Consider the following 56,761-nt stretch of genomic DNA (forward strand, 5'->3'; position numbering starts at 1 on the left):
TGTCCGCACCGTGCGGCTCTGGCAGCCATGCTAACCCGCGTTTGATTCCTCACGGCAGGCCAGCCTTTGCCCCACGGGAGTCATACTGACTAGCGCGCCGGGCCGGCCGGCGTGGCACCGGCCGGTATGGCGCGGCGCGGGCGCCGTCCGGTGCCGGACGACACCCGGCCGGCGGCCGTCACTCGGCGGCGGCTGCCGTCTTGCGCGGACGCCGTGCGCGCGGCGCCGCCTTGCGGGCCGGTTTCTTCGGCTTGGCTTCGGCCGGCGCCTCGGCGGCGGATTCGGCCGGCGCGGCGGCGACATCGCCGGCTGCCGGCTCGGCGCGCGTCACCGCGGCGTGCCGCTCGTCGCTCTGCTCCGCGTCGCGATGCGTGTCGTCGAAATGCCTGTCATGCGCGTGCTCGTCGCCACCGTGCTTCGCCGCCCCGTGCCCGGCATCGTCCGCCTTCGCGGTCGCATGACGGCCCGTCCGCTTCGCGGCGGCGCCCTTCTTCGCACCGGTCTTCTTCGCCGTGCTCTTGCGCGCATGCTTGCGGCCCGCCTTCTCGTCGCCGTGCACGTCGGCCGCGTCGCCCGCGTCCACCGCTTCGGTCGCGCCGGGCGGCACGGCGGCCGCCGGCTCGAAGGCTTCGGCCAATGCCGCTTCGTCCGCCTCGACCTCGACGGTTTCATGCGCGAGCGCTTCGGCCCGCTGCTCGCGACGCCGCGACTCGCGCCCGGCCCGCGCCGGCTCCGCCGCGCGCGCACCGTGATGGGCGCCCGGGTGGGCGGCCCCGCCGTCGCCGGCCGTCATCGCGACAGGCTCGGCGACAGCCGGCTGGCGAGCCCGCGACACGAACGCGCCCGACTTGTCGTCGCGCCCCACTTCGAGCAGGCCGCGTGCCTGCGCCTCGTCGAGCAGGTTGCCGAACGCGCGGAATCCGTAATACGACTCGTTGAAATCCGGCTTGCGGCGCTTGATCGCGCTCTTGAGCACCGACGCCCAGATCTTGCCGACGTCGTCGCGCTCCGACGCGAGCGCATCGAACGTCTCGACCGCCAGCGCGATCGCCTCGGACTTGCGCGCGTCCAGGTCGTGCTTGCGCGACGGCTCGTCCGGCCGCTTCGCGCCGCCGTTGCCCGCGCGCTGCTGCTGTTCGCGCTTCGCGAGCGCGCGCTGCTGCTCGCGCACCAGATCGTCGTAGAAAATGAATTCGTCGCAGTTCGCGACCAGCAGATCCGACGTCGACTTCTTCACGCCGACGCCGATCACCTTCTTCGCGTTCTCGCGCAGCTTCGACACGAGCGGCGAGAAATCCGAGTCGCCGCTGATGATCACGAACGTATCGACGTGCGACTTCGTGTAGCAAAGGTCGAGCGCGTCCACGACGAGCCGGATGTCGGCCGAATTCTTGCCCGACTGGCGCACGTGCGGAATCTCGATCAGCTCGAAGCTCGCCTCGTGCATCGACGCCTTGAAGCCCTTGTAGCGATCCCAGTCGCAATAAGCCTTCTTCACGACGATGCTGCCCTTCAGCAGCAGGCGCTCCAGCACGGGCTTGATGTCGAACTTCTCGTACTTCGCGTCGCGCACGCCGAGCGCGACGTTCTCGAAGTCGCAGAACACGGCCATGCTGACGTTGTCCAGGGGTAATGCCATGTGTACTCCAACCGGTGAGCCGATGCGTTGTATGACGTAGCGGCGAAAAATGCATCGCGCACATGATAGCCGGTCGGCGCGTCATTCCCGAATCCGTGTGAACGAATGACGGCCGGAACGACCGTCGCGCCACCGGGAATCGGACCCGGTACGCCCGCGCCGGTACGCCCGATGCCGGTACGCCCCTTAATACGCACCCGCCACCGGGGCAATTCGACATTACACTTGAGTTATCGGTCGTCCGTCCCCATCTGGAAGGACGACGCATCGAGCAAGGAGCGGTTTCATGACGACGAAGGTACTGCTGATTGGCGCGACCGGCCGCACGGGCCAGGCCTGCGCGGATCTGCTGCTCAAGCAGCCGGAGTTCGAGGTCACGGCGCTCGTGCGCCGGCACGGCTATGCGCTGCCGGGCGCGCGGGTCGTCGAGGCCGATCTGACGAACGATTTCTCGCACGCATTCCAGGGCATCACGCACGTGATCTACGCAGCCGGCTCGGCCGAATCGGACGGGGCGGCCGAAGAGGAACAGGTCGACCGCGACGCGGTCGCCCGCGCGGCCGAATACGCGCTGGCCTACAACGCGCAGAAGCTGGTGGTGATCAGCTCGCTGTCCGCGTACCGGCCCGAACACGGCCCGGACGCGCTGCGCCACTATTCCCAGATGAAGCGCGAAGGCGACGACCGCGTGATCGCGTCCGGCGTCGACTATGCAATCCTGCGCCCCGGCCCGCTCACGGACGATCCGGGCGTCGGCAAGATCGCGCTGACCGATGCGTGGCTCGACCCCGCGCCGCCGGTGTCGCGCCAGGACGTGGCGTGGGCCGCGATCGAGGCGATCAAGCTCGGCATCTCGCGCAAGATCGTCGGCTTCGTCGGCGGCAGCGTACCGATCGAGCAGGCATTGCGCGCATAGGGCGGCCCGGCGCGCGCCAAGGCGCGCCGCGTCGCACCCGCGGCCCGCACGACGGGCCGCGCTTCGACGCCGGAGCGCCCGGCGTTACTGCTTCGGATGCGCGTCGGCCCACGCCTTGACGGCGTCGAGCGTGTTCTCGACGTGCTTGTCGGGCGACATGCTCGTGTATTCGTAGAGGATCTTCCCCTCCGGCGAAATCACGTAGGACACGCGGTTCGCCCGGTCGATCGCCGGCAGCTTCGCGTCGTATTCACGGATGATCTTCGCGTCCGGATCGGCCGCGACCGGGAACTTGCTCCGGCACTCGCTCACCGAGAACTTCGTCAGCGTGTCGATATTGTCGGCCGATACGCCGATCACCGTCGCGCCGTAAGCCTTGTAACGGTCGACCGCGTCCGCGAACGCGTGCGCCTCGATCGTGCAGCCCTTCGTGAACGCCGCCGGGTAGAAATACAGCACGACCGGCCCCTGCTTCAGCGCGTCCGCGAGCGAGTACGTGTAAGTCTTGCCGCCCAGCGACGCCTGCGTCGTGAAATCGGGCGCCGCGGCGCCCGGCTTCAGTTCCGCCTGCGCCATCAGTGCATGGCCGGCCACCAGCGCCGCCACGGCGGCGCCCAGCAACAGTTTTCGCTTCATCTGCGTCCTCATTTCTTATAAAGTCAGCCTCGACGTACGCCACGCCCGCGTTCGGCTGTCGAACGCGCACGTGCCCGATCCGGTCCAGCGGCGGCGCCACCCGCGCCGGCCCGTTAAAGATTCCGCACAGTCTGCCGTTATTCCTTCCGGACAACCGGTTCCAGCCCTTCACGTCATCGAGAAACATGGAAGCCAACAGGAAACAGACGTCACGCAAGGGCTCCTGGCGCAGCGCCCTGCATACGCTGCGCCGCTTCGCCTGGTCGGGCGGCGCGCTGATGCCCGCGCGCGCCGGCGCGCCGCGACGCGACGACTCCGTGCGCAACTGGCTGGAACAGACGGTCGGCACGGTGGATTTCCTCGCCCATGTCGACCGCGAGCTGCGCTTTCTGTACGTGTCCGACGCGAGCCTGCGCTTCATCGGCTACCACCGCGACTACCTGCACACGCTGACGCTGCGCGACCTGATCGCCGAACAGGATACCGCGGCGCTCGAAGAACTGCTTGCGCGCGCCGCACGTTCCGGCCAGGTCGAGAAGGCGACGATGTGCATCGTCAAGTCGCTCACCTACCCGCTGGACGTCGAGATCCGCGCGTTCAAGAGCCGCCACCACGGCGTCGACGGCTTCGCGATCGCGGCGTTCGACGTGTCGTCGTGGCGCGCGCTCGAGGCGCGCCTCACGTACGAAATGAACCACGACTCGATGACGGGCCTCGACAACCTGTCCGCGCTCGTGCCGGCGCTGATGCGCGCGCAGCAGACCGCCGACGAGAACGGCACCTGCGCGGCGCTGCTGCTGCTCGACCTCGACGACTACCAGCGGATCAACCGCGCGCTCGGCTACGACGCGGGCGACACGCTGCTGCGCGAGACCGCGCAGCGGCTGAAGGCGCTCGTCACGCCGAACGAGCGGCTTGCGCGCGTCGCGAGCGACAAGTTCGCGATCGTGCTCGATGCGGCGGGCCGCACGCAGGCGATCAATGCCGCCGATGCGCTCGCGCGCCGGCTGCAGGCCGCCGTGCGCCAGCCCTACGTATACCAGGGGCAGACCGTCCACCTGTCCGCGAGCATCGGCATCGCGCTGTATCCGGACGAGCGCGCGGCGCCGCATCGCGCGCAGCACCACAGCCCGCTGCTGCGCCGCGCCGACCACGCGCTCTCCCAGGCGAAGGCCTCGGGCGGCAACGCGCTCGCGTTCCATGCGCCCGTCGACGATCCGGCCGACGCCGAACGGCTGAAGCTCGAAGCCGACCTGTACGACGGCGTGCGCAACGGCGAGTTCTCGCTCCACTTCCAGCCGATCACGCACAGCCAGTCGGGCGCGGTGGTCGGCGTCGAGGCGCTGATCCGCTGGCGCCATCCGGTGCACGGTCTCGTGCCGCCGGCCACCTTCATTCCGCTCGCCGAGTCGATCGGCCTGATCAACTACCTCGGCAACTGGGTGCTCAAGGCCGCGTGCATGCAGCTCGTCGCGTGGGATCGCCAGGGGCTCGCGCTGCAGTACGTGGCGGTCAACGTGTCGCCGCAGCAGTTCCGCGACCCGCGCTTCACGCAGAGCGTGCGCGAGGCGATTTCGCTGACGGGCATCGACCCGCGCCGCATCGTGCTCGAGATCACCGAAAGCCTGCTGATGCACGATCCCGCACAGGCAAAGGGGCTGCTCGAGGAGCTGACCGATCTCGGCATCCGCTTCGCGATCGACGATTTCGGCACCGGCTATTCGAGCCTCGCTTACCTGCAGCGCTTCCCGCTTGCAAAGCTGAAGATCGACCGCAGTTTCGTCGAGAACCTGCTGACCTCGCGCAACGACCGCGCAATCGTGTCGGCCGTCGTCGGCCTCGCGCAGACGCTCGATCTCGAGCTCGTCGCCGAAGGCGTCGAGACCGAGGCGCAGCGCGAGCTGCTGACGGAGATGGGCTGCAATCACATTCAGGGCTGGCTCGTCTGCCAGGCGCTGCCGTCCGAGGAGCTCGCGCGGCGCTTCGAGGCGCAGCAGCTGCACCTGCACGCCGCCGCCTGACGCGCGCGGCGAACTGGACAGATCCGTATGTCAATCACCGAACACCTGCCCCGCACAGCATTGCTCGACAAGCTGTGGGCCCGGATGAACGAACGGGGCGACTTCCCGCTGCTGTCGGAATCGCTGCGCGCGACGATGGCCGCGATGAAGAACGACGACCTCGACTTCACTGCGCTCGTGCGCGTCGTGCTGTCGGATTTCGCGCTCACGCAGAAAGTGCTGCGGCTCGCGAACTCCGCGATGTACATGGCGTTCGGCGGCAACATCACGACCGTGACCCGCGCACTGATGGTGCTCGGCATGGATGCCGTCGGCCACCTGGTCGTCGGGCTCAAGCTCGTCGACCATTTCCACCACAGCACGCCGCGGCGCATCGACGCGAAGCTCGAGCTGAACCGCGCGCTGCTGTCCGGCTGCGTCGCGCGCAAGCTCACCGAGCGCGCCGAATTGCGCTCGGGCGAGGAAGCCGTCGTCTGCACCCTGATGCGCCAGGTCGGCAAGCTGCTCGTGGTCTGCTATCTCGACAGCGAATGGGACCGGATCCGCCATCGCGCGGCCGAGCTGAACGGCGACGAATCGGCCGCCTGCCTCGACGTGCTCGGCGTCGGCTTCGACGAGATCGGGTTCGAGGCGGCCACGCGCTGGCGGCTGCCCGACGTGATCCGCGCGGGGATGGCCGACCACGACCACCTGGTCCATGCCGACGCATTCGACCACGAAGACGACGACCACGACGCCGGCCCGGCCGATGACGGCCCGGCCGAACGCGTCCGCTGGCTGCGCGCGGTGAGCCGCTGTTCGACCGACGTCGCGGGCGCACTCGTGATGCCTGCCAGCCCGCAGCGCGACGCGCGCATCACGGCGCTTGCGCAGCACTACGGCGCGGAACTCGGCATGGAGCCCGACGCGCTCGTCGAGATCGCCGAGCGGCTTGCGCGCGAGGAAGCGAGCGACACCGTGATGCGCGAGATCGTCGAGCTGCGCGCGAACGCCGATGCGATCGCGCGCGCACAGGCCACGCCCGAGGCATGCCTCGAGGCCGGCCTGGCGGACCTGCGCGCGCTGCCGTCCGAGCATGTGCTGACGCCGGTGCTCGCGCTCGCGTCGGAAAGCCTGCTGGCCGGCCTCGCGTTCACGCGCACCGTGATGTTCGTGCGGCACGACGACGGCATGTTCGCCGCGCGCCTGGGCTTCGGCCCCGGCGTCGATACGGCGCTCGACCGGCTGCGCTTCGACGAGCGTTTCGAGCCGGACGTGTTCCACCTCGCGATCTCCAACTCGGTCGGCATCTTCATCGAGCAGGCGCAGGAACCGAAGATGCTCAAGCGCCTGCCCGCGTGGTATCGCGACGCGTTCTGCGACACGAGCGCATTCGTGCTGCTGCCCGTGCGCGTCGGCACGACGACGGTTGCGCTGCTTTACGGCGACTGGGCCGGCGCGCAGCCCGCGCGCAAGATCACGCAGCAGGAGATGGGCGTGCTCAACGAGCTTGCCCGCGAACTGGGCCGGTTCTTCCCCGCCTAGCGCCACTGCCGCCGCCGTTTCCGGCTCGCCAAAAACAAACCGGCCGCATCTGCGGCCGGTTTGCTTGCATCGTGCGATCGGACGACGCGCTTACTTGAGCGTCACGGGCACGCTGAAGTACTTCTTCGCGAGGTTGTCGATCGTGCCGTCGGCCTTCAGTTCCTTCAGCGCCTGATCGAGCGCGGTCTTCAGCGCCGCGTCGTTCTTGCGCAGACCGAAGCCGACGCCCGAGCCGAGGATCTCGGTGTCGCTGACCGTGCCGCCCGCGAACGCGAAGCCCTGCCCTTGCGGCTTCGTCAGGAAGCCCTTCGAGCCGGCTTCCGAATCCTGGAACGCCGCGTCGAGACGGCCCGACTTCAGGTCGGCGTAGGCCAGATCCTGCGTCTGGTACGGCACGACTTCGACGCCTGCCGGCGCCCACTTCTTCTTCGCGTACGCTTCCTGGATCGTGCCCTGCAGCACGCCGACGCGCTTGCCCTTCAGCGACTGCGGGGTCGGCAGCAGGCCGCTGCCCTGCTTCGCGATCAGCTGGTTCGGGATCGTGTAGATCGGATCGGTGAACGCGATCGCGTGCTTGCGCTGGTCGGTGATCGTCATGTCCGAATTGATCGCGTCGAACTTGCGCGCCTGCAGCGCCGGGATCAGGCCGTCGAAGTCGTTCTCGACCCACACGCACTTCGTCTTCAGCTTCGCGCACACCGCGTTGCCGATATCGATGTCGAAGCCGGTCAGCTTGCCGTCGGGCGTCTTGTATTCGAACGGTGCGTACGAGGCTTCGACGCCGAACCGGATCTCCTTCAGATCCGCGGCAACCGCGCTGCCTGCCGCCACCGCCGATGCCGCCACCACCGCATGCGCGGCCACTTTACGCCAATCCAACTTCATCAGGTGTTCTCCTCGATACTCGAATGTTCCGGAACTACGGGCGCTTGCATCATTGCAGGGTCGGATGACCGCGACAACGTGACAGCCGCGCCGTGATGCGGCGCAACAGCCGCAAGGGCGCGATTGTACCAATCCGCGAGGCTCGATACGGCAAAGCGGCCGTCGGGGTGCGATGCTGCGGTGCGCATGAGACGCCGGCCGGGCCGGCCGCCGAACTTGCAAGACGATGTCGCAAATACGCAATCCGGCCCCACGGGCCGGTCAGACCAGCGCCGCGATCGTCTCGCGCGTCGTATCGACGACCAGCAGGCCCGCGCGCAGGCCCGGCTTCACGGCCGGGTTCGGAAACACAATCCGCTCCTCGTCGTGCCGCACCGTGTAACGGTAGTCGCCGTCCCGCGCGAGCACCGTGCCGCGCGCAAACGCGGTGAAATTCGCGACGTCGGCCGCGACGAACAGCTCAAGCGCATCGCTCTGCTTCGTGATCTGGTCGATCACCGTGAACACGCGCGGCAACGGCGCGCCGGCGTCGCGCGGCGCACCCGACACGAGCGCGCGCACCGCGCGGTCAGCCGGCGCGAAACGCGTCAGGTCGTTCTGGCCGAACGGCCGCACCTTGCCGAGCTCGAGCGTGCACGCGAGCGCGCCGCAGTGCTCGGCCGTGAAGTGCGAATACGTGTTGCCCTTCGCGGTATGCAGCAGCACGGCCGCGATACGCGCCTCGCCGAGCCATTCGACCATCGTGCGGGTCGGCGGCGTGCCCGTGTGCGGCAGCAGCGCGAACTGTTCGAATACCGACGCGCGAATCGCGGTATGCATGTCGATGTGCCAGCGCGCGCCGCCCGCCGGCGCCGCCGCGAAGAACGCGGCCGCGGCCGCTTCGAGCTGCGCGGCGCGCGGCGCCTCGCGGCTCGCCGGCACCTGCGCGTGGCGGCCGCTGAACAGGCGGTTCAGGTCGTCGTCGAGATAGCGTTCGCCCGCCCGCATCGCCGGCACGTTGCCGAGCACGACGAGCAGCCGGCACGCGAGCGGCAGTGCGCCGGACGCGAGATCGCGCACGAGCATCGACAGCAGTTCGATCGGCGCCGTCTCGTCGCCGTGCACGCCGGCCGACACGAGCACGCTCGCCCGCGCCCGTTCGGCCGGCGTCGCCGGTTCGAGCGCGAGCAACCCGTCGCCGAGCCATTGCCAGCGCAGCGCACCGCCCGCACACATGCCGTCCGTCACGGCCGGCGCCGCGCCGGCCAGCGTGAATGCGAGAAAGTCGTCGAGCGGCGCGGCGTCCGGCATCCGTGCCTCAGCGCTGGAAGTCATACAGCGACCCGACGCGCAGGATCTGCGTAAGCTCGTCGAGCGCCGTGCGCGATTCGTCGAGCAGCTTCGGATCGGCGAGGTCTTCCGGTGCGAGCCGATCGCGATAGTGCCGGTCGATCCACGTATCGAGCGACGCGAACAGCGTGTCGTTGATCCACACGTTCGACGTGACGGCCGCGCGCTCCGCGTCGTTCAGCACGACGCGCAGGCGCAGGCACGCCGGGCCGCCGCCGTTCTTCATGCTTTCGCGCAGGTCGAACACGAGCACGTCGTGAATCGGGCCGTTGCCGGCCGCGAGCCGGTCGAGATAGGCCGCGACGTTCGCGTTCTCGCGGCATTCCTGCGGCACCACGAGCACCTGCGAGCCGTCCGCGCGCGACAGCAGCTGGCTGTTGAACAGGTACGACGTCACCGCGTCGTTCACGCTCACGGCCGCGTCGGGCACCTCGATCACGTTCAGGCGCGCGCCGCGTGCGTCGAGCGCGGCGGTCAACGTGTCGTAGATCGCCTGCCGGTTGACGAACGCGCGTTCGTGCGTGAACAGCGTGTCGCGGTTGCCGACCGAGATCACGTCGTTGTGGAACACGCCCGCGTCGATCACGTCCGGATCCTGCTGCGCATAGACCGTCGCCTCCTCGGCAAGCCCGTGGCGATGCGCGACCGCGCGGCTCGCCTCGAAGGTCTGGCGCGCGGGAAAACGCTTCGGCTCGGGGCCGCGGCGGTATTCCGCGCGGCCGTACACGAAGAACTCGACGCCCGGCTTGCCGTATTCGGCGCAGAAGCGCGTGTGGTTCGCCGCGCCTTCGTCGCCGAGCGCCGGCGTGCCGGTCAGCGCTTCGTGCACCGCGAAATGCGCGGGATCGGCGAACAGCGTCGACAGCGTGCGGCGCGTCGCGTCGTGTTCGATCGCGCGATGCAGCTTGCTGCACAGGTTCGCCGGCGTGAAGTGCACGCGGCCGTCGCTCGTGTCGGCCGACGGGCTGACGGTGGCCGCGTTCGCGGTCCACATCGCCGACGCCGAGCTCGCTGCCGCAAGCAGTTCGGGCGCCTGCTTCGCGGCCTTCGCGATCACGTCCGCGTCCTTGCCCGAGAAGCCGAGCTCGCGCAGCAGGCGCAGCGACGGCCGCTCCTGCGGCGGCAGCACGCCTTGCGCGAAGCCGAGATCCGCGAGCTGCTTCATCTTGCGCAGCCCCTGCTTCGCGGCGGCCTTCGGATTCGCGGCCGACTTCTCGTTGTTGAGCGACGCCACGTTGCCGAACGACAGCCCGGCGTAGTTGTGGGTCGGGCCGACGAGCCCGTCGAAATTGGCTTCTTGTGCGTTCATCGTCGTTCCCTCGATCAGAAATGCAGGCCCGGCGACAGGCTCGCGGGCAAGGTCAGTTGCGTGCTTTCCACCGACGCCATCGGATAGGCGCAATAGTCGGCCGCGTAGTACGCGCTCGGCCGGTGGTTGCCCGAACGGCCCGTGCCGCCGAACGGCGCGGCGGACGATGCGCCGTTGGTCGGGCGATTCCAGTTGACGATCCCGGCGCGGATCGTGCGGCGGAAGTGCTCCCATGCCTTCGCGTCGTCGGCCAGCAGGCCGGCCGACAGGCCGAACGCCGTATCGTTCGCGCGCTCGATCGCCTCGTCGAACGTCGCATGGCGCACGATCTGCGCGAGCGGGCCGAAATGTTCCTCGTCGGGCAGGTTCGCCACGCCCGTCACGTCGACGATCGCCGCGTTCACGAAACCGAGGCGCGGATCGCGCTGCGTCATCGCGATGATCGGCTTCGCACCCTGCTCGACCAGACGCGACTGCGCGTCGACGAGCTTCGCGGCCGCGCGCGCCGAAATCACCGCGCCCATGAACGGCTGCGGATCGGCGTCGAACACGTCGGCCGTGATCTTCGACGTCACGTCGACGAGGCGCGCGAGGAAGCGGTCGCCGAACGCGCCCTGCGGCACGAAGATGCGGCGCGCGCAGGTGCAGCGCTGGCCGGCCGACAGGAACGCCGACTGGATCGTGTGATGCACGGCCGCGTCGATATCCTCGACTTCGCCGATCACGAGCGGGTTGTTGCCGCCCATTTCGAGCGCCAGCACGATTTCCGGACGGCCGCCGAACTGCCGGTGCAGCAGCGTGCCCGTGTCGGAGCTGCCGGTGAAGAACAGTCCGTCGATCTGCCGATGGTTCGCGAGCGCGATGCCCGTGTCCTTCTCGCCCTGCACGAGGTTCAGCACGCCGGCCGGCAGCCCGGCTTCCTGCCACACTTCGACCGTTGCGCGCGCGACGCCCGGCGCAAGCTCCGACGGCTTGAACACGACCGCGTTGCCGGCGATCAGCGCAGGCACGATATGGCCGTTCGGCAGGTGGCCGGGGAAGTTGTACGGGCCGAACACCGCGACCACGCCGTGCGGGCGATGGCGCAGCACCGCGATGCCGTCGGCCATCTCCTGACGCTTCTCGCCGGTGCGCTCCTGGTAGGCCTGGATCGAGATGCCGACCTTCGCGGCCATCGATGCGACTTCCGTGCGCGCTTCCCACAGCGGCTTGCCCGTCTCGCGGCCGATCGCCGTGGCGATCGCTTCCTTGCGTTCGTTGAGCAACGCGGCAAAACGCTTGACGATCGCGCAGCGCGACTCGAAGTCGAGCGCCGACCAGCCGGCGAAGGCGCGGCGCGCGCTCGCGACCGCACGGTCGACGTCGGCTGCCGACGCGCTCTCGCCCTGCCAGGCGATCTCGTCGGTGCCCGGGTTGCGCGAAGCGAACACGGGGCCCGAGCCTGCGACCCAGGCGCCGTCGATGAAGAGTTCCGTCATGATTCGTTTATCCCTGTTTGACTTTGAGCGGCAGCACGCGAACCGGATCGCCGGCCTTCACGTCGAGCGCGGCGGCATCGTCGGCGGACAGCACGAACGCGCCGTTCGCCACGACGCCCGGCGCGACGCCGACGCGGAAATCGCCGAGCGACGTGTTCGAGACGAGCGACTTCGGCGGATGGCCGCCCTGCGCGTCGTCCGCGGCGTCGGGCACGCCGATCGCGACCGGCACGACGACGCTCTCGCGCACCGTGCGCAGGTCGTTCACGTGGCATTCGAGCACGGGGCCCGCGTCGAAGATGTCGACGTGATTCTGGTAGCGCAGCCCTTCCGCCTCGAGCATCTTGCGCGCCGGCAGCGTGTCGCGATGCGTGAGGCCGACCGCGTCCTGCGCATCCTGCGGCAGCAGGTCGACATACACCGGGTAGCGCGGCATCAGCTCCGCGAGGAACGACTTGCGGCCGTGCGAGCTCAGGTAATCGGCCGCGTTGAAATCGATCTGGTAGAAATGCGAACCGACTGCGCGCCAGAACGGCGACGTGCCGTCCTCGTCGAAGTGGCCGCGCAGTTCCGCGCAGATGCGCTCCGGAAAGCGCTCGCGGAATTGCGCAATGAACATGAAGCGCGAGCGCGACAGCAGGCCGCCGACGCCGCCCGTGCGATAGCGCGGGCTCAGGAACAGCGAGCAGACTTCCGCGTAACCGGTCAGGTCGTGCGAGATGTTCAGCGCGGACATCCGCGTCCACACGCCGAGCTCCTGGCTCGCGTGCACGACCGTGCTCACGCGATAGTTGTAGAACGGCTGTTCGAGGCCGACCTGCGTTTCGATTCCGCACACGCCGGCGATGTCGCCCGTCTTCGACTCCTCCATCACGAAGAAGTAGCCGGCCTCGCCGGGCGCGGCTTCGCCCGCGAGCGTCCGGCGCGTGCGTTCGATGCGCGCGGCGAGCGCGTCGCGGTCGGGCTTGAACGTGGTCAGGCCCGGCCCGGTTTCCTTCGCGAGCGACACGAGCGCGTCGACGTCGCCCGTTTGTACGACCCGAACGACGATCATGCTGCGTCTCCCTTCAAATCTTCCTCGTCGCGGCGGTGCAGCGGCACGCAGCGCACGACATCGCCGTCCTTCACGTCGAGCGCCGCGCGCACGTCGCCGGAGAGCGGCGCATGGGCCGCGTCGCCCGGCAGGTCGGCCAGCACGCAGCGGAACGATTCGCCGCTGCCCGTCGACACCATGTACGCGACTTCGCCCTGTTGATGCGCGGCTTCGCGCACGATGCGCTCGGCGCCGTGCTTCACGCACGCGGTGCGGTCGACCTGCGCGGTCAGCACAGGGCCCGCGTCGAAGATGTCGACGAAGCGGTCGGGCTCGAAGCCTTCCTCGAGATGGATGTCGTACGCGAGCAGCGCCGACTCGTTCGGTTCGCCGAGCACGCGCTGCGCGGCTTCAGGCAGCAGCGGCACGTAAAGCGGATAGGCCGGCATCACTTCCGCGATGAAGGTGCGGCTGCGGCCGCCCGACGCGATGTCGACGTCGGTGAAATCGCGGCCGAAGAACTTGCGGCCCACCGCTTCCCAGAACGGCGATGCGCCGTTGCCGTCGCTCACGCCGAGCAGCAGCGTGAACACTTCCGGCGTGAAGCGGCGGCGGTGCGCGGCGATGTACATCATCCGCGCGCGCGAGATCAGGTGCGCGGCGGCGTCGCCGCGCAGCGACGGATCGACGTAGAAGCCCGCGAGCCGGCTCTTGCCGGTCAGCTCGTGCGACATCGTGAGCGCATGGATCTTGCGGTTCACGTGCAGCTCGCGCGACGCGTGGATCAGCGCATCGTTGCGGAACGCATAGAACGGTTCCGAGTAGCCGGCCGCGGCCACGACGCTCGCCGTGCCGAGCAGCTTGCCCGTCGACGAATCCTCGAGCACGAAGAGGTAGAACTCCTCGCCGGCGAAGTCGACGTCCGCGCGAAACGAATCCTCGGAGAGCGCGACGCGCGCCTCGAGCGCCGCGCGGTCGTGCGGCAGCGAGTGCAGGACCGGCTGCGCGGTGCGCGCCATGTGCGCGAGCGCATCGAGATCCGTGAGTTTGCCGGGGCGAACAAATAGCATCGTCGTTCCTGTCTGCGATGGATGCGCCGATCAGCGCGCGGTGGCTTCCTGAGCGGCGAGCACCTGTTCGACGGCTTTCTCGAAGCGCTTGACGCCTTCGTCGAGCAGGTCGAACGGGATCACCAGCGACGGCACGAAGCGCAGTACGTTCGGGCCGGCGATCAGCATGATCAGGCCGTTCTCGGCCGCGGCGGTGACGAAATCCTTCGCGCGGCCGTCGAATGCGGCGGCGAGTTCGGCGCCGACGAGCAGGCCCTTGCCGCGCACGTCCTTGAAGATGCCGAAGCGCGCGTTGATGCGTTCGAGCGCGCCCTTCAGGCGCACGCTGCGTTCGCGCACGCCTTCGAGGAGGGCCGGATCGCCGATCAGCTCGACGACCTTGTCGGCGATCGCCGATGCGAGCGGGTTGCCGCCGTACGTCGTGCCGTGCACGCCGACCTTGAAGTGCGCGGCCAGCTCGTTCGTCGTCAGCATCGCGCCGATCGGGAAGCCGTTGCCGAGCGCCTTGGCGGTGGTCAGGATGTCCGGCGTGACGCCCGTGTCCATGTATGCGTAGAACTGGCCCGTGCGGCCGACGCCCGTTTGCACTTCGTCGAAAATCAGCAGCGCGTTGTTCGCGTCGCACGCTTCGCGCAGGGCTTTCAGGAATGCCGGATCGGCCGGAATCACGCCGCCCTCGCCCTGCACGGGTTCGACGATCACGGCGCAGGTTTGCGGGCCGATCGCCGCCTTTGCGGCTTCGATGTCGTTGTACGGCAGGTGCTTGATGCCGGCCGGCACGGGGCCGAAGCCTTCCGAGTACTTCGGCTGGCCGCCGACGCTGACCGTGAAGAACGTGCGGCCGTGGAACGACTGCACGAACGAGATGATTTCGACTTTATCGGCGCCGTGGCGATCGAATGCCACGCGGCGCGCCAGTTTCAGTGCGGCTTCGTTCGCTTCCGCGCCCGAGTTCGCGAAGAATGCGCGGTCGGCGAAGGTCAGTGCCTCGAGGCGCTTGGCCAGGCGCAGCACCGGCTCGTTCGTGTAGCCGTTGCCGATGTGCCAGAGCTTGCGGCCCTGCTCGTCCAGGACCTTCAGCAGTTCCGGGTGGCCGTGGCCGAGCGACGTCACGGCGATACCGCAGGCGAAATCGATGTATTCGCGGCCGGCCGTGTCCCACACCCGGGAGCCCTCGGCGCGATCCGGCACGAAAGGCGCGGGGGAAAACACCGGCACCATCACTTCATCGAATGTCTGGCGGGTCACGGTCGAGGTCGTCATGGTCGTTCCTTTCGGTTTCGTAAGAGGGTTCAACAGGATCAAGTTTAGGTAAGGGTGACGCAAGCGTCTTGCGGAATTGCGACGGGTTCTATCGGAAGCCCTTTTTTCCGGTGTCATTTTGCCCTTTCAGGGCGGGGGGCTGGGGGTTGAGGTTGAATTTTGGCGGTTCGCCCAGGGCTTTCTTCCGGTGGTTCGCCCGGGCTTTCGTGAAGCACCTGCGATCGTGTCGGTCCATTGGCGTCGCCCCTGCGCGGGGCGGCGGTTACTTTTCTTTGTCTTGCCAAAGAAAAGTAACCAAAAGAAAGGCGCTTCGAGAACGCAAGACCTCCCGGTGCCGTAGGGCGCGGAGTGGCCCTCGCCCGAGGGTTCGCGCCAGTCGCGAGACCGGTGTGGTTCGAACAATGGTTCCGACTCCACGCCCTGCCCAACTGGGCGGTATGCCGCCCGCCCGCTCCATCCCCGCTTCGCTCGGCTGCAAGGTATGCATCCCTCGAACAGGGCCGTTGGTCTAGCAGTTCCGGAAATCACGGCACGCAGCGACGCCTCAAATCGCACAAGGCATCATGCTCACCGCCCGCACGAATGACACAGCCGGCACATTGCTTGACGGTACTATGCAAATGAGCACCGGTCAGCAACTCGTGCACCCAGCGCGATCACACCATCGCAAGCAGTCCGAACAATATCGAGATGCACTCTTGTGTCGTGCCCATACGATTGGGGCTCTCCGAGAGGGCCAAACAATGAACAGAAGAATTGCAGTCGTCGGCGATAGTCTCACCAGCGGCGGAACAATTGACCCATACGGCGGACCACCGTTCCTGGTCCACGGACATCAAGCAGCCCTGATTGGCGGTAGTGCGTTCTGCATCGCATGTCAAAGCACCGGCATCATCGCAAAGGCTGATGGGCCATATCGACTCAAGTTTCAAGGAGAAATCGCCCTGGACCGCGAAATTGGGCAGCGCCCTCCTCCATTTGTCGATTGCCACCTGGCAAGACTGCCGCCCCCTCCCAACCAGAAGAACCTCGCAGTCGAGCGAAGCGGGGATGGAACTGGCGGGCGGCACACCGCCCAGTTGGGCAGGGCGTGGAGTCGGAACCATTGCTCGAACCACTCCGGTCTCGCGACTGGCGCGAACCCTCGGGCGAGGGCCACTCCGTGCCCTACGGCACCGGGAGGTCTTGCGTTCTCGAAGCGCCTTTCTTTTGGTTACTTTTCTTTGGCAAGACAAAGAAAAGTGACCGCCACCCCGCGCAGGGGCGACGCCAACAGACCGACACGATCACAGGTGCTTCACGAAAACCCGGGCGAACCACGCAAAAAGACATACAAAAACAGCACCCTCAATCCTTCCCACCGCGCTCGACGAGCGCCCCTCCACGTGGTTCGCCCCCACCCCCGGTCTGCTTCTCGAGCCACGCTCGCCGATCCTCCCGAGGCGTGACGCCGAACCTCTCCCGATAAGCATTGGAGAAGTGCGCAGCAGAAGAGAACCCACAGGCGAGACTGACCTGGACCACCGACTTGCTGGTCCGCTGCAACTGCGTCCGGGCCTTGAGCAACCGAAGATTGAGGTAATACTTGGACGGCATCGCGCCGAGATACTGCCGAAAGAGCCGTTCGAGCTGCCGCCGCGACACGCCGACGAGCTCGGCGATCTCGTCGGTCGTCAACGGGTCCTCGACATTGGCCTCCATCAGCAGCAATGCATCGTTGAGCCGCGGATGCCGCTCGCCCGGCGCGGTCACGAACGGAATCCGCTGCCGCTCCTCGCCGCTGCGCAAGGTCCCGGCGCCCAGCGCATCGGCGATCCGCTCGGCAAGCTCGGGCCCGTGTTCCCGGCCGATCATGGCCAGCATGAAATCCACGGTCGCCTGCCCGCCCGCACAGGTCGCCCGATCGCGATCGATCTCGAAGATCTGCTGCGTGACGATCGTCCGCTCGAACTGCTCGGCGAACTGCTGGTACGTCTCCCAGTTCACGCTCACGCGATACCCGGAAAGCTGCCCGGCCATCGCGAGCCACCACACGCCGTGGTGAATCCCGGTGACGACCGGCGTGCGCTGCCCGACCCGCGCGAGACTCGCGAGAAACAGCCGGTAATCGGCAAACTGCTGGAACCGCTCGGACACGACGATCAGCCAGTCGCACGCGATCGCATCGTTGAACGCCGCATCGGCATGCCACTGCGCGCCGCCCGCGAGCGGCACCGGCCGGCCGTCCCACGAACACACCTGCCAGCGGTACAGGAGCCGGCCATCGATCTCGTTCGCCAGATTCAACGCATCGACGATCGGACCCACGCCCGACATCGACACGGGCGGCAATGCAACGATCGCCACCTGCGTCGTGCGGGTGGCGCCTGCGGGACGAGACACCGGTACCACGTATGAAACCCGCCCCGTCGCGTTACTTGAGACTGCCCGACAGGAACTGCTTGAGCCGCTCGCTCTGCGGACGCACCAGCACCTCCTTCGGATCGCCCTCTTCCTCGGTCCGCCCCTGATGCAGGAACATCACGTGGTTCGACACGTTGCGCGCGAAACCCATCTCGTGCGTGACGACGATCATCGTGCGGCCTTCCTCGGCCAGCTTCTGCATCACCTTCAGCACTTCGCCCACCAGTTCAGGGTCGAGCGCCGACGTCGGCTCGTCGAACAGCATCACGTCCGGATGCATCGCCAGCGCGCGCGCAATGGCCACGCGCTGCTGCTGGCCGCCCGACAGGTGCGACGGATACTGCTTCTCGACGCGCGGCGGCAAGCCGACCTTCTCCAGGTACTCGCGCGCGCGCTCCTCGGCTTCCTTCTTCGAAATGCCGAGCACGTGCACCGGCGCCTCCATCACGTTCTCGAGCACGTTCATGTGCGCCCAGAGGTTGAAGTGCTGGAACACCATCGCAAGCTTCGTGCGGATGCGCTGAAGCTGCTTGTGATCGGCAACTTCGAGCGCGCCGGCGCGGTCGGTCTTCGTGCGCACGGCCTCGCCATCGACGACGATCTGCCCCGCGTTCGGCCGCTCGAGAAAATTGATGCAGCGCAGGAACGTGCTCTTGCCCGAGCCGCTCGCGCCGATGATGCTGATGACGTCACCGGCTTTCGCGTTCAGCGATACGCCCTTGAGCACCTCGTTGTCGCCGTAGCGCTTGTGAATGTCGACCGCGGCAAGCTTGGTGGAAGCGGAAGCGCTCGTTTGAGTGATCTCGGCCATCTGGCTCTCCTCGAAGTGAAATCAATGACGGCCGGCCGCGAGATACGCGAGCCAGTGGCGCTCCGCACGGCGAAACGCCGCGACGAGTGCGAACGATACCGCAAGATAGATCAGCGCGGCGATTCCGAACGACTGGAACGCCATGTAGGTCGCGGAATTCGCGTCGCGCGCCACCTTCAGGATGTCCGGCACGGTCGCCGTGAACGCGACGGTGGTCGCGTGCAGCATCAGGATCACCTCGTTGCTGTACAGCGGCAGCGCGCGGCGCAGCGCCGACGGCAGGATCACGCGGCGGTACATCGTGAACGGCGACATCCCGTATGCGCGCGCAGCCTCGACCTCGCCGTGCGGAATCGCGCGGATCGCGCCCGCGAAGATCTCGGTCGTGTACGCGCAGGTGTTCAGCGCGAACGCGAGGATCGCGCAGTTGAAACCGCTGCGGAAGAACGCGTCGAGCAGCGAGTGCGAACGCACGAACTCGAGGCTGTACATGCCGGTGTACAGCAGCAGCAACTGCACGTAGAGCGGCGTGCCGCGGAACACGTACGTGTAGAAACGCACCGGTGTCGACACCCACCTCTTCTTCGACACGCGCGCGACCGCGAGCGGCACCGCGCACACGAAGCCGAGCGAGATCGACGCGACGAGCAGCCACAGCGTCACCGCGAGGCCGGAGAGGCGCTGGCCGTCCCAGTAAAGGAACGCCTGGCCGAATTCCTGGAGGATCTCGATCATAGTTCTGCGTGCCGCACGCCCATGGAGTAACGCTTCTCGAGCTGGATCAGCACGAGGTTGGAAACCGTCGTGATCGCGAGATAGATCAGCGCCGCGACGAGGATGAAGAAGAACATGTTGAACGTGCTCTTGCCGGCGTCCTGCGCGGCCTTCACGACGTCCGCGAGGCCGATGATCGACACCAGCGCGGTCGCCTTCACGAGCACCTGCCAGTTGTTCCCGATCCCGGGCAGCGCGAAGCGCATCATCTGCGGAAACATGATCCGCGCGAACACGCGCGCCCCGCTCATCCCGTAAGCCGCGCCGGCTTCGAGCTGGCCGCGCGGCACCGACAGGAACGCGCCGCGAAACGTCTCGGTGAAATACGCGCCGTAGATGAAGCCGAGCGTCAGCACGCCGGCCACGAACGGATCGATGTCGATCTGGTCCCAGCCGACGAGGTCGGTGAACTGGTTCAGCCAGATCTGGATGCTGTAGAACAGCAGCAGCATCAGGACGAGATCGGGCACCGAACGGATCAGCGTCGTATAACCGGTCGCGATCGCTCGCACGACCCGGTTGTGCGACAGCTTCGCCACCGCGCCGATCAGCCCCAGCGCCACCGCAGTGGCGAGCGACAGCACCGACAGCTCGATGGTCTGCACGGTGCCGGCCCAGAGGACAGGACCAAAGCCGTAAAGAAACACGCGCGTCTCCAGAGTTGGAATGGATGCCGGCGCGTCTTCTGCCTGGCCCGCGCCGGGCTGACGCGGATAGTCGCAAGCGAAATTGATTGCCTCAAATCACCTTGCACGCGATTGCTGCGTCGCAACAATTCGTCCCGCCATTTGCAACCCCGGCGTACGCCGCTGTTTCAAAAGGAAAAAAGCCGCTCCCTGACAAGCACATAACGCGCAGGGAAGCGGACTTTTTGCAATTTTCCGGTCGCTTTTTCGATATAGCGCCGAAGACGGGTGCGACTACCGACCCTTCAAAATGTCGGAGCGTGAAGTCGTATAGACCCGCCCGTCCGGGCCGAAATGGACGTTGAAGAACGCATCGGTGTTGACGCCGTCCTCGAGCCAGCGCCAGCTCCAGACCGTCTCGGGCTTGAGCGGATACTCCGCGATGTCGCCGGGCTTGCCGAGCAGGCGCCGCACCTCGTCCTCGTTCATCCCGGGCTGCACCTTCGCGAAATTCTCCGCGGTCAGCACCTGTGTCGCCCCGATGAAACGGCCGTTCGCATCGAGATCGACGAACCACGTCTGGTTGCCCATCGGGCCGCGCGGATATTCGAGCCGCTTCGAGCCGTCGGTGAACGCGCGCTCGGTCTCGGGCTTGCCCATCGTGCCGCGCACGTCGGCCTCGGTCGATTCCCCGGGCTTCAGCCCTTTCAGCAGCAGCGGCGCGGGCTTGATCGCGGTGAAGAAGTCCCTGATACGTTGCACGTCGAGGTTGCCTTGCTTGTCGTCGCAGCCGGCCAGCGCCAGCGCGGCGGCCAGCATCGTGGCGGGAAGCAGCCGGAAACGGAAATTCATCGGAAGAAATGCGCGTCGAGAAAACACGCGGCAAGGATACCCGTGCGACGCCAAAAGCGCGAGACGGGCGCGCGGCCCGTCTCGTCTTCAATGCGTCGTTTCGGTTTCCGTGTCGGCCTCGGCCGCGCGGCGCGCCGCCTGCGGCGCACGCGGCACGGCCGGCGCCGCGCCGATGCGGCGGCGCGTACGCATCAGTTCGGCGAGCTGCCACGAACCGAGCGCGAGGCAGCCGAACAGCACCTCGCGGCCGCGCTTGACGAGCGCGAGCGACAGCGCCGTCTCGCGGTCGACGCCGAACATCTGCGCGAGCAGCACGACGGTCGCCTCCTGCACGCCGAGGCCGCCCGGCACCATGAACGCCGCATGCCGCACGGCCTGCGTCATCGCCTCGATCGCGATCGCGCCGCCGATCGACACCGGATGGCCCAGCAGCGCGAGCGCCCAGTAGATCTCGAGCGCGCCGAGCACGTAGCCGGCCAGTTGCCAGAAGAACGCGCTGAACAGCAGGCCCGTGCGCGACATCAGCGCATCGATGTCCGCGTCGAGCCGCTTGCCGTCGACGCCCTGCAGCAACCGGTGCGAATCGCCCAGCAGGCGGCCCGCGAAACGCTCGATCGCGTGGAAGATCCCGCCGCGGCGCATCAGCACGACGCCGAGCACCGGCAGCGGCAGCGTCAGCAGCAGCGCGAGGCCGATCGTGCCGCCGCCCATGTCGTGCGTCGTCGCGAGCAGCAGCACGAAGCCCAGCGCGGCGAACGCATACTGCACGACGATCGTCACCAGCACCTCGACGATCACCGACGCGGTCACGCGGCTCGCGTCCGGCACCTGCCAGCGCGCGAGCCGGATGCCGACGATTTCCCCGCCGATTCCGGCCACCGGCAGCAACCGGCTCACCGCTTCGCGCACGGTCGCGATCCACCACAGGAACGGCAGCGACGAGCGCCGGTCGAGCAGCAGGTGCCACGCATACGCGTCAAGCAGCAACGGCAACGCATGAAACGGCACGAGCCACAGCAGCGCGTAACCGGCGCGCGCGAGCATCTGCGACACGTCGCCGACGCCCTCGTGCAACCCCAGCGCAATCAGGATGCCGATGCCGACCGGCCAGCCGAGCCACTTGATCCACCGGGTCATGACGGCTGCGCTCCCCGCGCGCGCGACGCAGGCGCGCCGGATCGCGCCGCAGGCTGGCCGAACACGTCGGCAAAACCGCCGGTCGCGACGCCGGCCGCCTTCAGCGCCGCCGCGACGCGCGGCGACAGCAGCGCATCGAGTTCGTCCACCGGGCGGTAGCCGGCCATCGTCGGCGTGATCGGGCCGTCGCCGGCCTCGGCCGGATGGCAGTAGATCTCGCCGACGCCCTGCGGCAACCTGGCGAGGGCATCGAGCAGCACGGCCTCGTCCATCGCGCCCGTATGCTCGATCCCGACCACGTAATCGTTGTGCGCGAGCCCCGCGCGGTCGAGCCGTGCGCGCACGAGCGCGATCCACGGCTTGAGCAGCGCGGGCGCGCTCGTCTCGTACGGCAGCCGCACCGCGCGCAGCCCGTAGTCGCGGCCGATCTCGATGATCATCGACAGCACGGTCGGATGCAGGTGGAAATGCTTGTGTGCGTTCACGTGGTCGAGCGGCAGGCCGCTCGCCGCGAACGCGTCGAACTGCGCACGGATCTCGCGGCGCAGTTGCGCGCGCACGTGCGGCAGGAAGAAGAAGCGGCAGCCGTCCTTCGCCATCGCGTCGCCGAACCGCCCGTCGGGGCCGACGAGCGCGGGAATCTCGCGGGCGGGCAGCGTGGCCGGCCCGTCCGCGAGGACGAGATGCAGGCCGACCGCGAGCGACGGCAGCCGCCGCGCGCGTTCGATCGCGTCCTGCGCGGCCGGCGCGCCGACCATCAGGCTCGCGGCGTTCAGCACGCCGTCACGGTGCGCGCGCTCGACCGCCGCGTTCACGCGCGGGTGCAGCCCGAAATCGTCGGCGGTGAAGATCAGCGCCCGCGCCGCCCGCTGCGTCGCCACGAATCAGGCCTCGTGCGCGCGCAGGAAGCGGAAGAACTCGACGCCTTCGCGCAGGCGGCGCTTCATCATGTCCCAGCTCGTCAGCATCTCGCGCACGATCTCCCAGATCTTCGACGGACGGAAGTAGAACTGGCGATAGAACTGCTCGAGATGGTGATAGATCTCGTCGCGCGACAGGTGCGCATAGCCGATCGCCGCCAGCTGCACGCCTTCCTTGCTCACCAGGTTGATCGTCTTGTTCTCTTCCATCCAGCCGTTTTCCACGGCCTGCTTGTACAGCGTCGTGCCCGGATACGGTGCGGCGAGCGAGACCTGGATCGTGTGCGGATTGATTTCCTTTGCGTACTCGATCGTCTTCTTGATGGTCTCCTGCGTCTCGCCCGGCAGGCCGAGGATGAAGGTGCCGTGGATCTTGATGCCGAGCTTCTTGCAATCCGCGCTGAAGCGGCGCGCGAAATCGGTGCGCACGCCCTTCTTGATGTTCACGAGGATCTGGTCGTCGCCGGATTCGAAGCCGACCAGCAGCAGGCGCAGGCCGTTTTCCTTCATGACCTTGAGCGTCTTGTACGGCACGTTCGCCTTCGCATTGCACGACCACGTCATGCCGAGCTTGCCGAGGCCGATCGCGATCGCTTCCGCGCGCGGCAGGTCGTCGGTGAAGGTGTCGTCGTCGAACATCAGTTCCTTCACTTCCGGCATGTTGTCGCGGATCCACTTCGCTTCCGCGAGCACGTTCTCGACCGAACGCGTGCGGTAGCGATGGCCGCTGACCGTCTGCGGCCACAGGCAGAACGTGCAGCGCGACTTGCAGCCGCGGCCCGTGTAGATCGACACGTACGGGTAGTTCAGGTAGCCGATGAAGTAGTTGTCGATCTTCAGGTCGCGCTTGTAGACGGGCGCGACGAACGGCAGTTCGTCCATGTTCTCGAGGATCGGACGCGCTTCGTTGTGCTCGATCGAGCCGTCCTTCGCGCGCCAGCTCAAGCCCTTGATCTCCGGGAATGGCTTGCCTTCGGCGATTTCCTTGCAGGTGTAGTCGAACTCCTCGCGGCACACGAAGTCGATTGCCTCGCTCGCCGTGAGCGAGTTGTGCGGATCGACCATCACCTTCGCGCCCACCATGCCGACCAGCATCGACGGCTTCATCTTCTTGAGATCCTGCGCGAACATCGCGTCGGTCGGGAACGACGGCGTGCTCGTGTGGATGATCACGAGGTCGTAGTCGTTCGCGATCTTCAGCGTCTCCTCGACCGACAGGCCGTCGGCCGGCGCGTCGACGACGCGGCTGCCCGGCACAAGCGCGGCCGGCTGCGCGAGCCAGGTCGGATACCAGAAGGAACGGATTTCGCGCTTCGCCTGATAGCGCGAGCCGGCTCCGCCGTCGAAGCCGTCATACGAAGGGGCCTGCAAGAACAGCGTTTTCATGAATGCTCCGGTAGCCTGCATAGTTCGATTCGTTGCAACGATTCAGTCAAAAAACCGCGGGCCGCCCTGCCGGCGCCCGCCTCTCTGTCATGTCGCGCCGCCCGGCCGCTCGCCGCGCAGCGCGTCTCGGCCCTCGGGCCGGGTTCGGTCGGCACGGCCCTAGCGGCCGTCTGCTGCCTCCACGGCCGCCGCGCGTTCGCTGCCGACGACCGTCATCCTCGCGCCGCGCCACACGACGTGCGTGCCGAACGCGGCGACCAGCCACTCGAGCGCGAGCAGCGTGTCGCGCACCGCGACGAGCGGCAGGTCGCGCCAGAACGCGCGCCAGCCGTCCTCGCCGCGCGCGTGCAGCACGAGCCGCCCGAATGCGCCGACCGCGGCCGCCCCGCCCGCCAGCGAGCCGGCGAAGGTTCCGTCGAGGCGCAGCGCCAGCGCCGCGCCGATCGCGAGCCACGGCACGGTAAACGTAATGAACAGGAATGCAAAGCCGGCCGGGTTCAGCGAGCGGATCGTGCGCAGCCAGCGCGTCTCGCGGTGCCACAGCGGCCCGAACGACGGCTCGATCACGTCGGTCGCGACCTCGACCTCGGACAGCACGGTGCGCCGCCCGAGGCGGCGCGGCAGCTCGGCCAGCCAGAAATCGTCGGCCAGCTCGTCCTTCAGCGCGGGAAAGCCGCCGATCCGGTCGAGCGTGTCGCGCGTCAGCGCGAGCGTCGCGCCGAAGCCGAAGCGGCTGGAACGGCCGAGGTGCGTGATCCGCACCGACGGCGCGAACCATGCGTCGACGAACTGCGCCCCGATGCGCGTCCAGAACCCGCCGACGCTGCGCGCATGATACAGGCACGTCACGACCCCCACCGACGCATCGGCGAGCGGCGCCGTCACGCGCTCCAGATAGTCGGGCTGCACCGCGATGTCGCTGTCTGCGATCACGATGCGGCCGTATTTCGCGCGCTCGGCGAGATTGATCAGGTTGCTGACCTTCAGGTTCTTGCCATGCACGCGTGCATCGATCACGAGCGTGATGTCGCATCCGGGATGGTCGGCGCGCAGCCGCTCGACCACGCCGACGGCCGGATCGGCCGCCGACGCGACGCCGAACAGCACTTCATAACGCGGATGGCGCTGCTCGCAGAATGTCGCGAGGTTTTCGTACAGATGCGGCTCCGCGCCGCACAGCGGCTTGAGCACGCTGATCGGCTCGAAGCCGTCGCGCACGGCCGTACGCGGCGTGCGCGGCCGCGGCGCGAAGGCGGCGACGAGCGCATAGCCTGCCGCGGCCAGCGCGAAGACGATCAGGAGCCAGTCGAGCAGCGTGGCGGTTGGCGTCATGCGCGACGCCTCCCGGCGACCCGAACGCCATGAAGCACGCCTGAGCGAGATTGAACGTGATGCGGTATTCCGGCAGCAACGATCGCGGGCACGACCCGACTCCTTGTTCCAGCAGCGTCTGTATATATGAGGAAGGCCCGACCTCTTCTTCGGGTAGGACCATGCCCGGCCGCGCGTGGCACCTCGGCGCGACACCCGGGCGGGATGCGGGAAGACTCGAATGGCTACCTTCGGCGCAACGTGGTCAGGCGCCGGATTTTAGCAGTCTGCGGCACCCCGCGCTCGACGCTACAGGAAACGCACTGGTGCAATTCCGGCAAAGCTGCGCAGACGGCGGACCATTGGGTCGACCCCGCGTTCACGTTAGCGTAAGCGGTTTGCAGGCGTATTGCAGTCTTTAAAATCAAACGTTTCGTGCAAATTTGTGTGTCGATGCGGATTCGCGTCGAATCGCAGTAAAGATTGGTAATTGATCACCGATTGAATTGATTTTTGCAACAATCTCCAATATCGCCGAGGCACCCCTGTAAGGCGCATGGGTATCGCCGCGCCGCCAGCACGTTCCGGAACCCTTTGGCAAAATCCGTGACATTTGTTGCGTACGCGCATCACCGCGCTCCCTCTTCGAAGGCCACCCGATGACTCCGTTTTCCGTACTCGACCTCGCTCCCATTCCGGCCGGCGCCGACGCCGCCCAGGCCTTCCGCAACACCGTCGATCTCGCCCAGCATGCGGAGCGATGGGGTTACCGGCGCTACTGGCTCGCCGAGCATCACAACATGCCCGGCATCGCGAGCGCGGCGACTTCCGTCGTGATCGGCCACGTCGCCGGCGCCACGCGGACGATCCGGGTCGGATCGGGCGGCATCATGCTGCCGAACCACGCACCGCTCGTGATCGCCGAGCAGTTCGGCACGCTCGCGTCGCTGTATCCGGGGCGCATCGATCTCGGCCTCGGTCGCGCGCCCGGCACCGACCAGACCACGTCGCGGGCGCTGCGCCGCGACCTGATCGGCAGCGCCGATTCGTTTCCGGACGATGTCGCCGAGCTGCAGCGCTATTTCGCGGAGCCGGTGCCCGGCCAGCGCGTGCGCGCGGTGCCCGGCGCGGGGCTCGACGTGCCCGTGTGGCTGCTCGGCTCGAGCCTGTTCAGCGCCCAGCTCGCCGCGATGCTCGGGCTGCCGTTCGCGTTCGCGTCGCACTTCGCGCCGGATTACCTGATGCGCGCGCTCGAGATCTATCGCGCGCAGTACCGGCCGTCCGCGGCATGGCCGAAGCCGTATGCGATGGTCGGCGTCAACGTGTTCGCGGCCGATACCGACGACGAGGCGCGGCGCCTGTTCACGTCGCTGCAGCAACAGTTCATCAACCTGCGGCGCGGCACGCCGGGCAAGCTGCCGCCGCCCGTCGACGTGCTCGAGGCGAACGAACTCGAACTCGCGAACGTCGCGCATTCGCTGTCGTTCGCGGCGGTCGGCTCGCGCGACACGGTGCGCGACAAGCTGCGCGACCGCATCGCGCAGACGGGGGCAGACGAGCTGATCATCACCGCGCAGATCTACGATCACGCCGCGCGGCTGCGATCGTTCGAACTGGCCGCGCAGATCCGCGACGAGCTGGCGGGCGACGCTCGCTGACGGCGCGGGCCGCCCGCGGGCGGCCTGTCACGGCTGCGGGTGCACGGCTCCCAGCCCGTCGAGCAGCGCCTTGTGGAACGCATCCGGATCCTGGATCTGCGGCGCATGCCCGAGCGCCGGGAATTCGACGAGCTGCGCGCCCGGAATCGCGGCCTGCGTGCGCTTTGCAAGCTCCGGATAGTGGCCGAGCTTCGCGTGCACGTCGGGCGGCGCGACGTCCTTGCCGATCGCGGTCGTGTCCTTGTCGCCGATCATCAGCAGCGTCGGCGCGCGGATCGCGCCGAGTTCGTAGACCACCGGCTGCGTGAGGATCATGTCGTAGATCAGCGCGGAGTTCCACGCGACCGCGTCGCGGCCGGCGCCACGGTACATGCCTGCCAGCATCTGCACCCAGCGCTCGTACGACGGCGACCACTTGCCCGCGTAGTACGTGCCCTGCTCGTAGCGGCGGATACCGTCGGCGGTGGTTTTCTGCTCGCGCGCATACCAGTAGTCGACCGACAGCGGCGGCACGCCGAGCGCCTTCCAGTCCTCGAGGCCGATCGGGTTCACGAGCACGAGCTGGTCGGTCGCCTTCGGATACATCAGCGCGTAGCGTATCGCGAGCATCCCGCCCGTCGAGTGGCCGACGATCGTCGCCGACTTCACGCCCACCGATTCGAGCAACGCGTGCGTGTTGCGCGCCAGTTGCTGAAAGCTGTACTGGTAGCGATCCGGCTTCGACGATTTGCAGAAGCCGATCTGGTCCGGCGCGATCACGCGATAGCCGGCGCGGCTCAGCACGCCGATCGTGTCCTCCCAGGTCGCCGCGCAGAAGTTCTTCCCGTGCAGCAGCACGACGGTACGGCCGTTCGGGTGCGCCGGCTGCACGTCGAGGTACGCCATTTCGAGGGTTTCGCGCTGCGACACGAACGCATGCACGTGCACGGGCTCCGGATACGCGAACCCCTCCAGACGCGGGCCGTATACGGGCCCGTCATTGTCGGCGGGCGGCGCGGCGGCGGCCACGGCAGGCATGGCGCACGCGGCGGCGACGCCCGCACCGAGCGCGGCGGCGCGCACAACACTCAACATCTTGCGAATCGAAGGCATGGCGATCAGGGTGATTGGAGACGCACGCGGGCAGCCGGGCCGCCTCGCGCTCCGCGATTCTACGCGGTCGCGTTGACGACGGCGCGCAACACTCCGGCGCCGCGCGACTTACGCGTGCGCGGCGAACTCGGGTATCGTGTGGCGTGACCCCTGAAACGCGTGCAGGCGAATTCCCATGAAAAACGTCCTCAGCATTCAGTCGCACGTCATCTACGGCCATGCCGGCAACAGTGCGGCCGTGTTCCCGATGCAGCGCCTCGGCGTGAACGTCTGGCCGCTCAACACCGTCCAGCTGTCGAATCACATGCAGTACGGCCACTGGGCAGGCAGCGCGATCGATGCCGCCAAGATGGAGCAGCTCGTCGACGGCATCGCCGCGATCGGTGCACTCAAGCGCTGCGACGCAGTGCTGTCCGGCTTCCTCGGTTCGCCGCCGCAGGCGCGCGCGGCGGTCGACATCGTCCGCTCGGTGAAGGCGATGAATCCGAACGCGTGGTACTTCTGCGATCCGGCGATGGGCCAGACGGGCGGCATCCGGCCCGAGCCCGGCGTCGAGGAGTTCATGGTCCAGGAGATGCCGGCGCTCGCGGACGGCATGTCGCCGAACCACACGGAACTGCAGAAGCTCGCCGGACGGCGCATCGAGACCGTCGCCGAAGCCGTCGACGCGTGTCGCGCACTGATCCGCCGCGGCCCGCAGATCGTCCTCGTCAAGCACCTGCACGACCGCAACAGTCCGGCCGACCGTTTCAACATGCTCGCCGTCACCGAGACCGAAGCGTGGATCGGCCAACGGCCGCTGTACGCGTTTCCGCGCCATCCGGTCGGCGTCGGCGACCTGACCAGCGCGATCTTCGTCGCGTGCCGGCTGCGCGGCGACACCGTGCGCGCCGCATTCGAGCACACGCTTGCGGCCGTGCACGCGGTCGTGAAGGCCACTTACGATGCGCGCCGCTACGAGCTCGAACTCGTGGCCGCGCAGGACGAAATCGCGCGCCCGAGCGAATGGTTCGGCGCCTGGGTGACCGACGCCTGACGCACCGGCATCGCCCTTCGCTTCCCCGGCGCGCCTCCCGCGCCGCTCCGCTGTCCCGCTGTCCCGCCCGTGCCCCTGTCGCGCCGCGATCGCCGTCGATAGGCGGATCGACGCCGCCCCACGCGGATGCAAACGTTTCCGTACTTCACATGAATGACACCGATTCCTCGCTATGCTCGCGGCGGCACAACCCGGCGCAGCCGCATCCTGCGACCCGGGCGCGCCCTTCCCGCAGGTCCCGCCAATCGGCTCCCCCTTTACCCCACGATAACGACCATGACCCGATCGAATCGTCGTGACTTCCTGCGCGTCGCCGCCGGCACCGCCGGCGCCGCCGCGCTGAACCTGTTTCCGCCCGTGATCCGCGATGCGCTCGCGATTCCCGCGAACCGCCGCACCGGCACGATCCGCGACATCGAACACATCGTGATCCTGATGCAGGAGAACCGCTCGTTCGACCACTACTTCGGCACGATGCGCGGTGTCCGTGGCTTCGGCGATCCGCGTCCGTTGCGCCTCGCGAACGGCAAGTCGGTGTTCCACCAGCCGGTCGGTCCGGCCGAGCTGCTGCCGTTCCATCCGGGCGCGGACAACCTCGGCCTGCAGTTCCTGCAGGATCTGCCGCACGGCTGGCAGGACATGCACGCCGCATGGAACAAAGGCCGCTACGACCAGTGGGTGCCGAACAAGGGCACCACGACGATGGCGCACCTGCAGCGCGACGACATCCCGTTCCACTACCAGCTCGCCGACGCGTTCACGATCTGCGATGCGTACCACTGCGCGATCCCGAGCTCGACCGACCCGAACCGCTATTACATGTGGACGGGCTACGTCGGCAACGACGGCACCGGCGGCGGCCCGGTGCTCGGCAACGAGGAACTGGGCTACGGCTGGACGACCTATCCGGAAGTGCTCGAACAGGCCGGCGTGTCGTGGAAGATCTACCAGGACATCGGCACCGGGCTCGATGCGAACGGCTCGTGGGGCTGGACGCAAAACCCGTATATCGGCAACTACGGCGACAACTCGCTGCTCTACTTCAACCAGTACCGCACCGCGCTGCCCGGCACGCCGCTGTACGACAAGGCGCGCACCGGCACCAACATCAGCGCGGGCGGCACGCTGTTCGACGTGCTGCAGCAGGACGTGAAGAACGGCACGCTGCCGCAGGTGTCGTGGATCTGCGCGCCGGAAGCGTATTCCGAGCATCCGAACTGGCCGGCGAACTACGGCGCGTGGTACATCGAGCAGGTGCTGCAGGTGCTCGTGTCGAACCCCGACGTGTGGAGCAAGACCGCGCTGTTCATCACGTACGACGAAAACGACGGCTTCTTCGACCACGTGCCGCCCCCGTTCGCGCCGCAGTCGCGCGACAACGGGCTGTCGACGGTCGCGACGACCAACGAGGTGTTCCCCGGCGACGCATCGCACATGGCCGGCCCGTACGGGCTCGGGCCGCGCGTGCCGATGCTGGTCGTGTCGCCGTGGACGAAGGGCGGCTGGGTCTGCTCGCAGACCTTCGATCACACGTCGCTGCTGCAATTCATCGAGGCGCGGTTCGGCGCGCAATACCCGGTCAGGGCCGCCAACGTGTCGCCGTGGCGCCGCGCGGTGTGTGGCGACCTGACGTCGGCCTTCGATTTCGCGACGGCCGACGCCGGCTGGCCGACGCTGCCGGACACGAGCGGCTATGCGCCGCCCGACCGCCTGCGTCATCCCGACTACATCCCCGTGCCGCCGTTGCTGCAAAAGCTGCCGAAGCAGGAACCCGGGCTGCGGCCCGCGCGGGCGCTGCCGTACGAGCTGTTCGCGCACGGCCGCGTCGAATCGGCCAACGGCCTGTTCCGCCTGACCTTCGCGAACACCGGCCGCGCGGGCGCGTCGTTCCAGGTCCAGTCGCGCAACCGTCTCGACGGCCCGTGGACGTACACGGTCGAAGCCGGCAAGCGGATCGCCGACACATGGAGCGCCGCGGCGTCGCTCGGCCTGTACGACCTCGACGTGTACGGCCCGAACGGCTTCTACTGCCATTTCCGCGGCCCGTTCGCGACCGGCGTCGGCAGCGCGAACGTGAACCCCGAGGCGCTCTACGGCTACGACGTCGCGAACGGCAACATCACGCTGCGCCTGATGAACCGCGGTCACAAGGCCGTGCGGCTCAAGGTCACGAACGCCTACGGCCACGGCCGTGCGCGCACGTACGACCTCGCGCCCGGGCAGCAGGTCGACGACTACTGGGATCTGCGCGGCAGCCACGGCTGGTACGACCTGACCGTCAGCGACGGGCGGCTGCTCGGCTTCCTGCGCCGCTTCGCGGGCCATGTCGAGACGGGCCGCCCGAGCACCAGCGATCCGCTGATCCGCACGAGCGCGTCGCACTACGACGCCGAAGCCGCATCGGACGCGCTGTCCGACTGACGGCACCCCGTGCGCGGCGCGGCTCCGACGGGCCGCGCCGCCTTTTCATCCGGTTTCTCCGCCCCGCTTCTCCGCCCCGCCTCCCGCCCGTTCCGTTCGCGACGGGAAACTCCCGATACCGGCCGCCGCCGCCCGCGCGGAAGCTATGCGCAAATCCGCATCGAATGCGCGGCAAATCGCCAAGACCCGGGCATATCGGCGACCTATATATCGAGGCGATCGGGCCTCGTTGCCGAGCCTGACGGGAGACGTTTCCGAGAGTCACAACGCCGACCTCCCTGCCCGATTCCGAGAAGCGGTCGAACCGCCCGCCCGTCGCATGCGTCCGGCCCGCCCGGGCGCGTGCGGTACTCACTCGCAGGTGTCGAACAAGAGGACCCTCATGAAATTCCGTCATTCCCTGCTGTCGGCGTCGATTGCAGCCGCGCTTGCCCTTCTCTCGCAACAGGCCGCCCGGGCCGCCGACACGACCGACGTGAAGGTCGGCTTCGCCGCGCCGCTCACGGGCGTGAACGCCGGCTACGGCAAGGATCTGCAGAACGGCGTGCAACTCGCGCTCGACGACGCCGCCGCGCAGAAGGTGCAGATCGCCGGCAAGCCCGCGCACTTCGATCTCGTCGTCCAGGACGACCAGGCCGACCCGCGCATCGGCGTGCAGGCCGCGCAGGCGCTGGTCGACCAGAACGTGTCGGTCGTCGTCGGCCATTTCAACTCGGGGACGACGATTCCGGCCTCGGTCGTCTACGACAAGGCCGGCGTGCCGGTGATCGATCCGGCCGCGACCAACCCGACGCTCACGTCGCGCGGGCTCGCGAACATGTTCATGGTGATCGCCACCGACGGCCAGAACGCCGGCAACGCGGGCAAGTACGCGGTCGACGTGACGAAGGCGAAGCGCATCGCGATCATCGACGATCGCACCGCGTTCGGCCAGGGCGAGGCCGACGAGTTCGAGAAAGCCGTCAAGGCCGCCGGCGGCACGCTCGTCGGCCGCGAGTTCACCAGCAACCAGGCAGTCGACTTCCGCGCGCAGATCACGAGCCTGAAGGCCAGGAATCCCGACCTGATCTTCTTCGGCGGCCTCGATTCGCTTGCCGCGAACTTCATCAAGCAGATGCGCCAGCTCGGGCTGAACGCGCAGTTCGTCGGCGGCGGCGGAGTGAAGGACAACGAGTTCATCAAGATCGCGGGCCCGGCCGCCGAAGGCGCGATGGCATGGGAGTACGGCCGGCCGCTCGACGAGCTGCCGCAGGGGAAGGATTTCGAGCAGCGCTTCAGGAAGCGCTTCGGCGTCGATGTGTTGTCGTACGCGCAGTTCGGCTACGACGCGGCGTGGGCGGCGATCAAGGCGATGCAGGCGGCCGGCTCGACCGATCCGAAGGTCTATCGCCCGGCGCTCAAGAAAATCGATTTCGAGGGTGTCACCGGCCGCATCTCGTTCGCCGGCGACGGCTCGCTGAAGAGCGGGATGTCGACGCTGTATCAAGTGAAGAGCGGTGCGTGGAAGACGATCACGACGAAGGGAGGCTGAGCGGAGCGGGCCGACGACGGCCGGCGGCGGATACGCCGGCCGGCCCGGGAGATCGAGGCAGCCGCCCCGATCTTATATGACGACTGATGTTGAGGCCGTTCGGCCAAGGCCTGCGGCATGCAGGCCTGCGCGTCAGCCGGCCTGCGTGTCGCGTTCGGCCTCGGCGGCCTCGTGCGCGCGGCGCAGCCGCTCGCGGCTGTTGGTGAGGTGCGTACGCATCGCCGCGCGGGCGGCCTCCGGATCGTGGCGCGCGATCGCCTCGTAGATGTCCTCGTGCTCGTGGTTGAGCCGGCCCACGTAACGCTCGAGATCGTCGCCGGCGAAGCGCGCCGAATTCACGCGCGTGCGCGGAATGATCGACGTGCCGAGCTGCGTCATGATGTCGACGAAATAGCGGTTCCCGGTGGACTGCGCGATCTGCAGATGGAACTGGAAGTCGAGCTGCGCCGTGTCGCGGCCGCCGCCCGCACCCGTCGCGATCGCGTCGAGCGCGCGCCGCAGCGCGGCGAGGTCGGTATCGTTCGCGCGCTGCGCGGCGAGGCTCGCGCATTCGCTTTCGAGGCTGATGCGCAGTTCCAGCACCGCGAGCACGTCGCGCAGCGTGGTGATCGTCGCGGGATCGATGCCGAGCGTCTGGCGGCGCGACGGCTCCAGCACGAAGCTGCCGATGCCGTGGCGCGTCTCGACGAGACCGCTCGCCTGCATCCGCGAGATCGCCTCGCGCACGACCGTGCGGCTCACGCCCTGCGCCGCCATCACTTCGGTTTCGGTCGGCAGCTTGTCGCCGGGACGCAGCGTGCCGTTCTCGATCTGCGCGGTCAGCGCGTCGACGACATCTTGTGCGAGGCTGCGTGCGCGACGGCGCGGCGCTGCGGGAAGCGTGGGCACGGACATGAGGCCGGTTCCTTTTTGAATGATCGTAATGTGAGCCGAGGGTTTACGCGGGGTTTGAGCGAAAGCCGATGATTCATTATACTGCGTCACAAGTCATCCGACGACTGATGATCGATGCACGGATCTCCTGTCGACTCGAGTCGGCACTCCGGCGCCGCCCGGTCCCGTGCGTTACGATCAGCCAGCGTTCGCATTCCGCGCTCCGCCGGTCAGGTTGTCGCGCTCCCCCGTTCCGGGTTGCGGTCGACATGCAGGCCTTGCGCGCCGTGCACGTCGGTTGTCGAATGATCGCACCTCCCGCCGCGTGCGGCAAAGCTTTTGCCGCACGGCATCGCCCACCCTTTCGCCATCGCCGCCCATGAACGCCGTCACAGCCTCGCCTTCCCCCGACACGCCGCGCATCGTCGATCTGCAAGCGATTCCGGTCGCCGGCCACGACAGCATGCTGCTCAACCTGAGCGGTGCGCACGGTCCGTTCTTCACCCGCAACCTCGTGATCCTGAAGGACAGCGCGGGCCGAACCGGCGTCGGCGAGGTACCGGGCGGCGAAAGCATCCGGCGCACGCTCGACGATGCGCGCGCGCTCGTCGTCGGCCAGGCGGTCGGCAATTACCATGCGGTGCTCAACGACGTGCGGCGCACTTTCGCCGATCGCGACGCGAGCGGCCGCGGGCTGCAGACCTTCGACCTGCGCACGACGATCCACGCGGTCACCGCGCTCGAGGCGGCGCTGCTCGACCTGCTCGGCCAGCATCTCGGCGTGCCGGTCGCCGCGCTGCTCGGCGAGGGCCAGCAGCGCGAACGCGTCGAAATGCTCGGCTACCTGTTCTACATCGGCGACCGTACGAAAACCGCACTGCCCTATCGCGACGGCCGCGGCGCGACCGACGACTGGACACGCGTGCGCGACGAAGCCGCGCTGACGCCCGAGGCGGTCGTGCGGCTCGCCGAAGCCGCGCACGCGCGCTACGGCTTCAACGACTTCAAGCTGAAGGGCGGCGTGTTCGAGGGCGCAAGCGAGATCGAGGCCGTGACGGCGCTCGCCGAGCGCTTCCCGGACGCGCGCGTCACGCTCGACCCGAACGGCGCGTGGTCGCTCGACGAGGCCGTGCGGCTGTGCCGCGATCAGCATCACGTGCTCGCGTACGCGGAAGATCCGTGCGGCGCGGAGAACGGTTACTCCGGCCGCGAGGTGATGGCCGAATTCCGTCGCGCGACGGGCCTGCCGACCGCCACCAACATGATCGCGACCGACTGGCGTCAAATGGGTCACGCGATCCAGTTGCAGGCCGTCGACATCCCGCTCGCCGATCCGCACTTCTGGACGATGCAGGGTTCGGTGCGCGTCGCGCAGATGTGTCGCGACTGGGGCCTCACGTGGGGTTCGCACTCGAACAACCACTTCGACGTGTCGCTCGCGATGTTCACGCATGTCGCGGCGGCCGCGCCGGGCCAGGTCACCGCGATCGACACGCACTGGATCTGGCAGGACGGCGAACGGCTGACGCGCGAGCCGCTGAAGATCGAGAACGGGCTGGTGGACGTGCCGAAACGGCCGGGACTCGGCATCGACATCGACATGGATGCCGTCGCGGTCGCGCACGAACTGTACAAGCAGCATGGGCTCGGCGCCCGCGACGACGCGGCAGCCATGCAGTATCTGGTTCCGGGTTGGACCTTCAACAACAAGCGCCCCTGTCTCGTGCGTTGAGCGCGTTGACCGAGTTGAGCGCGGCACGGACCGGGCGGCAGGATCGCCCGGCCGCAACCCGGGCGGGCGACATACCGCGGCACGCGCCGGACCGGCTGGCGCCGGGATGAAGATGTTGCTCAGGTCGCACGGATCCGGATTACGCTGGTGGCGACGCCAACCGTGTCCGGCCGGCCCCTAGCCGGCCAAGCCGATCCCCCGCGCCATTCCCGACGCGGCAAACACGATGACGACCACGAGCAGCGCCTGCCAGTGGCCGATCCGCACATAGGTGCGTGTCCGGCCGAGATCGGGCATCTGCCGCTGCCGCGCGGCGACGCGCCAGCGGATCAGCCCGAGCATCGGCACGACCTCGAGCAGCAGGATCAGCACGAGCGCCGTCATCTTCAGGTGAAAGAGCGGTTCGTGCAGGTAGTACGCAGTGCCTTTCTCGAAACCGCCGAACGCGCGCGCGAGCCCCGTCACGATCAGGACGAGCGCCGACAGCCCCCACACGGCGTCGGCCTTGAACACACCGGGCAGGTCGGACGCCTGCGCCGACGCGATGAGCCGGCGCAGCGCGCGGTTGCGCCCCGCGATCGCGGCAAACGCGACGCCGAACGCGCTCAGGTGAACGGCAGCCAGCAACCAACGGACGATCATCGCCCCTCCCTGTCGCCCGCACGCCGTGTGCGGGCCCTGTCAGACGATCTGCTTGAGCGCGGCATCGAGCGCCAGCACCGCGACGCGGTCGCCCTCGGTCACGAGCGGCGCGCGCATCACGATTTGCCGGTTATGGCCGACAGCCGCCGGCGAATCCCACAGCAATTCCACCTTCGGCCGCCGGAACAGGCCGCCGCGGGGCGCCGGCGCCGCAGCCGGCTGCCCGCCCGGCTCACCCTGCCCGCCCGTCACCGGCGCCGCCCGGCCCGGCCAGCGCACCGATAGTTCGCGTGCGTCGTACTGGCCGACCTTGCGGCTTTCCATCCAGACGATCGCGGTGCGCGTGAGCACGTCGAGCGAAATCGCATAGCGGCCGACCGCGAAGCGGCGGGCGGCCACGTTGGTTCGCCACAGCGGCCGCGGGCGGCAGATCCAGACGATCGCGGCATAAAGCGCCGGCGCGGCGACGAGCCAGCCGTTGGTCGCCGTTACCGCATGCAGCGCGTGACGCCAGCCGGCCGCCCAGGCGAACGCACCGATCGACCAGACCGCAAACAGGAAACCGATCAGTGCAAAGACCCGCAGCGCCTGCCGCAGCCACTGCGGCAGCGGGTGGAACGGCCGTTCGGCGCGCGCAACGGCGCCCGGCAGCGCGAGCAGCAGGAAGATCAGCAGGAGATAGACGAATGCCCACGGCGACGACACCATCGCCGACAGCGACGAGCGATAGCCCATCTGGGACATCGAGAACAGCCAGCGCGCGAGCAGCACGAGACCGATCGCGCGCAACGCGAAGATCACACCGGCGCCGGGGGCCGGCGCTGCGCGCGTGGATTTCGTTCTCGCCAAGACTGCTCTCCTCTGGATATTCGTAAGGGGCCGGATTTCACGGCACGGCCATTATAGGGACATTACCGTCTGGACAGACGGCCGGATGACCTGCCGGGCCGCTTCGAGGGCCGTTCGCGGTATCGGGCGCGGCGAGAATACAACAGATCCGCGCCGCGGATGTGACAACGCCCCGCCGGAAACCCGGGCGGGGCGTCGTTCACTGGCCGTGCGCCGCCGCGCGGCGGCGGCCGGCAATCAGCCTGCGTTGACTTCGCGGAGCACCGTGCGGCGCTTCTGACGCAGCAGTTCCTCGTAGCCCTTCACGTAGTTCTGCGCCATCACCTTCGACGAGAAGCGGGCTTCGAACGCGGCGCGGACCTTCTCGCGCGGCAGCGTGTCGAGGCGCTTGAGCGCGGCGACGGCCGACAGTTCGTCTTCGACGACGAAGCCCGACACGCCGTTGTCGATCACTTCCGGCACCGAACCGCGCTTGAACGCGATCACCGGCGTACCGCAAGCCATCGCCTCGATCATCACCAGGCCGAACGGCTCCGGCCAGTCGATCGGGAACAGCAGCGCGTGCGCGTTGCCGAGGAATTCGGTCTTCTCGGCCTCGCTGATCTCACCGATGTACTCGACGTGCGGCAGCGCGAACAGCGGCTTGATCTTTTCTTCGTAGTACGCGCGGTCGGCCTTGTCGAGCTTCGCGGCGATCTTGATCGGCAGGCCGGCCTGCTCGGCGATGCGGATCGCCGTGTCGACGCGCTTCTCCGGCGAGATGCGGCCGAGGAACGCGAGGTAGCCCGGCTTCACGTTCGGGATCGGCGTCAGCAGGTTTTCCGGCAGGCCGTGGTAGACGGTCGACAGCCAGTTCGCCTGCGGCAGCGGGATGCGCTGGTTGTCGGAGATCGACACGACCGGCACGTCGGTGAATGCGTTGAAGATCGGCTGCAGTTCCGGCAGGTCGAGACGGCCGTGCATCGTCGTCAGATGCGGGACCGGCTGGCGCGAGAACAGCGAGAACGGGTAGTAGTCGATATGGCAGTGCAGGATATCGAACTCGTCCGCACGGCGGCGCACCTGCTCGAGGAGCAGCATGTGCGGGGCCATCACGTCGCGGATCGTCGGGTCGAGGCGCAGCGCCTGCGGCCAGCAGGCTTCGAGCTTCGCGGAGGTTTGCGAATCGCCGCTCGCGAAGAGCGTGACGTCATGCCCCATCTCGACGAGTGCTTCGGTGAGATAGGACACCACTCGCTCGGTGCCACCGTACAGTTTCGGGGGGACCGCTTCGTGCAACGGAGCGATTTGGGCGATTCGCATGCGTAACTCCTAAAAAATCGGCTAAAAACCAGGTATGGGTCGGCAACCTGCCGGCGGTCCGGGCTGGATGCATTTCGTCCGAAGATCGGACGAATCAGCCTGCCGGGGGCGTCGGACCCGCGCTGCTCGAGGAGCGTCGGCGACGTGACAGGCTTAGAACGTTTGAAACGAAGACCCGTTGACAGGGGTTCGTAAAAAACCTGGAATCGAACCCGAAGCCGATTATCTAGGGTTAATCCCGATACGGCGCACAACATTTCAAACACTTTACTTTGTTACAAAGGTGCAACACTTTGCAACCCGCGGACTTGGGTGTCCGTTCTAGAGTGGAAGGCCCTTTTGGCATCCCTTGCACCCGTCGCTGCCGGCAGCGTGATTCCGGCACATGAGGCAGGACGGGATGCCGGATTTTATCTCAAAATCGATCGCGAGCCGCGGCCCCAGGCAAGATTCGCGCAGCGCGATGCACGGCCTTGTTTACAATGCCGGATTATTCAGTCCGGGCGAACGTCGGCATGTGCCCCAGCCGCCACGCTCAATCACAGAATCACCGCACGCATATTTTGGAATCTCTCACCCCTGCCCAGCGCAACGCCCACAACGCGAAGCTGTCGAGCTACGCGCATCGGCCGATCGCGTTCCTGTTCCGCTACATCCGCCTGCATCCCGTCGCTCATCTGGTCGTGCTCTGCAGTGTGCTGGCCGCCGTCGGCTGCGCACTCGGTTCGCAATACGCGATCAAGCACCTGATCGACGTGCTTGCGGCCGGACGCCATCACCCCGGCCCGCTGTGGAGCGCGTTCGCGCTGCTCGTCGGGCTGATCGCCGCCGACAACCTGCTGTGGCGCGTCGGCGGCTGGTTCGCCGCCCACACGTTCGTGGCGGTCACCGGCGACCTGCGACGCGACCTGTTCCAGTACCTGATCGGCCATTCGCCGACCTACTACGCCGAAAAGCAGCCCGGCACGCTCGCGAGCCGCATCACGGCCACGTCGAACGCCGTCTACACGTCGGAAAACACGATGGCGTGGAACGTGCTGCCGCCGTGCATCGCGGTGATGGGCGCGATCCTGATGATCATCGTCGTCAACCCGATGATGGCGGCCGGCCTGCTCGGCTGCTCGGCAGTGCTTGCCATCGTGCTGTTCAAGCTGGCCGGTCGCGGCTCCGCACGCCATCACACGTTCGCGGCGAAAGCCGCGGCGGTCGACGGCGAACTCGTGGACGTCATCGGCAACATGGGCCTCGTGCGCGCGTTCGGGATGACGCTGCGCGAGCAGAAGCGCTTCGGCGCGACGGTCAAGGCCGAGATGGACGCGCGCCAGCAAAGCCTGCTCTATCTCGAGAAGCTGCGCCTGCTGCATGCGGTGATCACCGCGATGCTGTCCGCCGGCCTGCTCGGCTGGGCGCTGTGGCTGTGGGACCAGGGTCGCGCGACGTCGGGCGACATCGTGCTCGTCAGCTCGCTCGGCTTCACGATCCTGCACGGCACGCGCGACCTCGCGGTGGCGCTCGTCGACGTCACGCAGCACATCGCGCGCCTGTCCGAAGCCGTGAAGACGCTGCTCGAGCCGCACGGGATGCCGGATCGCTCCGACGCGCAGCCGCTGTCCGCCAAGGGCGGCCGCGTCGACTTCGAGCGCGTGACGTTCGCGTATCCGCATCGCCGCGCGATCCTCGATCACTTCGACCTCCATATCGAGCCGGGCCAGCGCGTGGGCCTGATCGGCAAGTCCGGCGCCGGCAAGTCGACCGTGCTCGCGCTGCTGCAGCGCTTCTACGACACGCAGGACGGCGCCGTTCAGGTCGACGGCCAGGACGTGAAGACGATCACGCAGGACAGCCTGCGCCACGCGATCGCGCTCGTGCCGCAGGACATCTCGCTGCTGCACCGGACGATCTACGACAACATCGCGTACGGTCGCCCCGAGGCGACCCGCGAGGAAGTGCTCGCCGCCGCGCGCGACGCCCGCTGCGCGGAGTTCATCGAGGCGATGCCGGAAGGCTACGACACGATCGTCGGCGATCGCGGCGTCAAGCTGTCGGGCGGCCAGCGCCAGCGCATCGCGATCGCGCGCGCGATCCTGAAGGACGCGCCGATCCTGCTGCTCGACGAAGCGACGTCGGCGCTCGACAGCGCATCGGAGGAAGCGATCCAGAGCGCACTCGACCGCCTGATGGTCGGCCGCACGGTAATCGCGATCGCCCACCGCCTGTCGACGTTGCGCAACTTCGACCGGATCATCGTGATGAACAACGGCAAGGTGATCGACGACGGCCCGCCCGACGAGCTGCGCAACCGCCCGGGCCTGTACCGCGACCTGCTCGCGAAACAGCACGGCCGCCATCACGCGCCGCCCGACGGCAACACGCCGACCGGCGAACGCGCGGCCTGACCCGCCGGCCGACAAAAAAAGCCGCAGCGCTTCCCGCGCTGCGGCTTTTTTCATGGCGCCGGAAACCGCCGGCTATGCGAGCTGCAGATCGCGCAGGAAGTTGTCGCGCCACACCGACACGTTGTTCTCGCGAAGCTGCGCAATCATGTCCGCGTAACGCGCGCGCCGCTCGGCGAGCGGCATCGTCAGCGCCTGCGACAGCGCGTCGGCCATTCCGTCGATATCGATCGGATTGACGATCAGCGCGCCCGTCAGCTCGCGCGCGGCGCCGGCGAAACGCGACAGCACGAGTACGCCGGGATCGTCCGGATCCTGCGCTGACACGTATTCCTTGGCGACGAGGTTCATCCCGTCGCGCAGCGGCGTTACGAAGCCCACGCGTGCGAGCCTGTACAGCGCGGCCAGCAACTGGCGGTCGTACTGGCGGTGGATGTAAAGGATCGGCGCCCAGTCGAGTTCAGCATAGCGGCCGTTGATGCGCCCCGACTCCGCCTCGAGTTGCAGGCGGATGTCCTGGTAGGCACGCAGGTCGGCGCGCGTCGACGGCGCGATCTGCAGGAACGACACGCGGTTGCGGATCGATGCCTGGTGCTCGAGCAGCTTCTCGAACGCGCGGAAGCGTTCGACCAGCCCCTTCGAATAATCGAGCCGGTCGACGCTCATGATCAGTTGCCGCCCGCGCAGCGACGTCGCGAGCGTGCGCACGGCCTTGCCGTGCTCGCCCGCCTTCGCGAGCGACGCGATCTCGTCCGGATAGACGCCGATCGGATAGGCGGCCGCGCGCAGCGTCTGGCCGAACGCGCGCACGCGCACCGTCTGCCCGTCACGCTCGACCGTCCCGCCCGCCTCGTATTCGACGTAGTCGCAGAACGCACGCAGGTCGGGTTCGGTCTGGAAGCCGAGCAGGTCGAACGCGCACAGCGACTCGACGAGCTCGCGGTGCGGCGGCACGTTGACGAGCACCTGCGCGGCCGGAAACGGAATGTGCAGAAAGAAGCCGATGCGGTTCTTCACGCCCGCCGCGCGCAGCGCACGCGCGAACGGGATCAGGTGATAGTCGTGCACCCAGATCACGTCGTCGTCCTGCAGCAGCGGCACGAGCTGCTGCGCGAGCCAGACGTTGACCCGGCTGTAGCCTTCGAATTCGTGGCGATCGTACTGGATCAGGTCCGCGCGGTAGTGGAATGCCGGCCACAGCGTCGCGTTCGAAAAACCGCGGTAATACTGTTCGTAATCGCGGCGCGACAGCCCGACGGTCGCGAACGTCACCGGCCCGCGCTCCTCGACGCGGATCTGCGGCGCGCCGGAGGCGACCACCTCGCCGCTCCAGCCGAACCACATGCCGCCCGTCTCCTTCAGCGCATCGTAGACGCCGATCGCGAGACCGCCCGCCGCCGGCTCGCCTTCCGAAATCGGCGCGACGCGGTTCGAAACGATGATGAGCCGGCTCATGCGTGCGGCTGCTCCGCGCCGAGCCAGCGCGCGATCTGCTCATGCAGCGCGTCGACCGAATCGAGCCGGATGCGGGCGGACGTCTCGCCCGCGCCGACCTTGATCGACAGGCCGCCGCGCGCATTGACCACCGCGAAGCCCTTCTCGTCGGTCAGGTCGTCGCCCGCGAACACCGGCATGCGGCCCGCGAACGGCGGCTCGTCGAGGAACGCGGCCAGCGCGCGCCCTTTGTCGACGCCCTTCGGCTTGATCTCGAACACCATCTTGCCGGGCTGCAGCACATACGCATCGGCGTAGTCGGCAACCAGGCGCTCGGTCGCTGCGCGCGCCACCGCCTCGCGCTCGGGCGCGTTGCGGTAGTGCAGCGCGACGGCCGCACCCTTGATCTCGAGCAGCATGCCCGGATGACGGTCGACGACGGCCGCCAGCTCGCGCTCGATGCGCAGCAGCCGTGCGTCGTTGAAACCGATGCGCTGCGTGTCGCCGTTCGCATCGCGGCGCTCCGCGCCGTGCAGGCCCGCGATCGGCAGGCCCGGCATCTTCAGGAACGTGTCGAGGTTGTCGATGCCGCGCCCGGACACGATCGCGACCGCGCCGTGCGAGCGGCGCTGCAACGCGTCGAGCAGCGTCAGCAGCGTCGGCGGCACGTGAATGCTGTCGGGCGTCGGCGCCAGTTCGACAAGCGTGCCGTCGAAGTCGAAGAAGAACGCGGTATCGGTCAGGGACAGGGAAGCCGGAACGGATTGCATCGATTCGATAGTCTGAGGGGCGGCCGGCAAGCGCGGGGCCGCCGCTGCGCGCATGGAATTGTGCGCATCTTACCGCGCCTGCGCATCGAGATGGGCGAAACCGCCGCATCGCCGGCATCGCGCCGCGGATCGCGTCAACTGCGACATATTGCCCCGCCCGCCCGTGGCGTACGGATTTCGAAAGGACGCGGGCGCACGAATTGCGCTACAGTCGCAACCGCCTGCCGCGCGACGCATGGCGCCGCGCCGCCGGCCACCATTCCGTCCGATCGAGCTCCTGGATGTCGTCTGCCCGTCCCGCGCCGCACCGGCGCTTCTCCCGCCTCATCCGCACGGCCGCGGCCCTCGCCGCCGCCGTGGCGCTCGCCGCGTGCACGCACGACGAGCCGCGCTGGAACCTGACCAACGTCACCGGCCACCTGCCCGACCTGTCGTTCACGCTGACGGGCGGCGACGGCCATCCGGTCGACGCCGACGCCTTCCACGGCCGGATCGCGCTCGTCTACTTCGGCTACACGCACTGCCCCGATGTCTGCCCCGAAACGATGGCGCGGCTGATGGACGTGCTGGCCAAGCTCGGCCCGCAGGCAAACGACGTACGCATCCTGTTCGTCTCGGTCGACCCGGCGCGCGACACGCCGCAGGCGATGCAATCGTATGTCGCCGCGTTCGACGCCGCGCATGCGCGCGGCCTGACCGGCACCGACGGCCAGATCGAATCGCTCGCGAAGCGCTATCGCGTCGCGTACCAGATGGAAAAACGCGATCCGTCCGGCGGCTACGAAGTCACGCACAGCTCGGCCGTCTACATCTTCGACGCGGCCGGCCGCGCGCGCCTGCTGGCGACCGACCGCGATTCGCCCGACGCCATCGCCGCCGATCTGCGCCGGATCATCGACACCGCCTCCACGACCTGAACCCCAACCGACATGAAAACGACCACGAAGACGACCCTCAAGACGTTCGCCCTCCTCGCCGCGCTGTGCGCAGGCGCCCACGCGTATGCCGCCGGCACGATCACGGCGCAGAACGCATGGGTGCGCTGGCTGCCGAACAAGCTGCCCGCGGGCGGCTACGTGACGCTCGTGAACGCGGGCGACAAGCCCGTCGATCTCGTCGACGTCGACAGCCCCGACTACGGAATGGCGATGCTGCACCAGACCGTCTCGAACGGCTCGACGCAGAAAATGGAAATGGTCGACAAGCTGACGATCCCCGCGCGCGGCAAGGTCGACATCGCGCCGGGCGGCTACCACTTCATGCTCGAAGAACCGACGCACGCGATCAAGCCGGGCGACACCGTGCACCTGCGCCTGAAATTCTCCGACGGCGAAACGATCGATGCGCCGTTCGCGGTGAAATCGCCGGCCCGGACGAAGTGATGCGCGCGCGATGAACCTCCTGTACTGGCTCGATCCGTGGGAACCGTCGCCGACCGTGGTGATCGCGGTGCTGACCGCCGCCGTGTTGTTCGCGCGCGGCGTGAAGAAGGCGAAGGTATCGCCGTTGCGGCAGTTCTCGTTCTGGTTCGGGCTGACGGCGCTCTACGTCGCGCTGCACACGCGGCTCGATTATTTCTTCGAGCATGAATTCTTCATGCACCGCGCGCAGCACCTCGTCCTGCACCACCTCGGGCCGTTCTTCATCGCGCTGTCCTATCCGGGCGCGGCAATCCGCGCTGGCATCCCGTTTCGCTGGCGGCAACGTTTCGTGCGCCCCACGCTCGCGTGGGCGCCCGTGCGGGCGACGCTCGACGTGGTGTTCCATCCCGTCGTCGCGGTCGTGCTGTTCGTCGGGCTGATCTATTTCTGGCTGCTGTCGCCGATCCACTTCATCGCGATGCTCGACTGGCGTCTCTATCGCGTGATGAACTGGAGCATGGTGATCGACGGGCTGCTGTTCTGGTGGCTCGTCGTCGATCCCCGTCCCGCGCCGCCCGCACGGCTGTCGCCGGGCCGCCGGATCCTGATCGTGGTCGCGGCAATCCCGCCGCAGATCGCGCTCGGCGCGCTGATCTTCTTCACGCCGCACGAGCTGTATCCGATCTATTCGATCTGCGGCCGCGCATTCACGTGGCTCAGCCCGCTGCGCGATCAGCAGATCGGCGGCCTGCTGCTGTGGATTCCCGGCTCGATGATGAGCGTGATCGGCGCGCTGATCGCGCTGCGGCACTGGCTGCGGCTGTCCGCGCGCGGGCGCCTGATCGACGAACGGGCCGCGCCGCGCGCGGACCGGCCGCCGGTCGCAAACGCGGCGCACTGACCGCCGCGCCGCGCGTGGCGATTCACGCGCGTGCGCTGCTCATCCACACGTGCGGGATGCCGTCCTCGTCGTGCACGTCGGAACTCGGCGTAAAGCCGAAGGCCCCGTAAAACCGCTGCAGGTGAGCTTGCGCATGCAGGCTCACCGGCGTATCCGGCCACTGCACGCGGATATGCTCGAGCGCGCGCGACAACAGCCCGTTGCCGAGGCCCGCACCACGAAACGCCGCGGCGGTCAGCACGCGGCCGATGCGGACATCGGTGTGCTGCGCATCCGGCAGCAGCACGCGCAGATAGCCGGCCAGGCGGCCGGCCGGATCGTACGCGGCCAGGTGCCACGCGGACTGATCCGCGTCGTCGATGTCGCGATACACGCAGTTCTGCTCGACGACGAACACCGCGCTGCGCGCCTCGAGGATCGAATAGACTTCGCGCGCCGTCAGCGCGTCGAAGGATTTCCAGCGCCAGTCGAGATCGGCGACGCTCGGGGAAGCGGCGGGTGCGGATGCGTTCATGTGCGGTCCTGATTCGGGCGCGCCGGCCGGCGCGCGGCAATCGTCGATTATGCCTCGAAGCGCGCACGCCGCGCGACCGCCCGCCCGCGCGCGAAAAAAAGCCCCGCATTGCGCGGGGCCTTGCCGTCAAGCCGGCATCCGGCCGAAGCGGCCGCTATTGAAATCCTCGATCGCCGTACGGATCTCCGCTTGCGAGTTCATCACGAACGGGCCGTAACCGACGACGGGCTCGTCGATCGGCTCGCCGCTCAGGATCAGCAGCTTCGCGTCGCCGTTCGCTTCGATCTCGACATCGCGGCCGTCGCGGCCGAGCTGCACGAACTGCGCTTCGCGGGCGACCGTCTCGCCGTTCACCTGCACGGTTCCGCCGAGCACGACCACCGCGAGCGTGCGCCCTTCGGCGACCGGGAACCGCGCGTGGCCGCCCGCCACGAGCCGCACGTCCCACACGTCGATCGGCGTGTGCGTGCGGGCCGGGCCGCGCCGCCCGTCGAGCTCGCCCGCGATGATCCGCGCACGCCCCGCGCCGTCCGGCAGTTCGACCACGGGGATATCCGCGTTCAGCAGCGTCTGGTAGCCAGGCGCGCCCATCTTGTCCGCGGCGGGCAGGTTCACCCACAGCTGCACCATCTCGAGCGGGCCGCCCCGCTTCGTGAACCCCTCGGAGTGGAACTCCTCGTGCAGGATCCCGCTCGCCGCCGTCATCCACTGCACGTCGCCCGGGCCGATCACGCCGCCCGCGCCGGTCGAGTCGCGGTGCGCGACCTCGCCGTCGTAGACGATCGTCACCGTCTCGAACCCGCGGTGCGGATGCTGGCCGACCCCGCGCGGCGCCGAGGCCGTACCCGGCTCGAACGTGGCCGGGCCGGCGTAATCGAGCAGCAGGAACGGGCTCAGGTGCGCGCCGTGCGACTGGTAGCTGAACATCGAACGCACCGGGAAACCGTCGCCGACCCAATGGCCGCGCGGCGCACTGTACACACCCTGGATCTTCTTCATTGCCTTCTCCGAATTGCGGCGAAACACGTGTTTCGCATCCTGGAGAAGAATATAGAGGCGCAACGATCGATCCGGTAGACTGCCGAAATCGCACTCAGCGTTCCATTTCATGAACGATAAAGCGCGAGATCTGAACGATCTCTACTACTTCGTGCAGGTCGTCGAACACGGCGGCTTCGCGCCGGCCGGGCGTGCGCTGGACATGCCGAAATCGAAGCTCAGCCGCCGCATCGCGCTGCTCGAGGCGCGGCTCGGGATGCGGCTGATCCAGCGCTCGACGCGCCGTTTCACGGTCACCGACGTCGGCCAGACCTATTACGCACATTGCCGCGCGATGCTCGTCGAGGCCGACGCGGCCGACGAGGCGATCGCGCTGTTGCACGAGGAGCCGCGCGGCATCGTGCGCGTCAGTTGCCCGATCGCGCTGCTCGATGCGCTGGTCGGCACGATGATCGCCGCGTTCATGGTCGCGTGCCCGCGCGTCGAGATTCATCTGGAAGCAACCAACCGGCGCGTCGACGTGGTCGGCGAAGGAATCGACGTCGCGATCCGCGTGCGCCCGGCGCCGCTCGAGGACAGCGATCTCGCGCTGCGCGTGCTGGCCGAGCGCGGCCAGTGCCTCGTCGCGAGCCCCGTGCTGCTGCGCGAGCACGGCGTGCCGGCCGTTCCCGCCGATCTCGCGCGCCTGCCGAGCCTCGATCACGGCGCCCCGCAGTCCACCCACGTGTGGCGGCTGCGCGGGCCCGACGGCGCTCACGCCGAAATCCACCACCAGCCGCGCTTCGTGACGGGCGGCATGCTCGCGCTGCGCGCGGCGGCGGTCGCGGGAGTCGGCGTCGTGCAATTGCCGACGATGATGGTGCGCGATCAGGTCGCGCGCAGCGAACTGACGACCGTGTTGCCGGACTGGGCGCCGCGCCGCGAGATCGTGCATGCCGTGTTCGCGTCGCGCCGGGGGTTGCTGCCCGCGGTGCGGGCGCTGCTCGATTTCCTCGCGGAGCGGTTCGCCGAACTCGAACCCGATTGAGCGCACCGCGTCCCGCGCATCCGGACGCTGCAGACCGCGCGCGCGTGCCGTAGACTGCGCTACGCGCATCGCGCATTTTCGCAACCCCTACCCGCTTCCCGCCATGTTCACGCTGTCCAACGACCCCAACGCCTCCAAGGCCGATCAATACGCGACGCTCGTCGAGCAGGCGCGCGCGCTCGTCGAATCCGAACGCGACCCGATCGCGAACGCAGCGAATTTCTCCGCACTCGTCTATCACTCGCTCGACCGTCTCAACTGGGCCGGCTTCTACTTCTTCGACGGGACGGAACTCGTGGTCGGGCCGTTCCAGGGCAAGCCCGCCTGCGTGCGGATCGCGCTCGGCAAGGGCGTGTGCGGCACTGCCGCCCAAACGCGCGAGACGCAGGTCGTGCGCGACGTGCACGACTTCCCCGGCCATATCGCCTGCGACGCGGCATCGGAATCGGAAATCGTCGTGCCGCTGGTGGCCGGCGACGGCACGCTGATCGGCGTGTGGGACGTCGACAGCCCGGTCGCCGCGCGCTTCGACGACGAGGACCGCAAGGGGATGGAAGCGCTGTGCCGCGTGTTCGTCGAACACGCATGGCAGAAGGCGCGCGGCTGAGCAGCGCTCACGTCGCCGCATTGATGCATCGAGCCGCCGGCCGCCGCGTGCGCGCGTGAAGCGTGCCGCGCCGCGCGGCCTCGAACGAAACGGGCCCCGCGAAGGGGCCCGATCCTTTCCATCGCTGCGTCGCCCTTCGCGACGCGGTGCCGGCGTCAGGCGGCGTGCGTGCCGGAGAGCGCCGGGAACGCGTGCGGCTTCGCATCCTCGGTCAGTACCTCGAAGCCGGTTTCCGTCACCACGACCATGTGCTCCCATTGCGCCGACAGCGAATGGTCCTTCGTGACGACCGTCCAGCCGTCCGCCAGCACGTGCGTGTCGCGCTTGCCCGCGTTGAGCATCGGCTCGATCGTGAAGATCATCCCCGGCCGGAGCGGCACGCCGGTGCCCGGGCGACCGTAGTGCAGCACCTGCGGCTCGTCGTGATAGACGTCGCCGATACCGTGCCCGCAATACTCGCGAACCACGCTGAACCCCTCGCGGTGCGCGACCTGCTGGATCGCGTAGCCGACGTCGCCGAGCGTCGCGCCCGGACGCACCGCGCGGATGCCCGCGTGCATCGCCTCGTAGGTCGCCGCGACGAGGCGCCGCGCGAGCGCGTTCGGCTCGCCGACGAAATACATGCGGCTCGTATCGCCGTACCAGCCATCCTTGATCACCGCGATGTCGAGATTCACGATATCGCCGTCGCGCATCGGCCGCGACGTCGGAATGCCGTGACAGACCACGTGGTTGACCGACGTGCACAGCGTCTTCGGATAGCCGTGATAGCCGATGTTCGCCGGAATCGCACCGAGGACGTCGACGATGTATTCGCGACAGCGGACATCCAGTTCGTCGGTGGAGACGCCAGGCTTCACGTGCTCGGTGATCATCGTCAGCACCTGCGACGCCAGCTTCGCCGCCTCGCGCGACTTGGCGATTTCCGCTGCACCGCGGATCGGGATTTCGCGCTTCGCCATTACGCCACCTGCTCGACGCCGTGCTCGACCGGTTCCACCGGCCCCGCCTCACCACCCCGCGCCTCGGCCTCGATCAGCATCCGGCAGATATCGCCGTAGGACAGCGCGGGATTGAGTTCCGCCAGCATCCCGACGCGCAGCCAGTGTTCCGCCTGTGCGTTGATCGAACGACTCAGCGCCGTGCTGGTCGAGCGCAGCCGCTCGTGCATGTGCTCGGAAATCTTGATGATGCCCATATATCCCCAATTAAACGAATCATAGTCGATTCGTATATTACGCTGCGTGCGACTGCCGGGCAAGCCGTCCCGCGAGCGTCATGGTCGTTGACATCGAATTCCAGTTTGCTGGAAAATAAATCCATCATGAAAGAAACGCCCTCCGCTACCGACGACACCGGCATCAACGAACGCATCGCCAGGCGCGTGCGCGACCTGCGCACCCATCGAGGCTATACGCTCGATGGGCTTGCCGCGCGCTCCGGCGTCAGCCGCTCGATGATCTCCCTCATCGAACGCGCGTCGGCCAGCCCGACGGCCGTCGTGCTGGACAAGCTCGCGGCCGGGCTCGGCGTGTCGCTGGCCGGGCTGTTCGACGGCGAGCGCGACGGCTCGCCCGTGCAGCCGCTCGTGCGGCGCGCGCAGCAGGCCGAATGGCGCGATCCGGCATCGGGCTACGTGCGGCGCAATCTGTCGCCGCCCGGCTGGCCGTCGCCGATCCAGCTCGTCGAGGTGAATTTTCCGCCCGGTGCGCGCGTCGCATACGACACCGGAGGACGCGACCACGCCATGCACCAGCAGGTATGGGTCGTCCACGGCCGCGTCGACGTCACGCTCGGCGATCGGCTTCACGAACTTCACGAAGGCGACTGCCTGGCCATCCGGCTCGACCAGCCGCTGATCTTCAGCAATCCGTCGTCGCAGGCCGCGCGCTATGTCGTCGCGATCTGCGACGCGTCCGCCACCACCGGCGTGCGAAGCCTTTGACGACCGCGTCGCCGCCGCGACCGTGCGCGCGATCCGCGCGCCACCCACAGGAGCCCGTATGAATTCCCCGAAACAACGCGACGACGTGCGCCTGATCGATTGCAGCGAGGCCGTGCATGCGCCGGCCATCCTCGAGATCCTCAACGACGCGATCGCGAACTCGACCGCGCTGTACGACTACAAGCCGCGCCCGCCGGAAGCGATGGTCGCGTGGTTCGCGGCGAAACGCGCGGGCGGCTTCCCGGTGATCGGCGCGGTCGACGCATCGGGCACGCTGCTCGGCTTCGCGAGCTGGGGCACGTTCCGGGCGTTTCCCGCCTTCAAGTACACGGTCGAACACAGCGTGTACGTGCATTGCGACCAGCGCGGCCGCGGGCTCGGCGAGATATTGCTGCGGGAAGTGGTGCGACGCGCGCGGGAAGCGCAGGTGCACGTGCTGGTCGGCTGCATCGACGCAGCCAATGCCGGGAGCATCGCACTGCATACGAAACTGGGATTCATGCACTCGGGTACGATCGCGGAGGCGGGATTCAAGTTCGGCCGCTGGCTCGATGCGGCGTTCTATCAGTTAACGCTCGAGACGCCGGCGCAGCCGGTGGACGGGTGATCGCCGGGCAGGCGTCGCACGCCCGGCGGCCGCGAATTCTGCGCTGAAAAAAGAAAAAGCCCTGATTTCTCAGGGCTTTTTCTCTTCTTACTTGGAGGCGCGAGCCGGAGTCGAACCGGCCTAAACGGCTTTGCAGGCCGCTGCATAACCGCTTTGCTATCGCGCCAAAAGCGGACTGTCCGGATGCCGTGAGGCAAGCGACAGATTTTTATTCGACGACGACCTGTCCATCAAATAAAAAGGGAAGCGTGGCTTCCCATTACTGGAGCGGGAGACGAGTCTCGAACTCGCGACCTCAACCTTGGCAAGGTTGCGCTCTACCAACTGAGCTACTCCCGCATTGTCCTGCATCTGCAGCGCTTCGCCGTACAACACGCTGCCAGAAAAATCTGGAGCGGGAGACGAGTCTCGAACTCGCGACCTCAACCTTGGCAAGGTTGCGCTCTACCAACTGAGCTACTCCCGCATATGTCCTGCATCTGCAGCGCTTCGCCGTACAATACGCTGCCAGAAAAATTCTGGAGCGGGAGACGAGTCTCGAACTCGCGACCTCAACCTTGGCAAGGTTGCGCTCTACCAACTGAGCTACTCCCGCATATGTCCTGCATCTGCAGCGCTTCGCCGTACAATACGCTGCCAGAAAAATTCTGGAGCGGGAGACGAGTCTCGAACTCGCGACCTCAACCTTGGCAAGGTTGCGCTCTACCAACTGAGCTACTCCCGCGTATTGCTGCGCTACTGCTTCCCCGTCACACACTTGCTTTGTCGTGCAGCGGAGAAGCGAGATTATGTCGAAGGCACATTCGTGTGTCAAGGGCTTTTCCAGCCCTTTTTCCAAAAACGTGCCCCGCCGGCTGCGCGGCGCGGGTCACGCGCCGCCGCGCTCGCGAATCTGCGGCCATGCGAGCTTCATGTAGTACAGCATCGACCAGATCGTCAGCACCGCCGCGAGATACATCAGCCACTCGCCCCACACGCGCGTGTCGATCGTCACGATGCCGAGCGGCAGCGGCGCGTAGAACAGCAGCATCGGAATCGCGACCATCTGGCATGCGGTCTTGAACTTGCCGAGCTGGTTCACCGCGACGCTCTTCGATGCGCCGATCTGCGCCATCCACTCGCGCAGCGCCGAAATCGCGATCTCGCGGCCGACGATCACGAGCGCGATCGCCGCGTCGACCCGCGAAATCTGCACGAGGATCAGCAGCGCGGCCGTCACCATCAGCTTGTCCGCGACCGGATCGAGAAAGGCGCCGAACGACGACGTCTGGTTCCACTTGCGCGCGAGGTAGCCGTCGAACCAGTCGGTCAGCGCGGCGAGGATGAAGATCGCCGCCGCCGCGAAATTGCGGTGCGCGCCGCCCATCACCGTGTCCGGCAGATAGAACACGCCGACGACGAGCGGAATCAGCACGATCCGTACCCACGTCAGGAAAATCGGGAAATTGAACGGCATGGCATGCGGGACAGTAAAGGATTCGCAATTGTGCCGTGTCGACCGGCCTGCCACAAGAACGCCGGCAAGGCAGCAGGCCGCACGGGCGCGTCAGTGAAGCTGCTTGTAGATCTGCTCGGCGAGCGCGTGCGAGATGCCCTCGACGCTCGCGAGCTCCTCGACGCTCGCGGCCACCACGCCGCGCAATCCGCCGAACCGCGCGAGCAGCCGCTGCCGGCGCTTCGCGCCGACCCCCTCGAGCTCCTCGAGCCGCGACGTCTGGCGGGCCTTCGCCCGTTTCGCGCGCATGCCGGTAATCGCGAAACGGTGCGCCTCGTCGCGGATCTGCGCGACCAGCATCAGCGCGGCGCTCTCCTTGCCGAGTTCGAGCGGCGCGCGGCCGTCCGCGAACACGAGCGTCTCGAGGCCGACCTTGCGCCCCTCGCCTTTCGCGACGCCCACCAGCATCGACGTGTCGAGGCCGAGCTCGGTGAACACCTGGCGCGCGATTTCGACCTGACCCTTGCCGCCGTCGATCAGCACGATGTTCGGCAGCAGGCCCGACGCCTCCGCCTGGCGCGTCGACTCGCCGTCGATGCCGGCCGCCTCGTCGACGGCCGCCGCCTGCGCGGCCTGCTCGACCATTTTCTCGTAGCGGCGCGTGAGCACCTGCCGCATCGCCGCGTAATCGTCGCCCGGCGTGATGCCGGTGATGTTGTAGCGGCGGTACTCGCCCGACTGCATCTTGTGATGGTGGTAGACGACGCACGACGCCTGCGTCGCCTCGCCCATCGTATGGCTGATGTCGAAGCACTCGATCCGCAGCGTCGCGAGGTCGTCGCAGTCGTAGCTGAGGGTCTCCGCGAGCGCACGCGTGCGCGCCTGCTGCGAGCCCTGCTCGGACAGCAGGCGCATCAGCGCGATCTGCGCGTTCTGTTCGGCCATCGACAGCCACGCGCGCCGCTGGCCCTGCGGCTGACGCACCAGCGACACCTTGTGGCCGGCCTGCTCGGACAGCAGTTCCAGCAGATCGCGGCTCGCGGGCGCATGGCTGACGACGAGCACCGGCGGCACGCGATTGCCGAGATAGTGCTGCGCGATGAACGCGTCGAGCACCTCGGCCTCGATCGACGCCGCCGCGCCGCCGCGCGCGTTGCCGGATTGTTCCGTGGATACGTCCGGCGCCGCGTCGGCGGTCGCACCGACTGCACCGGCCGCGCCGGCCGCACCGGTTGCATCGGCCGCCTCCGGCGCTTCCGTCTCGTCGCCGAGACCGCCCTCGGCAAGCGTCAACGCGCTTTCGACATGCGTCGGGAAATACGCCTTGTCGCCGAGATGCCGCCCGCCGCGCACCATCGCGAGGTTCACGCACACGCGCCCGCCCTGCGCGACGACGGCCAGGATGTCGACGTCGCTGTCGCTGCCGACCTCGATCGCCTGCTGGTGCAGCACCGTCGCGAGCGAGCTCATCTGGTTGCGCACGGCCGCCGCCTGCTCGAATTTCAGTTCGGCCGCGAACGCATGCATCTTCTGTTCGAGTTCCTTCATCACCTCGGACTGCCGGCCGAGCAGGAAACGCGCGGCATTCGACACGTCGATCGCGTAATCGTCATCGGAAATCGCGCCGACGCACGGCGCCGTGCAGCGGCCGATCTGGTGCAGCAGGCAAGGCCGCGTCCGGTTGTTGAAGACCGAATCCTCGCAGGTGCGCAGCTGGAACACGCGCTGCAGGATCTGGATGCTCTCGCGCACGGCCCATGCGCTCGGGAACGGCCCGAAATACTGGTTCTGCTTGTCGACCGAGCCGCGGTAATAGGCCATGCGCGGAAAGCGGTGCGCGGTGAGCTTCAGGTACGGATACGACTTGTCGTCGCGAAACAGGATGTTGTAGCGCGGCGCGAGCGCCTTGATCAGGTTGTTCTCGAGCAGCAGCGCTTCGGCCTCGGAGCGTGTGACGGTCGTCTCGATGCGCGCGATGCGCGTGACCATCATCGCGATGCGCGGCGACAGCTGCGTCTTCGTGAAATAGCTCGACACGCGCTTCTTCAGGTCGCGCGCCTTGCCGACGTAGAGAACGGCGCCCGCCGTGTCGTAATAGCGATAGACGCCCGGCATGTGCGGCAACTGCGCAAGGAACTTCTTCGGTTCGAACGGGGTATCGGGAGCTTCAGGGGATGTCATGCGTGATCCGGGCGCCTTGTAACGCGGAACGGGTCCATTAGAATCGCCAGTTTAGAGCATTCACCGGCCCGCTTCGATGCCACGCACCACCGCTGCCCCCCTGCCCGCCGCGCCGCTCGCGCCGGGCGAACCGATCGCCTGCGACCTCTTCTGTACGGTGATCGACAATTTCGGCGACATCGGCGTCTGCTGGCGCGTCGCGCGCCAGCTCGCGCACGAACACGGCTGGCAGGTTCGCCTGTTCGTCGACGACCTGCGCACGTTCGCGCGCCTGCTGCCGGGGCTCGATCCCGACGCGCCACGGCAGACGGTCGACTCGATCGCGGTCGAACACTGGCATGCGGAAGCCGGCGACGCGCTGGAAATCGCCGACGTCGTGATCGAGGCGTTCGCGTGCGAGCTGCCCGGCGCGTATCTCGCGGCGATGGCGCGCCGCACGCGTCGCCCGGTGTGGATCAACCTCGAATACCTGAGCGCCGAGGACTGGGTCGCCGATTTCCATCTGCGGCCGTCGCCGCATCCGCGCTACCCGCTGCTGAAGACGTTTTTCTTCCCGGGCCTGTCGGCCGGCACCGGCGGCGTCCTGAAGGAGCGCGACCTCGATGCGCGCCGCCTCGCCTTCGAGACCGACGCGGCGGCACGCGCCGCGTGGTGGCAACGCGCGACCGGCGGCCCGCCGCCGGCGCCCGGCACGACGGTCGTCAGCCTGTTCGCGTACGAGAATCCGGCCGTCGACGCGCTGCTCGCGCAGTGGCGCGACGGCCCGTCGCCCGTCGTCGCACTCGTGCCGGCCGGCCGCGTGTCGCCCGCCGTCGCGCGCTTCTTCGGCGTCGAATCGTTCGGCGCGGGCGCGCACGCACGCAGCGGCAACCTGGTCGCACACGGGCTCGCGTTCGTTCCGCAGGCCGACTACGATCCGCTGCTGTGGGTGGCCGATGCCAACTTCGTGCGCGGCGAGGATTCGTTCGTCCGCGCGCAGTGGGCGCGCAAGCCGTTCGTGTGGCACATCTACCCGCAGGCCGACGACGCGCACCTGCCGAAACTCGACGCCGCGCTCGCGCACCTGTCGGCCGGGCTCGCCGACGCGCCGCGCGCCGCGCTCGAGCGGTTCTGGCATGCATGGAACGGCGCCGGCACGCCCGACTGGGCCGATCTCTGGCAACACCGCGCGGCGCTCGACGCCAACGCGAGCCGCTGGGCCGACGCGCTCGCGGCCGTCGGCGATCTCGCCGGAAAGCTGGCGGAATTCGCAAAATCTCAGTTAAAATAAGCGGTTATCCGACGGCTGACCACGCAAGCGCTCGCTTTGGCGCCCACCGGAACGCGTCTGCTTGGCGCCTCACCCGTTGTGCAACGCTCAGGCACCTATTTATTTGATTTGATCAGGACAGTTTTTTTATGAAAACCGCACAGGAACTCCGCGTAGGCAACGTCGTGCAGATCGGCAGCGATGCCTGGGTTATCGCAAAGACGGAATACAACAAGTCGGGCCGTAACGCCGCCGTCGTCAAGATGAAGATGAAGAACCTGCTGTCCAACGCAGGTCAGGAATCGGTCTACAAGGCTGACGACAAGTTCGAAGTCGTCGTGCTCGACCGCAAGGAAGTGACGTACTCGTACTTCGCCGACCCGATGTACGTGTTCATGGACGCCGACTACAACCAGTACGAAGTCGAAGCCGAAATGATGGGCGAAGCGCTGAACTACCTCGAAGACGGCATGGCTTGCGAAGTCGTGTTCTACAACGAGAAGGCGATCTCGGTCGAACTGCCGACGATCCTCGTTCGCGAGATCACCTACACGGAACCGGCCGTCAAGGGCGACACGTCGTCGGGCAAGGTGCTGAAGAACGCGAAGCTCGCCACGGGCTTCGAACTGCAAGTGCCGCTGTTCTGCAACACCGGCGACAAGATCGAAATCGATACGCGTACGAACGAGTACCGCAGCCGCGCGTAATCGCCAGCGATACCCGCATCGAACAAAGCGCCCTTCGGGGCGCTTTTTGTTTGCCTGGCGCCAACAGCGCGCGACCCGACCCCGATAAAAAGCGCAAAAGCCACCGGTAAAGATATTCAATTTGTATCATCGGTAACTGTTTTACAGCGCCCGATAAATAATGTTCGTTACG

General features: G+C 67.6%; 49 protein-coding genes and 5 tRNA genes. 18 read left to right on the forward strand and 36 right to left on the reverse strand.

All coding sequences use genetic code 11. The features are described 5' to 3' along the window. Positions 1 to 178 precede the first annotated feature (178 nt). Positions 179 to 1,639, reverse strand: a complete 1,461-nt coding sequence (locus GQ57_RS20670) for an NYN domain-containing protein (protein ID WP_034198895.1) — start codon at positions 1,637 to 1,639, stop codon at positions 179 to 181. 286 nt (positions 1,640 to 1,925) lie between these two features. On the opposite strand from GQ57_RS20670, the gene GQ57_RS20675 reads away from it, so the two are divergent. Further along, a complete protein-coding gene (locus tag GQ57_RS20675; protein ID WP_031403588.1) occupies positions 1,926 to 2,555 on the forward strand; it encodes an SDR family oxidoreductase in 630 nt (209 codons plus the stop codon). An 84-nt stretch (positions 2,556 to 2,639) separates the two neighbouring features. Here GQ57_RS20675 and GQ57_RS20680 read toward each other — a convergent pair whose 3' ends face one another. Beyond that, positions 2,640 to 3,191, reverse strand: a complete 552-nt coding sequence (locus GQ57_RS20680) for a peroxiredoxin (protein ID WP_031403587.1) — start codon at positions 3,189 to 3,191, stop codon at positions 2,640 to 2,642. A gap of 278 nt (positions 3,192 to 3,469) precedes the next feature. On the opposite strand from GQ57_RS20680, the gene cdpA reads away from it, so the two are divergent. After that, positions 3,470 to 5,212, forward strand: a complete 1,743-nt coding sequence (gene cdpA, locus GQ57_RS20685; protein WP_200878028.1) for a cyclic di-GMP phosphodiesterase CdpA — start codon at positions 3,470 to 3,472, stop codon at positions 5,210 to 5,212. A gap of 27 nt (positions 5,213 to 5,239) precedes the next feature. After that, the gene (locus GQ57_RS20690) at positions 5,240 to 6,736 is read left to right on the forward strand and encodes an HDOD domain-containing protein (protein WP_034198896.1); all 1,497 of its coding nucleotides are present in this window, start codon (positions 5,240 to 5,242) and stop codon (positions 6,734 to 6,736) included. Positions 6,737 to 6,826: 90 nt separating this feature from the next. Here GQ57_RS20690 and GQ57_RS20695 read toward each other — a convergent pair whose 3' ends face one another. The 16 genes from GQ57_RS20695 to hpnI all read right to left on the reverse strand — a co-directional run bounded on the left by GQ57_RS20695 (position 6,827) and on the right by hpnI (position 25,344). Next, positions 6,827 to 7,621 carry an ABC transporter substrate-binding protein gene (locus GQ57_RS20695; protein WP_031403584.1) on the reverse strand — a complete coding sequence of 265 codons (795 nt, stop codon included), beginning with the start codon at positions 7,619 to 7,621 and terminating at the stop codon, positions 6,827 to 6,829. Between the two features lie 261 nt (positions 7,622 to 7,882). Beyond that, on the reverse strand, positions 7,883 to 8,911 hold the full coding sequence (gene astE / locus GQ57_RS20700) for a succinylglutamate desuccinylase (RefSeq protein WP_174923321.1): 1,029 nt from the start codon (positions 8,909 to 8,911) through the stop codon (positions 7,883 to 7,885). Between the two features lie 7 nt (positions 8,912 to 8,918). Next, positions 8,919 to 10,259 carry an N-succinylarginine dihydrolase gene (astB, locus tag GQ57_RS20705; protein WP_031403582.1) on the reverse strand — a complete coding sequence of 447 codons (1,341 nt, stop codon included), beginning with the start codon at positions 10,257 to 10,259 and terminating at the stop codon, positions 8,919 to 8,921. A 14-nt stretch (positions 10,260 to 10,273) separates the two neighbouring features. Then, positions 10,274 to 11,737, reverse strand: coding sequence for a succinylglutamate-semialdehyde dehydrogenase (gene astD / locus GQ57_RS20710; RefSeq protein ID WP_031403581.1), 1,464 nt, complete (start codon positions 11,735 to 11,737; stop codon positions 10,274 to 10,276). Positions 11,738 to 11,744: 7 nt separating this feature from the next. Beyond that, entirely contained in the window at positions 11,745 to 12,791 is a 1,047-nt protein-coding gene (astA, locus tag GQ57_RS20715) for an arginine N-succinyltransferase (RefSeq protein WP_031403580.1), read from the reverse strand. Further along, the gene (gene aruF / locus GQ57_RS20720) at positions 12,788 to 13,840 is read right to left on the reverse strand and encodes an arginine/ornithine succinyltransferase subunit alpha (RefSeq protein ID WP_031403579.1); all 1,053 of its coding nucleotides are present in this window, start codon (positions 13,838 to 13,840) and stop codon (positions 12,788 to 12,790) included. The genes astA and aruF overlap by 4 nt, the downstream gene beginning before the upstream one ends. Before the next feature lie 30 nt (positions 13,841 to 13,870). Next, the gene (locus GQ57_RS20725; RefSeq protein WP_031403578.1) at positions 13,871 to 15,103 is read right to left on the reverse strand and encodes an aspartate aminotransferase family protein; all 1,233 of its coding nucleotides are present in this window, start codon (positions 15,101 to 15,103) and stop codon (positions 13,871 to 13,873) included. 1,347 nt (positions 15,104 to 16,450) lie between these two features. Further along, positions 16,451 to 17,494 carry a GlxA family transcriptional regulator gene (locus tag GQ57_RS20730; RefSeq protein ID WP_031400071.1) on the reverse strand — a complete coding sequence of 348 codons (1,044 nt, stop codon included), beginning with the start codon at positions 17,492 to 17,494 and terminating at the stop codon, positions 16,451 to 16,453. 22 nt (positions 17,495 to 17,516) lie between these two features. Beyond that, entirely contained in the window at positions 17,517 to 18,317 is an 801-nt protein-coding gene (locus GQ57_RS20735) for an ABC transporter ATP-binding protein (protein ID WP_031400070.1), read from the reverse strand. Positions 18,318 to 18,338: 21 nt separating this feature from the next. Further along, the gene (locus GQ57_RS20740) at positions 18,339 to 19,052 is read right to left on the reverse strand and encodes an ABC transporter permease (protein ID WP_031400069.1); all 714 of its coding nucleotides are present in this window, start codon (positions 19,050 to 19,052) and stop codon (positions 18,339 to 18,341) included. Further along, positions 19,049 to 19,738 (reverse strand): ABC transporter permease, encoded by a 690-nt coding sequence (locus GQ57_RS20745; protein WP_031400068.1) that lies wholly within the window; start codon positions 19,736 to 19,738, stop codon positions 19,049 to 19,051. The genes GQ57_RS20740 and GQ57_RS20745 overlap by 4 nt, the downstream gene beginning before the upstream one ends. A gap of 273 nt (positions 19,739 to 20,011) precedes the next feature. Continuing rightward, positions 20,012 to 20,569 carry a hypothetical protein gene (locus tag GQ57_RS20750; RefSeq protein ID WP_031400067.1) on the reverse strand — a complete coding sequence of 186 codons (558 nt, stop codon included), beginning with the start codon at positions 20,567 to 20,569 and terminating at the stop codon, positions 20,012 to 20,014. Between the two features lie 87 nt (positions 20,570 to 20,656). Beyond that, entirely contained in the window at positions 20,657 to 21,706 is a 1,050-nt protein-coding gene (locus GQ57_RS20755) for an HpnL family protein (protein ID WP_031400066.1), read from the reverse strand. Next, on the reverse strand, positions 21,703 to 22,587 hold the full coding sequence (gene hpnK, locus GQ57_RS20760) for a hopanoid biosynthesis-associated protein HpnK (protein WP_031400065.1): 885 nt from the start codon (positions 22,585 to 22,587) through the stop codon (positions 21,703 to 21,705). The genes GQ57_RS20755 and hpnK overlap by 4 nt, the downstream gene beginning before the upstream one ends. 3 nt (positions 22,588 to 22,590) lie before the next feature. Beyond that, positions 22,591 to 24,033 (reverse strand): hopanoid biosynthesis associated radical SAM protein HpnJ, encoded by a 1,443-nt coding sequence (gene hpnJ / locus GQ57_RS20765; protein WP_306426965.1) that lies wholly within the window; start codon positions 24,031 to 24,033, stop codon positions 22,591 to 22,593. A 138-nt stretch (positions 24,034 to 24,171) separates the two neighbouring features. Continuing rightward, positions 24,172 to 25,344, reverse strand: a complete 1,173-nt coding sequence (hpnI, locus tag GQ57_RS20770) for a bacteriohopanetetrol glucosamine biosynthesis glycosyltransferase HpnI (protein WP_034198898.1) — start codon at positions 25,342 to 25,344, stop codon at positions 24,172 to 24,174. A gap of 638 nt (positions 25,345 to 25,982) precedes the next feature. On the opposite strand from hpnI, the gene GQ57_RS20775 reads away from it, so the two are divergent. Then, positions 25,983 to 26,981, forward strand: coding sequence for an LLM class flavin-dependent oxidoreductase (locus tag GQ57_RS20775; protein ID WP_034198899.1), 999 nt, complete (start codon positions 25,983 to 25,985; stop codon positions 26,979 to 26,981). A 27-nt stretch (positions 26,982 to 27,008) separates the two neighbouring features. On the opposite strand, the gene GQ57_RS20780 is transcribed toward GQ57_RS20775, so the two are convergent. Further along, a complete protein-coding gene (locus GQ57_RS20780; RefSeq protein WP_031400061.1) occupies positions 27,009 to 28,073 on the reverse strand; it encodes an alpha/beta fold hydrolase in 1,065 nt (354 codons plus the stop codon). A gap of 175 nt (positions 28,074 to 28,248) precedes the next feature. Here GQ57_RS20780 and pdxY point away from each other — a divergent pair, with 175 nt between their 5' ends. From pdxY to GQ57_RS20795, 3 genes are all read left to right on the forward strand, one after another. Further along, the gene (gene pdxY, locus GQ57_RS20785) at positions 28,249 to 29,109 is read left to right on the forward strand and encodes a pyridoxal kinase PdxY (protein WP_031400060.1); all 861 of its coding nucleotides are present in this window, start codon (positions 28,249 to 28,251) and stop codon (positions 29,107 to 29,109) included. A 276-nt stretch (positions 29,110 to 29,385) separates the two neighbouring features. Further along, positions 29,386 to 31,530 carry a phosphocholine-specific phospholipase C gene (locus GQ57_RS20790; RefSeq protein WP_034198900.1) on the forward strand — a complete coding sequence of 715 codons (2,145 nt, stop codon included), beginning with the start codon at positions 29,386 to 29,388 and terminating at the stop codon, positions 31,528 to 31,530. 382 nt (positions 31,531 to 31,912) lie between these two features. After that, the gene (locus GQ57_RS20795; protein ID WP_034198901.1) at positions 31,913 to 33,061 is read left to right on the forward strand and encodes a branched-chain amino acid ABC transporter substrate-binding protein; all 1,149 of its coding nucleotides are present in this window, start codon (positions 31,913 to 31,915) and stop codon (positions 33,059 to 33,061) included. Between the two features lie 132 nt (positions 33,062 to 33,193). Here GQ57_RS20795 and GQ57_RS20800 read toward each other — a convergent pair whose 3' ends face one another. Beyond that, entirely contained in the window at positions 33,194 to 33,955 is a 762-nt protein-coding gene (locus GQ57_RS20800; protein WP_031400057.1) for a FadR/GntR family transcriptional regulator, read from the reverse strand. A gap of 358 nt (positions 33,956 to 34,313) precedes the next feature. On the opposite strand from GQ57_RS20800, the gene gudD reads away from it, so the two are divergent. Then, positions 34,314 to 35,666: a glucarate dehydratase gene (gene gudD, locus GQ57_RS20805; RefSeq protein WP_034198902.1), complete on the forward strand. Its 1,353-nt coding sequence runs from the start codon at positions 34,314 to 34,316 to the stop codon at positions 35,664 to 35,666. Between the two features lie 177 nt (positions 35,667 to 35,843). Here the strand turns inward: gudD and GQ57_RS20810 are convergent, their stop codons facing one another. From GQ57_RS20810 to GQ57_RS20820, 3 genes are all read right to left on the reverse strand, one after another. After that, entirely contained in the window at positions 35,844 to 36,308 is a 465-nt protein-coding gene (locus GQ57_RS20810; protein WP_034198903.1) for a DUF2214 family protein, read from the reverse strand. Positions 36,309 to 36,347: 39 nt separating this feature from the next. Next, a complete protein-coding gene (locus GQ57_RS20815; protein ID WP_031400054.1) occupies positions 36,348 to 37,157 on the reverse strand; it encodes a hypothetical protein in 810 nt (269 codons plus the stop codon). Positions 37,158 to 37,394: 237 nt separating this feature from the next. Continuing rightward, positions 37,395 to 38,459: a glycosyltransferase family 4 protein gene (locus tag GQ57_RS20820; protein ID WP_031400053.1), complete on the reverse strand. Its 1,065-nt coding sequence runs from the start codon at positions 38,457 to 38,459 to the stop codon at positions 37,395 to 37,397. Between the two features lie 563 nt (positions 38,460 to 39,022). Here GQ57_RS20820 and GQ57_RS20825 point away from each other — a divergent pair. Continuing rightward, positions 39,023 to 40,855: an ABC transporter ATP-binding protein gene (locus GQ57_RS20825; protein ID WP_034198904.1), complete on the forward strand. Its 1,833-nt coding sequence runs from the start codon at positions 39,023 to 39,025 to the stop codon at positions 40,853 to 40,855. Positions 40,856 to 40,927: 72 nt separating this feature from the next. Here GQ57_RS20825 and otsA read toward each other — a convergent pair whose 3' ends face one another. Continuing rightward, positions 40,928 to 42,307, reverse strand: coding sequence for an alpha,alpha-trehalose-phosphate synthase (UDP-forming) (gene otsA / locus GQ57_RS20830; RefSeq protein ID WP_031400051.1), 1,380 nt, complete (start codon positions 42,305 to 42,307; stop codon positions 40,928 to 40,930). After that, positions 42,304 to 43,056 carry a trehalose-phosphatase gene (otsB, locus tag GQ57_RS20835; protein WP_034198905.1) on the reverse strand — a complete coding sequence of 251 codons (753 nt, stop codon included), beginning with the start codon at positions 43,054 to 43,056 and terminating at the stop codon, positions 42,304 to 42,306. Before otsB ends, otsA begins: the two co-directional genes overlap by 4 nt. Before the next feature lie 281 nt (positions 43,057 to 43,337). Here otsB and GQ57_RS20840 point away from each other — a divergent pair, with 281 nt between their 5' ends. From GQ57_RS20840 to GQ57_RS20850, 3 genes are read left to right on the forward strand one after another with little or no spacing between them, the layout of a single operon-like run. Beyond that, positions 43,338 to 43,973: an SCO family protein gene (locus GQ57_RS20840; protein WP_031400049.1), complete on the forward strand. Its 636-nt coding sequence runs from the start codon at positions 43,338 to 43,340 to the stop codon at positions 43,971 to 43,973. A 12-nt stretch (positions 43,974 to 43,985) separates the two neighbouring features. Further along, entirely contained in the window at positions 43,986 to 44,438 is a 453-nt protein-coding gene (locus GQ57_RS20845) for a copper chaperone PCu(A)C (protein ID WP_031400048.1), read from the forward strand. A gap of 10 nt (positions 44,439 to 44,448) precedes the next feature. Beyond that, complete coding sequence (locus GQ57_RS20850) at positions 44,449 to 45,318, forward strand: cytochrome c oxidase assembly protein (protein ID WP_031400047.1); 870 nt, start codon at positions 44,449 to 44,451, stop codon at positions 45,316 to 45,318. Positions 45,319 to 45,340: 22 nt separating this feature from the next. On the opposite strand, the gene GQ57_RS20855 is transcribed toward GQ57_RS20850, so the two are convergent. Both GQ57_RS20855 and GQ57_RS20860 read right to left on the reverse strand, forming a co-directional pair. Next, complete coding sequence (locus tag GQ57_RS20855; protein ID WP_034198906.1) at positions 45,341 to 45,832, reverse strand: GNAT family N-acetyltransferase; 492 nt, start codon at positions 45,830 to 45,832, stop codon at positions 45,341 to 45,343. Positions 45,833 to 45,958: 126 nt separating this feature from the next. Further along, entirely contained in the window at positions 45,959 to 46,831 is an 873-nt protein-coding gene (locus GQ57_RS20860; RefSeq protein WP_031400045.1) for a pirin family protein, read from the reverse strand. Positions 46,832 to 46,940: 109 nt separating this feature from the next. On the opposite strand from GQ57_RS20860, the gene GQ57_RS20865 reads away from it, so the two are divergent. After that, positions 46,941 to 47,858 (forward strand): LysR family transcriptional regulator, encoded by a 918-nt coding sequence (locus GQ57_RS20865; RefSeq protein ID WP_034198907.1) that lies wholly within the window; start codon positions 46,941 to 46,943, stop codon positions 47,856 to 47,858. A 103-nt stretch (positions 47,859 to 47,961) separates the two neighbouring features. Beyond that, complete coding sequence (locus GQ57_RS20870; RefSeq protein ID WP_031400043.1) at positions 47,962 to 48,465, forward strand: GAF domain-containing protein; 504 nt, start codon at positions 47,962 to 47,964, stop codon at positions 48,463 to 48,465. 155 nt (positions 48,466 to 48,620) lie between these two features. Here the strand turns inward: GQ57_RS20870 and map are convergent, their stop codons facing one another. Both map and GQ57_RS20880 read right to left on the reverse strand, forming a co-directional pair. After that, positions 48,621 to 49,427, reverse strand: coding sequence for a type I methionyl aminopeptidase (gene map / locus GQ57_RS20875; protein ID WP_031400042.1), 807 nt, complete (start codon positions 49,425 to 49,427; stop codon positions 48,621 to 48,623). Beyond that, the gene (locus GQ57_RS20880) at positions 49,427 to 49,663 is read right to left on the reverse strand and encodes a ParD-like family protein (RefSeq protein ID WP_031400041.1); all 237 of its coding nucleotides are present in this window, start codon (positions 49,661 to 49,663) and stop codon (positions 49,427 to 49,429) included. The genes map and GQ57_RS20880 overlap by 1 nt, the downstream gene beginning before the upstream one ends. Before the next feature lie 126 nt (positions 49,664 to 49,789). Here GQ57_RS20880 and GQ57_RS20885 point away from each other — a divergent pair, with 126 nt between their 5' ends. Then, complete coding sequence (locus GQ57_RS20885; protein ID WP_034198908.1) at positions 49,790 to 50,410, forward strand: helix-turn-helix domain-containing protein; 621 nt, start codon at positions 49,790 to 49,792, stop codon at positions 50,408 to 50,410. A gap of 58 nt (positions 50,411 to 50,468) precedes the next feature. After that, on the forward strand, positions 50,469 to 51,017 hold the full coding sequence (locus tag GQ57_RS20890; protein WP_031400039.1) for a GNAT family N-acetyltransferase: 549 nt from the start codon (positions 50,469 to 50,471) through the stop codon (positions 51,015 to 51,017). A gap of 92 nt (positions 51,018 to 51,109) precedes the next feature. Here the strand turns inward: GQ57_RS20890 and GQ57_RS20895 are convergent. From GQ57_RS20895 to uvrC, 7 genes are all read right to left on the reverse strand, one after another. Next, positions 51,110 to 51,183: transfer RNA gene (locus GQ57_RS20895), tRNA-Cys, on the reverse strand. Positions 51,184 to 51,280: 97 nt separating this feature from the next. Then, positions 51,281 to 51,356 (reverse strand) — tRNA-Gly (locus GQ57_RS20900). Positions 51,357 to 51,407: 51 nt separating this feature from the next. Continuing rightward, a tRNA-Gly gene (locus GQ57_RS20905) sits at positions 51,408 to 51,483 on the reverse strand. Positions 51,484 to 51,536: 53 nt separating this feature from the next. After that, positions 51,537 to 51,612 (reverse strand) — tRNA-Gly (locus GQ57_RS20910). A gap of 53 nt (positions 51,613 to 51,665) precedes the next feature. Beyond that, positions 51,666 to 51,741: transfer RNA gene (locus GQ57_RS20915), tRNA-Gly, on the reverse strand. Between the two features lie 144 nt (positions 51,742 to 51,885). Beyond that, complete coding sequence (gene pgsA / locus GQ57_RS20920) at positions 51,886 to 52,473, reverse strand: CDP-diacylglycerol--glycerol-3-phosphate 3-phosphatidyltransferase (RefSeq protein WP_031400038.1); 588 nt, start codon at positions 52,471 to 52,473, stop codon at positions 51,886 to 51,888. Positions 52,474 to 52,563: 90 nt separating this feature from the next. Next, entirely contained in the window at positions 52,564 to 54,633 is a 2,070-nt protein-coding gene (gene uvrC, locus GQ57_RS20925) for an excinuclease ABC subunit UvrC (protein WP_034198909.1), read from the reverse strand. A gap of 76 nt (positions 54,634 to 54,709) precedes the next feature. Between uvrC and earP the strand changes: the two genes are divergently transcribed. Then, a complete protein-coding gene (earP, locus tag GQ57_RS20930; RefSeq protein ID WP_031400036.1) occupies positions 54,710 to 55,903 on the forward strand; it encodes an elongation factor P maturation arginine rhamnosyltransferase EarP in 1,194 nt (397 codons plus the stop codon). 128 nt (positions 55,904 to 56,031) lie between these two features. Next, a complete protein-coding gene (gene efp / locus GQ57_RS20935) occupies positions 56,032 to 56,589 on the forward strand; it encodes an elongation factor P (protein WP_031400035.1) in 558 nt (185 codons plus the stop codon). Positions 56,590 to 56,761: the final 172 nt, after the last annotated feature.

Origin of the sequence: Burkholderia sp. MSh2, from assembly GCF_000731655.1 — a bacterium.
GTDB lineage: Bacteria > Pseudomonadota > Gammaproteobacteria > Burkholderiales > Burkholderiaceae > Burkholderia > Burkholderia paludis.

Excerpts from the sequence above, each read along its gene's own strand:
- GQ57_RS20885 (WP_034198908.1), top strand. The coding sequence starts at position 49,790 with ATGAAAGAAACGCCCTCCGCTACCGACGACACCGGCATCAACGAACGC.
- GQ57_RS20680 (WP_031403587.1), bottom strand. The coding sequence starts at position 3,191 with ATGAAGCGAAAACTGTTGCTGGGCGCCGCCGTGGCGGCGCTGGTGGCC.
- astB (WP_031403582.1), bottom strand. The coding sequence starts at position 10,259 with ATGAACGCACAAGAAGCCAATTTCGACGGGCTCGTCGGCCCGACCCAC.
- GQ57_RS20735 (WP_031400070.1), bottom strand. The coding sequence starts at position 18,317 with ATGGCCGAGATCACTCAAACGAGCGCTTCCGCTTCCACCAAGCTTGCC.
- astE (WP_174923321.1), bottom strand. The coding sequence starts at position 8,911 with ATGCCGGACGCCGCGCCGCTCGACGACTTTCTCGCATTCACGCTGGCC.
- GQ57_RS20855 (WP_034198906.1), bottom strand. The coding sequence starts at position 45,832 with ATGAACGCATCCGCACCCGCCGCTTCCCCGAGCGTCGCCGATCTCGAC.
- GQ57_RS20820 (WP_031400053.1), bottom strand. The coding sequence starts at position 38,459 with ATGCGAATCGCCCAAATCGCTCCGTTGCACGAAGCGGTCCCCCCGAAA.
- otsA (WP_031400051.1), bottom strand. The coding sequence starts at position 42,307 with ATGAGCCGGCTCATCATCGTTTCGAACCGCGTCGCGCCGATTTCGGAA.
- earP (WP_031400036.1), top strand. The coding sequence starts at position 54,710 with ATGCCACGCACCACCGCTGCCCCCCTGCCCGCCGCGCCGCTCGCGCCG.
- GQ57_RS20780 (WP_031400061.1), bottom strand. The coding sequence starts at position 28,073 with ATGCCTTCGATTCGCAAGATGTTGAGTGTTGTGCGCGCCGCCGCGCTC.
- GQ57_RS20860 (WP_031400045.1), bottom strand. The coding sequence starts at position 46,831 with ATGAAGAAGATCCAGGGTGTGTACAGTGCGCCGCGCGGCCATTGGGTC.
- GQ57_RS20850 (WP_031400047.1), top strand. The coding sequence starts at position 44,449 with ATGAACCTCCTGTACTGGCTCGATCCGTGGGAACCGTCGCCGACCGTG.
- GQ57_RS20880 (WP_031400041.1), bottom strand. The coding sequence starts at position 49,663 with ATGGGCATCATCAAGATTTCCGAGCACATGCACGAGCGGCTGCGCTCG.
- GQ57_RS20800 (WP_031400057.1), bottom strand. The coding sequence starts at position 33,955 with ATGTCCGTGCCCACGCTTCCCGCAGCGCCGCGCCGTCGCGCACGCAGC.
- GQ57_RS20670 (WP_034198895.1), bottom strand. The coding sequence starts at position 1,639 with ATGGCATTACCCCTGGACAACGTCAGCATGGCCGTGTTCTGCGACTTC.
- GQ57_RS20790 (WP_034198900.1), top strand. The coding sequence starts at position 29,386 with ATGACCCGATCGAATCGTCGTGACTTCCTGCGCGTCGCCGCCGGCACC.
- GQ57_RS20795 (WP_034198901.1), top strand. The coding sequence starts at position 31,913 with ATGAAATTCCGTCATTCCCTGCTGTCGGCGTCGATTGCAGCCGCGCTT.
- GQ57_RS20845 (WP_031400048.1), top strand. The coding sequence starts at position 43,986 with ATGAAAACGACCACGAAGACGACCCTCAAGACGTTCGCCCTCCTCGCC.
- pgsA (WP_031400038.1), bottom strand. The coding sequence starts at position 52,473 with ATGCCGTTCAATTTCCCGATTTTCCTGACGTGGGTACGGATCGTGCTG.
- astA (WP_031403580.1), bottom strand. The coding sequence starts at position 12,791 with ATGATCGTCGTTCGGGTCGTACAAACGGGCGACGTCGACGCGCTCGTG.
- GQ57_RS20755 (WP_031400066.1), bottom strand. The coding sequence starts at position 21,706 with ATGACCCGGTGGATCAAGTGGCTCGGCTGGCCGGTCGGCATCGGCATC.
- astD (WP_031403581.1), bottom strand. The coding sequence starts at position 11,737 with ATGACGGAACTCTTCATCGACGGCGCCTGGGTCGCAGGCTCGGGCCCC.
- efp (WP_031400035.1), top strand. The coding sequence starts at position 56,032 with ATGAAAACCGCACAGGAACTCCGCGTAGGCAACGTCGTGCAGATCGGC.
- GQ57_RS20695 (WP_031403584.1), bottom strand. The coding sequence starts at position 7,621 with ATGAAGTTGGATTGGCGTAAAGTGGCCGCGCATGCGGTGGTGGCGGCA.
- hpnJ (WP_306426965.1), bottom strand. The coding sequence starts at position 24,033 with ATGCAGGCTACCGGAGCATTCATGAAAACGCTGTTCTTGCAGGCCCCT.
- cdpA (WP_200878028.1), top strand. The coding sequence starts at position 3,470 with ATGCCCGCGCGCGCCGGCGCGCCGCGACGCGACGACTCCGTGCGCAAC.
- GQ57_RS20840 (WP_031400049.1), top strand. The coding sequence starts at position 43,338 with ATGTCGTCTGCCCGTCCCGCGCCGCACCGGCGCTTCTCCCGCCTCATC.
- hpnI (WP_034198898.1), bottom strand. The coding sequence starts at position 25,344 with ATGACGCCAACCGCCACGCTGCTCGACTGGCTCCTGATCGTCTTCGCG.
- GQ57_RS20675 (WP_031403588.1), top strand. The coding sequence starts at position 1,926 with ATGACGACGAAGGTACTGCTGATTGGCGCGACCGGCCGCACGGGCCAG.
- GQ57_RS20870 (WP_031400043.1), top strand. The coding sequence starts at position 47,962 with ATGTTCACGCTGTCCAACGACCCCAACGCCTCCAAGGCCGATCAATAC.
- otsB (WP_034198905.1), bottom strand. The coding sequence starts at position 43,056 with ATGCAATCCGTTCCGGCTTCCCTGTCCCTGACCGATACCGCGTTCTTC.
- GQ57_RS20750 (WP_031400067.1), bottom strand. The coding sequence starts at position 20,569 with ATGAATTTCCGTTTCCGGCTGCTTCCCGCCACGATGCTGGCCGCCGCG.
- GQ57_RS20810 (WP_034198903.1), bottom strand. The coding sequence starts at position 36,308 with ATGATCGTCCGTTGGTTGCTGGCTGCCGTTCACCTGAGCGCGTTCGGC.
- GQ57_RS20890 (WP_031400039.1), top strand. The coding sequence starts at position 50,469 with ATGAATTCCCCGAAACAACGCGACGACGTGCGCCTGATCGATTGCAGC.
- GQ57_RS20725 (WP_031403578.1), bottom strand. The coding sequence starts at position 15,103 with ATGACGACCTCGACCGTGACCCGCCAGACATTCGATGAAGTGATGGTG.
- GQ57_RS20740 (WP_031400069.1), bottom strand. The coding sequence starts at position 19,052 with ATGATCGAGATCCTCCAGGAATTCGGCCAGGCGTTCCTTTACTGGGAC.
- aruF (WP_031403579.1), bottom strand. The coding sequence starts at position 13,840 with ATGCTATTTGTTCGCCCCGGCAAACTCACGGATCTCGATGCGCTCGCG.
- gudD (WP_034198902.1), top strand. The coding sequence starts at position 34,314 with ATGAACGCCGTCACAGCCTCGCCTTCCCCCGACACGCCGCGCATCGTC.
- GQ57_RS20775 (WP_034198899.1), top strand. The coding sequence starts at position 25,983 with ATGACTCCGTTTTCCGTACTCGACCTCGCTCCCATTCCGGCCGGCGCC.
- GQ57_RS20690 (WP_034198896.1), top strand. The coding sequence starts at position 5,240 with ATGTCAATCACCGAACACCTGCCCCGCACAGCATTGCTCGACAAGCTG.
- pdxY (WP_031400060.1), top strand. The coding sequence starts at position 28,249 with ATGAAAAACGTCCTCAGCATTCAGTCGCACGTCATCTACGGCCATGCC.
- GQ57_RS20865 (WP_034198907.1), top strand. The coding sequence starts at position 46,941 with ATGAACGATAAAGCGCGAGATCTGAACGATCTCTACTACTTCGTGCAG.
- uvrC (WP_034198909.1), bottom strand. The coding sequence starts at position 54,633 with ATGACATCCCCTGAAGCTCCCGATACCCCGTTCGAACCGAAGAAGTTC.
- map (WP_031400042.1), bottom strand. The coding sequence starts at position 49,427 with ATGGCGAAGCGCGAAATCCCGATCCGCGGTGCAGCGGAAATCGCCAAG.